Below are 56,314 nucleotides of genomic sequence, written 5' to 3'. Positions count from 1 at the left end.
AAAGTGAAGAAGGGCAAGCAGGAGCAGTATCTGAAAGACGAAGACGCGCTGCTGCAGTACCAGACCGCCATGGCGCTGGATGGTGCCACTCTGCACGTTAACGAGTCTGCCCCGGCTATCGGTGGCGAGGCACTGGAGCGCCTGGTCAACCAGCACCGCTCGGTGACTCACCTGATCACCCGCATGTCTCGTCGTGCGCCCGAAGCCGTGCTGACCCAGCTGATCTATCAGCCGGAGTTGAACGAAGCGCTGCTGAACAGCGAGAGCGATCTGCTGGCCTGGTGTCAGGGTATGGAAGCCGTGCTCAACGAGAGCAACCACGGTATCCAGTACCAGATCCAGGTTCGTCGTGACGAAGAGCGCAGCCTGTACGTGCCGCACGCCGTGGTACGTCAGCACGGTGTCGACCGCGAATATCCGCTCAGCTACGACTTCCTGCAGTCCGGTGAGTACCGTCAGCTGGTTTCGCTGGGCAAGGAGATCGCCAACCTGATCGAGGAAGGTGGTTTCATCAAGCGTGGTGAGAAGGTCAAGCCGGTTGCCAACTTCGTGGAAGCCGTCGAGTGGCTGATGGGTGAAGGCAAACGCGGCATCTACATCCAGCGCTATAAAGGGCTGGGCGAGATGAACCCGGACCAGCTGTGGGAAACCACCATGGATCCGGAAGCCCGCCGCATGCTGCGCGTCACCATCGACGACGCCGTCGGTGCTGATCAGCTCTTCTCCACCCTGATGGGTGACGCTGTAGAGCCGCGTCGTGACTTTATCGAGACCAACGCCCTGCGCGTAGCCAACCTCGACGTCTAATCGACGCTGTCAGCTCGATATAAAAAAGCCGCTCCCTGTGAGCGGCTTTTTGTTTTTGGGCGGAGTAGGTGGCACGTTCCACGTGAAACATAGTGCTTTGGTATCAGGGGTTTTGGCCGCGAAAAGATCGGCGCCACTCGCTGGGGGAGATGGCAAAGCGGGCACGAAAGTGATTGCGCAGGGAGGTGGCACTCTTGAAGCCGACCAGCTCGGCAATGCGATCGATGGAATGGCCGCTTACCTCCAGCAGCTCCTGACTGCGCCTGAGCCGCTCCGCCAGCAGCCATTCACCCACCGAGAGGCCAGTTGCCTGATGAAAACGGCGGGTAAAGGTGCGCCGACTCATCAAGGTGTGAGCTGCCAGAGAGTCCAGGGTGTGAGGCTCGGCCAGATGGGTACGCAGGTGATCGAGCAACTGGTTCATCCGGACATCGCGGGTGGAGGCGGGCACCGGCTGTTCGATAAACTGGGCTTGGCCCCCTTCCCGGTGAGGCGGGATCACCAGCCGCCGCGCCACCTTGTTGGCGATGGCCGAGCCGTGGTACTGGCGCACCAGATAGAGGCAGCAGTCCAGCCCGGCGGCAGTGCCTGCCGAGGTGACCAACCCCTCGTCATCCACATAGAGGGCGTTGGTATCGAGCTGCACGCAGGGAAAGCGGTGGCAGAAATCCTGCTCGTACTCCCAGTGGGTCGATGCCTTGCGACCATTGAGCAGCCCGGCGTAGGCGAGCACATAGGTGCCGAGGCAGAGCCCGACCAGCCGGGCACCTCTGGCTCTGGCGGCAATCAGGGCATCGAGCAGCGCTGTGGGTGGCCGTGCTGCCGGGTCGTGCCAGAAGGGGATGACGATGATCTCCGCCTCGGCCAGCACCTCCAGCCCATGGGGAGCCTGAATGGTGAAGCCTTGCGCCGAGTGTGAATGAGGGTTGCCATCGCCGCAGCAGATCTTGAGCTCGAACAGCGGTTGGCCCGGCAGAATATCGCCGAAGATGAGGCAGGGGACAGCGCAGTGAAAAGGGCTGAAGTGATCGAAGGTCACCACGGCAACGATCGGGGTGGTCATGGTGTTGGCTCCTCTCTGCGCGCAGACCCCTCATCATAAGCGTTCGGCAGTGAAAGCCGAAGGGCCATCTCTGGCATGGCCCTCCTGCGGGTCACAGCGATATCGCTTCGCCATCTTCTGGCACCCGTACCCGATCCGTCATGCCCCGTTTCGCCAGATAATCGCGCAGCTCCTGGCGTGACAGCACTGCGTGATTGACCGCCTCCATATGGCTGGCGATCAGCGTGGCTTGCGGTGCGGCCTGATATACGGCGGCGACATCCTCCTTGCCCATGATGATGGAACCGAGTCCGGGCACCTGGGCATCGCCGCAGTTGAGGATGATGACCTCGGGCTGATGCTGTTGCAGGGATTGCTCGACCCGGGGATGCCAGATGGTATCACCGGCCAGATAGAGGCACTGTTCATCGGGGTGGGAGAAGACCACGCCGCATACCTCTCCCATGCGCTCGCCCAGTACCGCCATCAACTGGTCGCTGCCGTGCTGGCCACCGGTCTGCTGCAGGCGAATGCCGGCAAACTCGGGCTGGTCGCTCAGCAGGCGCACATCCTCAAAGCCACTGGCACGAATGGCATCGGCATCTTTCTGATGTTGTACCAAGAGCGGCAGATGTTTGGGGATCAGGGCTCTGGCGGCATCATCCCAGTGGTCGGGATGATCGTGGGTGACGATCACGGCGTCCACATCGACTAGCGCATCGATCGGTAGCGGCAGCTCGACCAGCGGATTGCGCAGCTGGCTGTTGGCGGTGCCCTCAAAGCCGTGGAAGGCCCCTTTGGCCGAGAGCATGGGGTCGATCAGAAAGCGGGTGCCGGCATAGTCGAGCAGCAGGGTGGCGTTGCGAACCTGGGTAATCTTCATGGGATGGCTCCATGTTGGCTGGTGGATATGCAACCAATTATGGGAGACGGAGCGAGTTGCCATCAGTGGCCCACGGGTCGATTATCATCACTATCGGGCCAACAGGTTGATGTTCTACAGGTCGGCGCGGCCATTTAAAAAATTTGAAAAAATCCCCTTGAAAGCAAAAAGTGAGCCCCTATATAGGTAACAAGGCCGGAACGCTCGACAGAGGTTTCGACCAGGCGCCCGTCCATAAGGAGGGCAAACAATCCGTTATCGCTCACAAGAGGGTAATACTATGCGTTCTATCGACTTTTCTCCGCTCTATCGTTCTGCCATCGGTTTCGATCGTCTGGCCAATCTCATCGAATCTGCGGCCAGCAATGGCAATGCCGGTTATCCCCCCTACAACATCGAGCAGCTGGGTGACAACGACTACCGCATCAGCATGGCGGTGGCGGGCTTTACCCAGGAAGAGCTGGAGCTGAGCTTCCAGGAAAATCTGTTGACGGTGAAGGGCAACAAGCAGGCCGACACCGGGCGCAACTATCTCTATCAGGGGATCGCCGAACGTGGTTTCGAGCGCCGCTTCCAGCTGGCCGACTATGTGCGGGTGAAAGGGGCCGACCTGAAAAACGGCTTGCTGCACATCGAGCTTGTGCGTGAAGTGCCCGAGGCGATGAAGCCGCGCAAGATAGAGATCAACGGCTGATAGCCTGAATTTACTGAAATTTTAAAATTTCCCGGGTGCCGATGACGGGCCTGTGGAGAGTTGAACCTGTTGCTTATTAGAAGGATAGGATTATGCGTAACCTCGATTTTTCTCATCTCTATTCCAACGCCGTCGGCTTCGAGCGGATGGCCCGTGAGCTGGAAGGTCTGTTCGATCAGAAGACCGCTGCTTACCCCCCGTACAACATTGAAAAGCGCGATCAGGATGGCTATCGCATCACGGTCGCCGTAGCTGGCTTCGAGCGCGAAGAGCTGGAGCTGGAGACCGAAAACGGCACCCTCAAGGTGAAGGGGCGCAAAGGGGCTGCGGCCGGTGAGCGTCAGTTCCTCCATCAGGGAATTGCCGAGCGTGACTTCGAGCTCGCCTTCAAGCTGAGCCAGCACGTGGAAGTGCAGGGCGCCAAGCTGGAGCATGGTCTGTTGACCATCGATCTGGCTCGCGAGCTGCCGGAGGCGCTCAAGCCCAGAGCCATCCCCATCGGCAAACCAGAGCAGCTGGCGCTGCCCGGCTAAGCAAACCGGATCGCGATAAACAATAAAGGCCTGCATCTGCAGGCCTTTCTGTTTTTGTATCGCCGGATTGAATTAACCAGCGTAGAGGGCGTTGATCTCGTCGGCCAGAATGGCGATACCGCGGCGCACCAGCTCCTCGCTCTGGGAGTAGTTGAGGCGAATGCACTCCTGGCTGTGGCGCCACTCGGGGTCATCGATACCGGGGAAGAAGTAGTGACCCGGCACGATCAGCAGATTCTTCGCCTTCAGTCGCTCGTACAGCTCCTGACAGTGGAGCGGCAAGCCTTCAAACCAGAGCCAGAGGAAGAGGGCGCCTTCCGGCTTGTGGATATGGAAGCGCGGGTCGGGGATCGCTTCGCGCAGCAGCTGCACCGCCAGCTCCGCCTTCTGCTGATAGAAGGGCTTCACCACCTGTTCGCTGAGGGCAATGATATCGCCGCTCTCGATCATCGGGATGGTGATGGCAGGCCCCAGACTGCCCGGTGCCAGATTGATGATGCCGCTGAGGTTGGTGATGGCCTGGATGATCTTCTCGTCGGCAATGACGATGCCGCAGCGGGTGCCTGGCAGGCCGAGCTTGGAGAGGCTCATGCAGAGGATGGTGTTGGCATTCCAGAACGGCTTGGCTTCGCTGAAGATGATGCCCGGGAAGGGAACGCCGTAGGCGTTGTCGATCAGCAGCGGAATCCCCTTGTCGCGGGCGATCTGATCGAGATGTTCGATCTCTTCATCGGTCAGCACATTGCCGGTGGGGTTGGTTGGGCGGGAGACGCAGATCACCCCGATGTCGTCCCCTACCTGCAGGCTCTCGAAATCCACGTGGTATTTGAACTGGCCATCGGGCAGCTTCTCGATGGTGGGCTTGTAGGCCACGAAGTAATCGTCGGCCAGCGCCGAGTCGGCATAGCCGATGTATTCGGGGGCGAGCGGGAACAGCACCTTCTTCTTGCGGCCATCGGTAAATTCACCGGCCAGCAGGTTAAACAGGTAGAAGAAGGCATTCTGGCTGCCGTTGGTCAGGGCAATATTGCGGGCCGAGATATCCCATCCCAGCTCCTTGCTGAGCAGGGCGGCCAGCGCTTTGGTGAACCTGTCTTTGCCTTGCGGGCCATCGTAGTTGGCCATCGCTTTGACCAGCTCGCCGTTGTCGAGCAGGCTCTTGGCCTCGGCCTGAAAGCGTTCCAGCATGGCGGGGATGGGGGCCGGATTGCCGCCACCCAGCATGATGGCGTCCGGATTGGTCAGCCCCTGATTGAGGTCATCCATGAGTTGGGTAATGCCGGCGTGGCGAGTGAACTTCTCGCCGAACAAGGAAAATTCCATTCAGTGACAGATCCAGGTTTGAGTTACGGGGATGTAGCACCATAGCTCAGTTTAAAAGCGGGTGTCGATCAAAAAGATGGGACGTTCCACGTGGAACATGGTGCAAAAATCAAGCGTGGTTAAAAGCACCAACTGTTGGTTTAAAAATGACCGCGCGGGATGCATTTTGCGACTCAATTTGGTATCGAGATATAGTTAATTTAAACAAAATCATCATGTTATGAATTGCGTGAGGATTGGCACAACTATTGGAATAGCTATCTGGTCATCTCAACCATACCGGAGCAAACCAGATGAAAAGCCTGATCGCTACCCTGATTGTGAGTGCCCTGAGCCTGAACGTGATGGCCAACGAAAACCCGCGGCCCGAGCTGGAGAGTGCCCAGCTGGAGCAGGATGTGCAGAGCGAGTTGCAACAGGCATCCCATGCTGTAGTGCAGGATGCGTTGCACAATCTCAAACCGCTGGCGCTGGATACCCTGGTGGTGGAGGCGAGTCAGGCTGTGGCGACTCACCCCGAGAGTTGAGGTAGCGCAGGGGGGTCTGTCCCGTATGTTGTTTGAAGAAGCTGATGAAGGCGCTGTCGCTGGAGAACTCCAGCGCAGCGGCAATCCGGCTGATGGGTTCGCTTTCGGCCAGCAGCTCCATGGCGCGCAACAGCCGCCACTGCTGACGCCACGCCTGATAGCTCATGCCGGTCTCCCGCATGAAGATGCGGCCAATGGTCTTGTCACTGGCACCCACCCGTTCGGCCAGCCGGTTGAGCCGATCGGGCAGGGCATCTCCCCGTTTCAACTGCTGTAGCCAGTCACCCAGTCTGGGATCGGTCGGTAGCGGCAACTGCCACGACTCCCGTGGCGCCTGCCCCAACTCCTCCATAAACAGTGCCACCGTCCGTTGCTGCTGCTCTTGCGGTTTGTCCCACGGCCAGAGCGCCATCCGCTCGATCAGTTCGTGCAGCAGCGGATTGACCGCCAGCACCTCCACCGTGCCGGGCAACTCGGGGTGCGGCTGGAAGTAGAGTGAGCGGTAGGCCACCACACCACGCATCAATACCCGGTGGGCAGTGCCCGCAGGTAGCCAGGCGGCACGGGTGGGCGGCAGCAGGCAGACCCGACCTTCCAGCTCCATGGTCATGCAGCCGGATTGGGCGAACAGCAGCTGATGGCGTTGATGTTGATGCAGGCCCGAGTCGTGCCAACCGAGGGCGGAGGCGATGCCGATCACGCTGCCCGTCAGCTGGTCGGGGTCAAAAGGGTGATCGGGAAGAATAAAGGCCATATGTCCTATTTTTGATGTTTATAGTCCTGCTTATTGTAATCAGACAATCTGAATCTCTCTAGAATGGCGACCTCTTGTGAAGGAGGTTTGTCATGAACAACAAGTTGCCACCGCTCTGGCTGGTGGTGGGGTTGATGATGTTTCCCCAAATTGTGGAGACCATCTACAGCCCGGTCCTGACCCACATCGCCACCCAGTTTCGGGTGAGCGAAGGGCAGGCATCCCAGACTCTGTCGGTCTATTTTCTGGCGTTTGCGGTGGGCGTGGTCTGCTGGGGACGGCTCTGCGATCTGATTGGGCGGCGTCCCGCCATGCTGGCCGGTCTGCTCACCTATGGTGTAGGCACCCTGCTGGCGCTGCTGGCCAATCAGTTTGAAACCCTGCTGCTGGCCCGGATTATCTCGGCCTTTGGCGCTGCGGTGGGCTCCGTGGTGACCCAGACCATGCTGCGTGACAGCTATCAGGGCAGCGATCTGGCGCGGGTCTTCTCGGTGATGGGAATTGCGCTCTCCCTGAGCCCAGTGCTGGGGCTGCTCAGTGGTGGCCAGCTGGCGAGCGGGTTCGGCTATCTCGGAGTGTTCAGCGGTCTGCTGGTCCTGGCGGTAGGTTTGCTGCTGGTGACCTGCTGGCAGCTGCCGGAAACCCGTCCGGCCACCAGCCAGCGAGTCGCACTCTGGCCGCTGGCGTGCCGGATGATGAAGGATGGCGGACTCTGGCGCAGTGCCATGTTGGTCGCCCTGTTCAACACCATGCTGTTTGGCTACTACAGTCTGGCCCCGTTCCTGTTTGCCGGATTGGGATTGAGCACCGGCGAGTTTGGCTACTCGGGGATCTTGCTGGCACTGGCGACCCTGCTCGGCAGCCTGCTCAACAAGCATCTGCTGGGGAGAGGGTGGCTGCCGTCCTCTCTGGTCAGACTGGCTTGCGCTCTGGCGCTGGTCGCCGGGCTGCTGGTCTGCGCGACTCAGGCCAGCCTCTGGTTCCTGTTGCCCATGATGGGTGTAGTCATCGCTTTTGGGCTGGCGATTCCCAATGTGCTGAGTCAGGCGCTGCTGGCCTATCGCGAAGTTGCAGGCAGTGCTGGCGCCCTGTTCGGGCTTGGCTACTACCTGCTGCTCAGTCTGGGGTTGGCGGTGGCGGCCGGATTGCAGGATCTCGGCCTGTTGCTGAGTGGCTGCGGTCTGCTGGCGCTGATTTGCAGTGGGCGTCGTTCCACGTGAAACATCAGTTGCCGATAAAGCGGTAGCCGATACCTGATTCGGTCTCGATAAGCGTCGGTTGCTGGGGGTTATCCCCCAGCTTTTTGCGCAGGCTGGCGATGACGATGCGCAGGTAGTGGGTGTCCTCCTTGTGGCTCGGCCCCCAGATGTCATTGAGCAGCTGGGTCTGCATCACCAGCTTGCCGGGGTGGCACACCAGCGCCTGCAACAGGGCGAACTCCTTGCGGGAGAGGGGGATCTCTTCGTCTTTCATGGTCACCTTGTGGCTGCTGACATCCAGCGTCAGGCCGCATTGGGGGAAGTGGCGCCGCTCGCCGCTGCTGACACCAGCCCGCTGGCGCAACAGCACGCGAATGCGGGCCATCATCTCGCCGATGCCAAACGGCTTGCTCATGTAGTCGTTGGCACCGGCATCCAGCAGCCGCACCTTCTCCTGCTCCGAATCGCGGGCCGACAGCACCAGCACAGGATTGGGGTGATGCTCACGAATGGCCTGCAATACCTGAATACCATCGCCATCCGGCAGACCGAGATCGAGGATCACCAGATCGGGGTTGAGGTGGCGATACTGCTCCAGCCCTTCATTGACCCCCACCGCCTCACTCACCTGATGGCCCTCGGCAATCAGGCTGATCCGCAGAAAGCGACGGATCGCCGCTTCATCATCTATGACCAGAATGTGCGCCATCGAACCTCCAGAGGCGAATGGTGGGAGGGGCTGAGTGACCTGAGCTGGCGGTCAGCCATCAGACCTCCGGTGAATTGAGAGCGAGCGGCAGGGAGATGCGCATGCAGGTTCCGTTGCCATTGGGACCGGAGAAGGCCCAAATCTTGCCGCCGTGGGCCTCTATCATAGCGCGGGAAATGGCGAGGCCAAGCCCGGTGCCACGGCTGCCGCAATCGCCCACCGGCTGGGTGTAGAAGAGATTGAAGATCTTCTCCCGATCCGACTCGGCGATACCGACCCCGATATCGATGATGTCGATGATGAGGTCGGGTTCGGCCACCATCACCTTGAACTCGATGGGGGTGCCAGCCGGCGAGTAGCGGGAGGCGTTGTCGAGAATGTTGACCAGCACCTGCTCGATCAGGGCGCCATGAACATAGAGCTGGGGCACATGCTGATCGAAATGGACCAGCAGCTTGTGCTGGCGCCAGGAGGAGTCGAGCCGCTTGCGGGCGCTCTCCACCAGATCTGCCAGATCGACCCAGTCCCGTTTCAACTGGAAGTCGGGGGAGCCGATACGAGTCATATCCAACAGATTCTGCACATAGCTGTGCAGGCGGCGAGCCTCCTCCTGCACCGAGTGGAGCAGTTCGTCGCGGTCTTCGGCGGGGATCCGGTCACCATATTCCAACAGAGTGCTGCCTGCCCCCATGATGGTCGCCAAGGGGGTCTTCAAATCGTGGGAGACCGAGGAGAGCAGGGCTGCGCGCATCCGGTCGGTCTCCGCCTGCAACTGGCTGTCGGCCAGCCGCTCGTTGAGGTCGATCCGCGCCAGTGCGGCGCGAATATCGGTGAGCAGCGCCTGCAGCTGGTGCTCGGCAGAGGAGGAGAGCGGATTGGCCAGCGTTATGCCGATCACCAGATCATCGCTGAGGTGGTGATACTGGGCCTCGGCGGCATTGAGGGTGGCGGTGTGGGCCCCGGCGCTCTGCTTCTGGGCCAGACACCAGTCGATAGCCGCCTTGTCGGTCTGGCCGGGCCTGTGCTTCTCGTTGCCGAGCCTGTCGTTGAACTCCTTGTCGATCACCACGGTCGGCTGGCCGAGCGCCAGTGAAATGGCCTGGGCACCTTGTCTGAGCACCTCCTCCGGGCTGCTGGCGGTGGCCAGCCCCTGACTGAGGGAGAGCAGGGCATTGCCCAGCTGCTGGGTCTCGCGCAGACCGATCAGCTGTTGCCGCTGGCGGGAGGCGAGCCGCCCCGCCGTCATGCCGACGATAAGCAGCACAAACAGGGTGAGCAGATCGCTGTGGTTGGCGACGCTCAGGGAGAAGTAGGGGGCGGTGAACAGCAGATTGTGGGCGATAAAGCCCAGCACCGCCGCCAGTGTGGCGGGCACCAGACTGGTGGTGAGGGCGGTCGCCAGCACCCCCAGCACGAAGATGAGCGGCAACGCTGCTGGCGGCAGCCAGTAGGAGAGCCCCCAGGCGGCGGCCGAGGTGATCCCCATGATGGTCACCGCCAGCAGGCTGTGGTGAATATCCTTCGGGGTCGGGATGCGCACCCCCACTTCGGGCTTTTGCTTTTCGGTATCGACCAGCGTGATTTCGAGCCCCTGCGCCTGTTTGAGCAGGTGCTGCACCAGCGAGCGGCGCCATGGCGCCTTGTGAGGTTTGCCGAGCAGCAGCTGGGAGACCTGCTGCTGTTCGGCGGTCTCCAGCAGGGTGTTGGCGACCGCCGGACTGGAGAGGGTCAGCACCTTGGCACCGAGGTGGGAGGCGAGCGCCAGCGCCTGCTCCACATCAGCAGAGCGGCGGCCATTGCTGTCGACATGCACCACCAGCCATGGAAGCTGGCGGCGCTGGGCAAAGCGGTGGCCGTAGCGCACCAGCGCCGGGCCGTGCAGGTCGCCGAGGCAAACCATCAGCTTGCCCCGCAGCGGCAAGGTACTCTTGCCCGCAGCCTGCCACTGCAGTTGCAAATCGCCCTCCACATGGCTGGCGGCGGTCTGCATCGCCAGCTCCCGCAATGCGGTGAGGTTGTTGAGGGAGAAGAAAGATTGCAGTGCCGCCTTGGCCTGATGGGGCACATAGACCTTGCCCTCCTTGAGGCGGCCGAGCAGCTCCTTGGGGGGCAGGTCGATCAGCACCAGACTGTCGGCTTCCAGCAGCACCTGATCTGGCAGAGTCTCTTTTACCCTGACCCCGGTCAGCTGCCACACCAGATCGTTGAGACTCTCCAGATGCTGCACGTTGAGGGTGGTGTAGACGTCGATCCCGGCGTTGAGCAGCTCCTCTACATCCTGCCAACGCTTCTCGTGGCGGCTGCCGGGGGCGTTGCTGTGTGCCAGTTCGTCCACCACGGCGATGGCCGGTTTGCGGGCGAGCAGGCCGTCGAGATCCATCTCCTCCAGTCGCTGCTGGCGGTGCATGTGGATCTTGCGCGGCATGATAGCGAGCTTGTCGAGCAGGGCCAGCGTCTCCTGCCGGCCGTGGGTCTCCACCACGCCGATCAGGATGTCTACCCCCTCTTTGGCCTGCTCCCGCACCGCCTGCAGCATGGCGTAGGTCTTGCCCACGCCGGGAGCGGCGCCGAGAAACACCTTCAGCTTGCCCTTGTGCTCCTGTTCCAGGCTCGCCAGCAGGGCGTCGGCCCTTACCTCATCACGCATCCCCATGCTCCTGCATCAGAATCGTCAGCAGGGCATCAGCGCTTGCTACATCAGCCATTGTTATCCCTATCGAGCCAACCGCCCGTTTCGAAAATCGAGGTCATCACCAAACCGGAATGGGCGCCATCAGGCGCCCTTTATATGATCCAGTTGCAGATTCAGCTGGAGAATGTTGACCACCTGCGGGCCAAGGATACCAGCTTGTGTGGCCGACTTGACCTGCTCCGTTAGTTGGGCGGGATCCAGTCCACGTTCTTTGGCGACGCGGTCGACCTGAGCCAGCACCGCATCCAGCGGCAGGTGGGGATCGAGGCCGGAGGCGGAGCGGGTCAGCATGGCGGGGGAGCGGGTTCCCGGCTGTGCCTTGGCTGCCTGTTCGGCAAACTCTGCCCGCAGCGGTGAGCTCATCCCCAGATTGCTGGCGCTGCCGCCAATGGTGTTGAAATCGCTGGCGGAGGGACGGGGATGGAAGTAGTCAGCCCGCTCGAATTTCTGCCCCAGCAGGGCGCTACCGATCAGCTGCTGCTTGCTATCGGTGAGCTGGCTGCCGTTGGCCTGCCAGGGGAACAGCAGTTGGGCCAGTCCGGTGACCGCCAGCGGGTAGGCGACCCCCAGCAGCAGGGTCAGGGTCAACAGGGTTCTGATTGCTATCATGATTCTCTTGCTCCAAATGGATGGCTGGGGATGCGGATCTGACCCGCATCCCGGTTATGTCGTTACACCAGACCCAAGCCGGTGATGACCAGGTCGATCAGTTTGATGCCGATAAACGGCACCAGCAGGCCGCCGACACCGTAGATCAGCAGGTTGCGGCGCAGCAGGCTGGCGGCCGAGCCTTTCAGGTCGACACCGCGCAGTGCCAGCGGCACCAGCGCCACAATGATCAGGGCGTTGAATATGATGGCCGACAGGATGGCGCTCTGCGGGCTGCCCAGCTGCATCAGGTTCAGTGCCCCCAGTTGCGGGTAGGCGGCGATGAACAGGGCTGGCAGGATGGCAAAGTACTTGGCCACGTCGTTGGCGATGGAGAAGGTGGTCAGGGCGCCACGGGTCACCAGCAGCTGTTTGCCGACCAGCACCACATCCAGCAGCTTGGTGGGGTTGGAGTCGAGATCCACCAGGTTGCCCGCCTCCTTGGCGGCCTGGGTACCCTCGTTCATGGCCAGCCCCACGTCAGCCTGCGCCAGTGCGGGCGCATCGTTGGCGCCGTCACCGCACATGGCGACCAGACGGCCATCGGCCTGCTCCTGCCGGATATAGGCGAGCTTCTTCTCCGGCGTCGCTTCGGCGATGAAGTCATCCACCCCGGCTTCGGCGGCGATGGCGGCGGCGGTTTTCGGGTTGTCGCCGGTGATCATCACGGTGCGGATCCCCATATGGCGCAGGATCTGGAAGCGAGCCTTGATACCGGGCTTGATGATGTCTTTGAGGTAGACCACCCCCAGCAGTTTCTCCTGAGTGCATACCAGCAGCGGGGTGCCACCCTGACGGGCGATGCTGTCGACTGACTTGAGCACCAGCTCAGGCACCGCCTTGCGGTCGAGGCTCAGGTAGTTCAACACGGCATCCACCGCACCCTTGCGATATTGATGACCGTTGCGATCCAGTCCGCTCAGCCGGGTCTCGGCGCTGAAGGGGATCACCTTGTCGCTCTCCAGCTGGCTCGGCTTGGCCATGCTCTTGCTGGCCAGAGTCAGGATGGATTTGCCCTCCGGGGTGTTGTCACCCAGCGAGGCCAGCATGGCCGCTTGTGCCAGCAGGGCAGGGTCGACGCCGGGGGCCGGGATCAGCTCATCCGCCATCCGGTTACCGAAGGTGATGGTGCCGGTCTTGTCCAGCAGCAGGGTGCGCACGTCACCAGCCGCTTCCACGGCACGGCCAGACTTGGCGATGACGTTCAGCTTCACCAGTCGATCCATACCGGCAATGCCGATGGCGGAGAGCAGGCCACCGATGGTGGTCGGGATCAGGGTGATGAAGAGGGCGATCAGGTAGAGACGCGGGACCTGGGTGCCGTTGTAGTCGAGGAACCAGGGCAGGGTGGCGACCACCAGCAGGAAGATCAGGGTCAAGCCCACCAGCAGGGCGTCCAGCGCCATCTCGTTGGGGGTCTTCTGGCGCTTGGCCCCTTCCACCAGTGCGATCATCCGATCCAACGTACTTTCGCCCGGATTGTTGCTGACGCGCACCCAGATCTCGTCGGAGACGACCGTAGTGTTGCCGGTCACGCCGCTGCGGTCGGTACCCGACTCGCGGATGACGGGGGCGGATTCGCCAGTGATGGCGGCTTCGTTGACCGAGGCGATGCCGGCGATTACTTCACCGTCGGCCGGCATCATCTCGCCGCTGCGTACCAGCACCAGGTCCCCCTTCATCAGGCTGGTGGCGGGTACCCACTCGCCCTGACCATCTTTGGCATTCGCCACCCGACGGGCCTTGAGCTGGCTCATGCCCGCCTTCAGGCTGTCGGCGCGAGCCTTGCCGCGCCCCTCGGCCAGGGTTTCCGCGAAGTTGGCAAACCAGAGGGTGAGCCAGAGCCAGGCGGTCAGCTGCCAGGCCAGCGAGGGGGCGACGCCGGAGAAAGGCTGCCCCAGCAGGGACTCCACGGTCGCCATGACTGCGGCCAGCCAGAGGGTGAACAGGATGGGGCTGCCAAACAGCGCCTTGGGATTGAAGCGATAAAGGGCCTCAACCATTGCCTGGATGATCTGTGATTTCTGTTTTTTGCCCTTCACCAACATGGTGTCGGTGCTCATTGCAGTGGACTTGCTCATTGGAAAGCTCCCAGCATCAGATAGTTGGCCATTGGCATCCGGATGGTGATCGACAGGGTCAGGTTCATCAGAGTGCCCCTCCGATCAGGCTCAGATGTTCGGCCACCGGACCCAGTGCCAGCACCGGCAGGAAGGAGAGGCCACCTATCAGCAGGACGGTGATGATCAGCAGGGTAACGAACAGCGGGCCGCTGATGGGGAAGTCCCCTTCGCTCGTCTCCTGACGGGGCGCACGGGCCAGCTGACCGGCGATGGCCAGTACTGGAATGATGTAGCCGAAGCGACCGAGCAGCATGGCCAGACCGATGGCGATGCACTGCCAGTTGTCACCAGCGGCAAAACCGGCGAAGGCGGAGCCGTTGTTGCCGGCAGCCGAGGCGTAGGCATAAATGAGGCGTGACAGACCGTGCGGGCCATCATGGCCGATGATGCTGCTGGAATCCGGCATCAGCAGGGTGACACCACCGATCACCAAAACCCCCACCGGCATGACCAGCATGCTGGCAACCACCCACTTCATCTCGGTGATGCCGAGGCGTTTGCCCAGATAGGTCGGGGTACGTCCCACCATCAGGCCGCACAGGAACACGGTCAGCAGCACGAACAGCATCATGCCGTAGATACCGGAGCCGACCCCGCCGAAGATGACCTCACCCAGCAGCATGTTGATCATGCCCACCATGCCGCCGAGCGGAGTAAAGCTGTCGTGCATGGCGTTGACGGCTCCGTTGGAGGCGGCAGTAGTCGCCACTTCCCAGATGCTGGAGAGCACAGGGCCGAAGCGGCTCTCCTTGCCTTCCCAGTTGCCAGTCATGTTGCTGGCGTCAGTAGTGAGCTGGGCGAGGGCGGGATCCGGTTTCAGCTCCTGGGAGAGGGAGACGAAGAGCCCCAGCACCAGCATGAGGGTCATTGCGCCGAGAATGGCGCGACTGTGGGCCATGTCCTTCACATAGCGGCCCAGAGTAAAGACCATGGCTGCGGCGATGGTGAGCAGGGCGACCATCTCCAGCCAGTTGGAGAGGGCGGTCGGGTTCTCGAACGGGTGGGCGGAGTTGATGCCGAAGAAGCCGCCGCCGTTGGAGCCCAGTTGCTTGATGGCGATCTGCGAGGCCGCCGGGCCGAGAGGCAGCAGCTGCTCCTGACCCTCCACACCGTGGAACGGCAGATAGGCGGAGAGGCTTTGCGGCACCCCTTGCCATACCAGCACCAGCGCCATGATCAGCGCGATGGGCAGCAGTACATAGAGGCAGAAACGCACCAGATCCTGCCAGAAATTGCCAAGGTTGATGGTCTGCTGACGGGCGATACCGCGGAACAGGGCAATGGCGACGGCGGCGCCCGTCCCTGCGGAGACGAAGTTCTGGGTGGTCAGGCCCACCATCTGGCTGAAGTAGGAGAGGCTGGCCTCACCGGAATAGGCTTGCCAGTTGGTGTTGGTCATAAAGCTGACCGCGGTGTTGAATGCCAGTTGCCAACTCAGACCCGGCAGTTGTTGCGGATTGAGGGGCAGCAACCCCTGCGCCATCAGGATCAGGAACAGCAGACCGAAACCGGCGCCGTTGAAGGCCAGCAGGCTGAGGGCGTAGGACTTCCAGTCCTGCTCCCGTCCATCGGTGCCACAGCAAGCCAGCGTGGCGCGCTCGACCGGTGCCAGCCAGTGGATTTTGCCTTCAAATACCCGGTAGATGTAGTTGCCCAGCAGCGGTGCCGGCAGCAGAACCAGCAGCACGAAGGCCACCGGATAGATTATTTCTTGCCACATGTTCTAGTTCCTCACTCGTGGTCACGGTGCGTCAGGGCACGCATTGGATTGCTCACGAGGCTCGGCAGTTTGCTGGCCACCGGGTAGATAATTTCTTGCTGCATATAGGTAGTCCCTCACTCGTGAGCGCGCGTGAGTGCGCGCATCAGATAGGCCATCAAGGCGAGGACGAGCAGCAGATATAGCCAATTCATATCGACTCCATTGAGATAATTAGCTGCGAGAGCCGATGTAAGACCATATCGACTCTGTTGGTGTCATTGACGCTGAAAAGGGTATGTAAAACAGGCGTAAAGGCGCCATAAAGCGCCATGTGGCAGGCGTAAAATCGGCGTAAAGAACGACGGATTTGCGAGAGAAATAGTGAGGAGGGATCAAAAAACCCGGCCTGAGCCGGGTTTGGGGGAAGGGGTTACATGGCTGTAGAAGCAGGCTGCTCGTGACAGGCCAACTTCAAACGTACCTATCGCATCGTCACGAACTCTTCAGCACTGGTCGGATGGATAGCAACGCAGTTGTCGAAGTCAGCCTTGGTGGCCCCCATCTTCATGGCGACGCCGAAACCTTGCAGGATCTCGTCCATCGCAAAGCCGATGCCATGCAGACCGACCACCTTCTCTTCCGGGCCGACGCAGACCAGCTTCATCCGGGTGGGCTGGCGATGCTGGGTCAGTGCCGAGTACATGGCGGTGAACTGGCTGCGGTAGACCTTCACCTGATCCTCGCCGTATTGGGCGATGGCTTCCGGTTCGGTCATGCCTATGGTGCCGATGGGCGGGTGGCTGAACACCACGGTCGGCACCAGATCGTAGTTGAGGTGCTCGTTCGGCTTGTTGTTGAACAGCCGCTCGGAGAGGCGACGGCCCGCCGCGACGGCCACCGGGGTGAGCTGGATGCGCCCCGTGTTGTCACCCACCGCATAGATGTTGGCGACGGCGGTGTTCTGGAACTTGTCGGTCGGGATAAAGCCCTTCTCGTCCAGCGCGATGCCTGCGGCAGCCAGATTGAGGTTGTCGGTAGCCGGTACCCGGCCGATGGCCCAGATCAGGCAGTCAACGGTGAGGTGGCGACCATCTTCCAGTTGCAGGGTCAGGCTGTTGTCAGCGTTTTTGAGCACGGCTTTGGGAATGGCGTGGGTGTGCAGCTTGGGCCCTTCCTGCGCCATGATTTCGACCAGTGTCTCGTGGATCATGGGGTCGAAGTTGCGCAGCGGCGCGTGCTTGCGCACCACCAGATGGGTCTCTGAGCCGAGCGCCTGCATCACCCCTGCGATCTCGACTGCGATGTAGCCCGCACCCACTACGGCAACCCGCTTGGGTTGGCTTTGCAGATCGAAGAAACCGTCGGAGTCGATACCCAGCTCGGCACCCGGGATCGCCGGAATTTCCGGGCTGCCACCGGTAGCGATCAGGATATGATCGGCCGTGTAGTGCTCGCCATTAACCTCGATGGTGTTGCTGCTGACGAAGCGGGCGAAGCCCTTGATGACGGTGATCTGGTTCTTGCCCAGCACGTTCTGATAGGACTGGTGAATGCGGCCGATGTAGGCCTGGCGGGACTCGACCAGCTTGGCCCAGTTGAAGTGGTTGAGGGTGGTGTCAAAGCCGTAGTCGGCGCCATATTTCAGGGCATCGGCGATCTGGCCTGCATACCACATAGCCTTCTTCGGTACGCAGCCTACGTTGACGCAGGTTCCACCCAACTCTTTGGCTTCAATCAGGGCAACTTTCTTACCGTACATGGCAGCCCGGTTGGCAGAAGCAATACCGCCGCTGCCGCCGCCGATGGCGATATAGTCAAAATGCTGTGCCATTGCGAGGTTCTCCGCTCATTAAGAATGCAATCACAGCATGATGGGGATAAAGCGGCTGGCTCACAAGAGCCAGCGCTCAGTTATGTTGGATCGGCAGGCGAATATGGAACTGGGCGCCCTGGCCCGGTTCGCTGGCACAGCTGATACGGCCTTTCAGCAGTTGCACCACCAGGTTGTAGATGATGTGGGTGCCCAGACCGCTGCCGCCCTGACCCCGCTTGGAGGTGACGAAGGGATCGAAGATGCGCGGCAAGATTTCGGGCGGGATGCCGCGGCCGTTGTCCGAGTAGTCGATAAACAGCTCCTCTCCCTGCTGTTCCACCTTGATGGTGATCTTCTTCGGTTTGTCCCAGTTGTCGAACCCGTGGTTGATGGAGTTGAGGATCAGGTTCGAGTAGATCTGGGTAAAACTGCCCGGGAAGGAGAAGATAGACAGCTTGGGATCGCACTGGATATCCACTTCGCACTGGCTCTTCTTCAGTTTGTGGCCAAGCGAGACCACTACCTGATGGAGGTTGTCGGCGAGGCTGAAGTTGTAGCGTGCTTCCGATGACTGGTCGACAGCCACCTGTTTGAAGCTGGCGATCAGCTCGGAGGCGCGCCGCAGGTTGCTCTGCAGTAGCTGCATCGATTCGTCGAGGTTGACGGTAAACTCGTTGAGATAGGAGCGCGACAGCTGCTTGGAGTCGATATGGGACTTGAAGTCGGCGACCCGCTCCTGCAGGTAGGAGGAGGCGGTCACGCTGATGCCGATCGGAGTGTTGATCTCGTGTGCCACCCCGGCCACCAGCGAGCCGAGGGAGGCCATCTTCTCGGACTCCACCAGGGTCTGCTGGGCCTGTTTCAGGTCGTCGTACGCCTTGCCGAGCTGGTTGTTGGCTTCACTCAGGCTGCGGGTACGCTCCACCACCTTGCCTTCCAGCTGTTCGTTGAGCTGGATAATCTCCCGCTCGACCTTTTTCAGCTGGGTGATGTCGTAGCCGAAGCCGATCTGGTACTTGAGGTTGGGACCATCGTAGAAGGGGACGAAGGTCCATTGCAGTACCAGCTCATGGGCCTGCTGGTCATGCATGATGACCTCTTTGTCAGCCAGTGAACCTTCCGCCGCCAGAATATCGTTCAGCTCTTCCCGTTGCGCCGGGCTGACAAAGAGATCCAGCCAGTTGTGCTGCAACAATTCTTGCTGGTGGTAGCCGGTCAGCAGTATGGCTGCCGGGTTGATGCTGGCGATGGTCAAATCCGGTTCCATGCAGCAGATGACCATGTTGGCGGAGTTGATCAGGGTGGCGGAGAAGTCCCGCTCCTTTTGCAGCTGTTCGACCGCCTGATGGCGGGCAACCAGCTCGTCACGCAGCCGGGTACGCATCTGGTTGAGGGTGGAGACCAGGGTATCCAGCTCATCGGGTTTCTTGCGTGGCTGCGGGCGGCCTTCCAGCTCCAAAGCCATGTCGAGCCGATCGAGGTTGAACTTCTGGGCGTAGTTGGCGATGCGGTTGATGTGCCTGACTACCAGATAATAAATGATGATCAGGATGCAAAATGAGACCACCAGGGTCTTGATGGTCTGGCTGACCATGATCAGCACCGATTTTTCGATGAGGCGCTGGTAGATCTGCTCGAGAGAGGCGGCAACGAACAGCTTGCCGACGATTTCACCCTGATAGGTGAGGTTGAATTCGCGGGAGATATCATAGCTTTCCCGCTCGACCCCCTGGGTCAGCAGCGGGACTTCGGAGTTGCCGAGCATCTCCTTGACCATCACGAACTGCATGTTGGGCAGGTTCATGATCCCTTCAATTTGCACTTTGACCTGCTCTTCATCCAGGTTCCACAAGCTGGCGGCGATGGGTTGCAGGAACGAGGCCTCGATCTGGCCGATGCTGTCTTCGATGACGGCAACATCCTTGCGGTAATCCCAGGCGAGTTGCAGCGCCGTAATGATCATCGCCAATACGGTACTGCACACCAGAATGTAGGAGAGCAGGCGATATGAGAGTCCGTTGCGGCCTACGGCCCTGGCGGTCTTGGTGAAGAGTCCTGACATGGCGTCCTTGCGGTCTGGATGTGGTGTTTTTTAGTTTAACTGCTTCATGCACTTATGTCGTCTTTCCTGCGAAGCATAAAAAAGGCCCCGATACGGGGCCTTTGCATGTGATTGATGATTAATGTCCGCCGTTTGCTTTGGGCGGAATGGTTTCATCGAATACCGGCAAGGGTTTGTGCTCGGAAGCCAGATAGGTGTAGATCACCGGCAGCACGAACAGAGTGAACAGGGTACCGATGGCAAGACCTGCCACGATGACGATACCGATACTGAAACGCTGTGCCGCACCGGCGCCAGCGGCGTAGAGCAGCGGGATCAGACCGGCAATCATGGCCGCCGTGGTCATCAGGATCGGACGCAGACGCACCTTGGCGGCCTGCATCACGGCTTCCATCCGGTTCATGCCGCGCAGCAGCTGCTCTTCCTTAGCTACTTCACAGATCAGGATACCGTGCTTGGTAATCAGACCCACCAGGGTGATGAGGCCCACCTGGGAGTAGATGTTCATGGTCGCCATCCCCCATGCCAGGGCAATCAAGGCCCCGCTAATGGCGAGCGGTACAGAGACCATGATGACCAGCGGGTCACGCACCGACTCGAACTGGATTGCCAGCACCAGGAAGATGATGGCCAGAGCCAGCGCGAAGGTGGCATAGAGCGCATTGCCTTCGGTGACGAACTGACGTGCTTCACCCATGAAGTCGTAACGGTAGCCTTGCGGCAGCTTCTCGTCGGCGGTGGTCTGGAACCAGTTGATCGCATCACCCATGGCCACGCCCGGAGCCGGAACGGCGCCTATGGTGGCGGAGTTCAGCTGGTTGAAGTGGGGCAGGGCGCGGGGCTCGCCAACCACTTCAATGCTGATCAGGCTGCCGAGCGGGATCGACTTGCCGTCTGCGGCCCGCACGTAATAGCCCTTGATGGACTCCGGATTGAGTCGGTACTTGCGCTCGACCTGCGGGATCACCTCGTAGGAGCGGCCATCCAGGTCGATACGGTTGACGTAACCGTCCGCCATCATGGTGCCCATGGTGATTCCGATATCCTGCATGGTGATGCCGTAGGCACCCGCCTTGTCCTTGTCGATGCGGATCTTCATGGTGGCGGAGTCGTAGTTCAGATCAAGATCCGAATAGACGAACTGACCGTTACTCTGCGCCGCTGCCAGAATTTCACCGGCCACCAGGAACAGGCTTTCGAAGCTGTTCGGGGTGGTGATGACGAACTGGATCGGCAGACCACTCGATGCACCCGGCAGTTCCGGGAACTGGAAGGTGGTGATGGCCATACCCGGGATGTCTTTCACCAGATTGGCGACCCGATCCAGCACCTCTTTCTGGCTCGCTTCACGCTGGCTCCAGGGCACCATGGAGGCGATACCGAACGCCTGGTTGGCATTGAACACCCCGGAGAAGACCTGGGAGAAGGCTATTTCGGGCTGGTCGTCCAGGATCTTGTTCACATCCGCCATGGTGTTTTCGATGTAGTCCAGGTTGGCGTTGGACGGTGCGGTACCCAGCACGGCCATTACCCCCTTGTCCTCTGACGGTGCCAGTTCGCTCGGGATGAACTTGAACAGCAGCGGCAGGCTGGCGAACACGATGACGGCGAACACCACGATGACGGGGCGCTTTTTCATCACGGCGTGCAGCATGCTGTCGTAGCGATCGGTCATCCGTTCCAGCAGGTGGTGGACTGTGCTCTCGAATTTGCCCGGCTTCTCGTTGGCCTTGAGCATCTTGGAACACATCATCGGTGACAGAGTCAGGGCGATGATGCCCGAGACGAACACGGCGCCAGCCAGCGTCAGGGCAAACTCCTTGAACAGGGAGCCTGTGATACCCCCCATCAGGGCGATAGGGGCGTATACCGCCGCCAGGGTGACCGTCATGGCGATAACCGGAACCGCAATTTCACGGGTACCGATAATGGCGGCCCGGAACGGTTCTTCCCCCTCCTTGATATGGCGGTCGACGTTCTCCAGCACCACGATGGCGTCATCCACCACCAGACCGATCGCCAGCACCATCGCCAGCAGGGTCATCAGGTTTATCGAGAAGCCGAACATATCCATCATCATCACCACGCCGATGAGACTGAGCGGAATGGTGATGATCGGGATGATGACCGCGCGGAACGAACCAAGGAACAGGGTGATGACCACCAGAACGATGGCGGCTGCCTCCAGGATGGTCTTGATAACCTCGTGGATGGACTCGTTGATCGCCACGGTGGAGTCATACATCACGTTGAGACGCATGGTGCTCGGCATATTGCGCTCAAGGCTCGGCAGCAACGCCAGCACATCGTGGGCGATGTTGATGGGGTTGGCTGTCGGCGCGGCGTTGACCGCCATGACCACTGCTTCGCGGCCATTGGCGCTGGCGCGATAGATGTCGTGGCTCTTCTCGAGGGTCACCTTGGCAATGTCGGAAAGGCGGATCACCTTGCCGTCCCGGGTAGCAACGACCAGACGCTTCAGCTCGTCGACATCCTTGACCTGGGTCTCGGCGTTGCCGTTGAACAGGGTAAAGTAACCGGTCGCCTGACCTGTCGCGGACTGATAGTTGTTGCTGTTGAGCACCGTCATCACGTCGCTGGCAGTCAGGTTGAAGGCCGCCATCTTGGCCGGATCCAGCCATACCCGCAGGGCAAACTCGACACCGCCGTAGAGATCAACCTTGGAGACCCCGCCGACAGTAAAGAGCTGCGGCTTGATAACCCGCTCCAGATAGTCGGTGATCTGGCTGGAGTTGAGCTCCGGGCTGGTAAAGCCGAGGTAGAGCACCGCCGTGGTTGAACCGGTGGAGGAGGTGACCGACGGGTCTTCCGCCTCTTTCGGCAACTGGGAGCGCACCGAGTTCACCTTCGCCAGGATGTCGGACAGCGCGGCGTTGGGGTCGGTGTTGAGCTTCATGTACGCGGTGATGGTGGAGCTGCCCAGCTGGCTGGAGGAGGTCATGAAGTCGATGTTGTCGGCTTGCGCGACCGCCTGTTCCAGCGGCTGGGTGATGAACCCCTGGATCAGATCAGAACTGGCGCCATAGTAGCCAGTGCTGACGGTGATCACCGTGTTGGTCACCTCGGGGTATTCCCGTACCTGCATCTTGAAGATGGCCTGAAAGCCCAGCAAGGCGATCAGGAAGCTGAGCGAGATCGCCAGCACAGGCCGTTTTATAAATATGTCAGTAAATCGCATCGCAGATCTCCGCGCTTACAGCATCGGGGTTTGTGCCGGAACGGCCAGGGCATCGTTCTCGACCACATGCACCTTGGTGTCGTTGCTCAGGCGAACCTGACCTGACAGTACGATCTGGTCACCGGCCTGGATGCCGGAGAGCACATGCACATCGTTGCCACGGCGCTCACCGGCCTTGACCACAACCTGCTTGGCTCGCAGCACTTTCACCTTGTTACCCTCTTTGTCGGTCTCTTCGCCCTCTTTGAGCACGTAGACGTTCTGACCGTAAAGGGTGAAGGAGATAGCGGTTTGCGGGATCACGATCTGATCTTTCACCGTCGGCAGAATGATGCTGGCGCGGGCGAACATACCGGAACGCAGCTGACCGTCGTTGTTCGGAATGTCTGCTTGTACCTGGATCAGGCCGCTCTGGAAGTTGACCGCAGGCTCGATGGCGGTGATATGACCGTCAAACTGGGTTTGCGGATAGGCATCCACATTGATCTTGATGGTCTGGCCCAGCTTGATTTTGGAGATATCGGTCTGGGGCACGGTGAAGCGCAGGCGCATCACGCTGGTATCTTCCAGGCGCACGATATCTGTGCCCGGCTGCAGATACTGACCGAGGAACACATTGCGCAGGCCGACCACGCCGCTAAAGGGCGCACGGACTTCACGACGGGCAATGGTCGCCTTCAGACTCTCGATATCCGCTTCCAGTGAGCGATAGGCCGCTTCCGCCTCATCCAGCTGCTCTTTGGAGATGGAGCTGGTCTTGTAGAGGTTCTGGAAACGATCGAACTTGGCTTTTGCCGCCGGCAGCTTGGCCTGGGAGGCGCGCAGATTGGCCCGCTCCACGGTGGAGTCAAGGCTCAGCAGCAGCTGGTCAGCCTTGACCGGTTTGCCCGACTCGAAGGTGATGGCGTCAATGGTACCTGCCAGTTCGGTGGAGAGGGTCACCCCCTGATTCGGCTCGATGAAGCCGATTGCTTCGATGGTCGGTACCCAATCCTGCGCCTTGGTCACCATGGCGGTGACGGGGAACTCGGGTTCCGGCCGGTTGGCCATGTATTGGGCAATCATCTTCTGTTTGAACAAATTGAAGCCGATGACGCTGCCAAACAAGGCGATCGCTATCAGCAACATAATGGCCATCCACTTTTTCATGAACAGGCTCCTGAGGTGGAAAGATTGGGGGATAAAATGGCATTCCAGCTGGCCCGGATCGCGGTTTCCAACTGCGATTCGGTCAGCGTGATGTTGTGCACCCTGCACTGCAGGGCCAGATGCATGACACTGTCCAGACTCAACACCTGGAGTGCCCGTATCGGTAAATCAATAAACAATCCTTGTTCAACGCCCTGTTCAAAAAATCGGTCCAGAGGCTCCCAGGCAGCCAGAATGACAGGATTGGTCTCCAATTCTGCCCCTAGCGGAGAGCTCTCGTACTGCAATTTGCACCGGATAGCGTTGGGTTCGTTAACAAAAATGGCATGAATATTGAGCCATAATTGGCGAAATTGTTGAAATGAAACTTTATCGATTGCTACATCGGCCATGACCATGGGCACACACTGCAAGATAGTGTGCTGGTGCAGTTGCCGGATCAGATCATCCTTGTCGCCGAAGTAGCGATAGATGGTGCCTGTGGCAACATTGGCTTTCTTGGCGACTTCCGCAATCGACAGACCATGAAAACCCCGTTCACCCAGTACCTCATGGGCCGCGTTGAAGATGCTCTCTTTTTTATCCAGAATCATCAGTGTGACTTTCGATTGAATGAACGTTCATTCATTCTAGATGGGCATCAAATCAAGTCAAGGCAGCAAGGCGATTTGCGACTGCGATCTGCCCCTTTTCGGCTGGCAGCAGGGGAATAGTGGAAGAAAAGTGCGCAATATGCTTGAAAAAACAACGAACAGTGTTTCGGTGACAGAAAAGTGTAGACAAACCAGCAACCATCATTAATAATGCGCCCCGTTCGACAGCGTAGCGCCCGTAGCTCAGCTGGATAGAGCGCTGCCCTCCGGAGGCAGAGGTCACAGGTTCGAATCCTGTCGGGCGCACCATCAAAAGTGCGTCGGTTAAACGGGCGTTGTTGTGGAACGAAAACAGCTGTGGTGGCTGTAGCTCAGTTGGTAGAGTCCCGGATTGTGATTCCGGTTGTCGTGGGTTCGAGCCCCATCAGCCACCCCATTTTACAGCTTGTCAGGTACGCGAAGGTGGCGGAATTGGTAGACGCGCTAGCTTCAGGTGTTAGTGCCCCCCGGGTGTGAGGGTTCGAGTCCCTCTCTTCGCACCATACTTGCTGTATGACGAGGATGACCATCAGGTCGTCTTTGTTTTTTTGAAGTAAACTATTTTGAAAGAAATAGCCTCGGTGATTAGCGCAGTCCGGTAGCGCATCTGGTTTGGGACCAGAGGGTCAAAGGTTCGAATCCTTTATCACCGACCACATTTAGAAAAACCTCGCTTCGGCGGGGTTTTTTACTTTCCGGCCTCCGCTGGGCCAGCACTCTCTCCCTGTTACGTCTGTTTACACTCTATTTGGGCAGCGCGCCCCGCCTTTCGGTTATGCTTCAGCCTCGAGTCACTGACAACCGGATGTCATCGGCCCATTTCAGGCATTTTCCCATGAATAACAAAATTTCCTTTGCTTGCTCTCCCGCCCTGCTGGCTGCCTTGCTGCTGGGTGGCTGTACCATCAAGCCGCCATCCACCGATGTGATGATGGGCTCCATTGCTTCACAACCGCAGGAGGAGCGCTCTCTCTCCCCCTTGCTGACCAGCGGTGATTTTTGCGTTGCGGTGTCCCAACAGAAGGTGTTGGCACAACCTTGCAGCGGAAAAGACGATCAACTGTTCGAGTGGGATCTGGGTGAGTTGCGCCTGCAGGATCTCTGTTTGCAAGCCAAAAACGACAGCGAGTTGATGCTGGCACCCTGTGACGGTCAGGCGCAGTGGGAGTGGCAGAAAGACAAGCTGTTCAACAGCAAGGTTTCCCGCTGCCTCGATGTGGCCGGGCGACGCCATACCCCCGGCACGCCGCTGCGGCTGGCCGAATGCTACGGTGGAGCGAACCAGAGCTTCAGCTGGCAGCGGCCCAATCCCTGGCTGGAAACCCTGAAAAAACAAAGCCTCACATGGTGAGGCTTTGCTGAATCGGATGTCGGGATGAAGAGGATCAGGCAGCGCTGACGCTCTCCAGCTCGAACAGCTTCTCCAGATAGACGGCGACGCCATCTTCGTCGGAGGTGAGGGTCTGCTCATACTCCGGCAGCGCCATTTTCAGGCGGTCATGGGCGTTGCCCATCACGATGCCGCGTCCCACCATGGTCAACATCTCGAAGTCGTTCATGCCATCGCCGAAGGCGATCGCCTCCGACATATCGAACCCGTTCTGCTCCAGCACGGCACGCACCGCATTGCCCTTGTGCACCCCGGCGTGCATCACTTCGAGGCAGTCCGGCAATGAGAAGGTGACGTTGAGCTGATCGCCATAGCGCTGGTTGAGGTGTGCCTCGATCTTCAGCAGCTTCTCGTGGTCACCGATGTAGAACACCTTGTTGATCTGTTCTGTCGGTTCCTGCTTCAGGTCATCGACCAGACGGTAGGTGAACCCTGACTCGTCGTGGAACTGCAGCAACCAGGGCAGCTCCTCTTCCACCACCCAGTCATCACCCTGATAGACATTGAGGTGGATAGAGGGGTCGCGCTCCAGCGCAATCAGTTCGGCGGCGATCTCGGTCGGCAGCGGCTGGTTGAAAATCAGCTGATCCTGTTTGTCATGGACCACGGCGCCATTGGAAGTAATGAGGTAGATGTCCATCCCCAGCGCATCGCGGAAGCTGCGAACGTCAACGTGATGACGGCCGGTGGCGACCACAAATTTCACACCTTGTTCTACCAGGCGGTGCAGGGTATCCCGGGTTCGGGGAGAGATCTGGTGCTGCTTGTTGAGCAGAGTGCCATCGAGATCGGATACAACTACCTTGAACATCATTACCTCGGCATCGATTGAAAACAGGGGCAGTTTACCTTAGCCCGCACTGTCACCCCATTTATTTAGGGTTACAAAAAATAGTCAGCTCAGAAGCGGGCGAAAAAGTCGACCATCGCGGTCAGGGCGGGCTGGCGCTTGTCATCGGATTCGATAAACAGCTCGTGCCAGGCACCCTCGATGCGCAGTGGCTTACCCCCTTCGCACTTGGCAATGGTGCAGAAGCGATCCTGCGCGGCATTGTCCACCACGCTGTCGTCGCCAGCCTGCAGCACCAGCAGCGGCGTCTTGATGGCGCCCGCATCGGCGATGGCAGCATCGGCACCGATGATCCCCTGATAAATCCAGTGGGCGGTCGCGCCACCCAGCTTGATCTGCGGGTGCTGTTCGTAGATTTGGCGGAACGCCTGATAGCGGGACTGGCTGTGTGTCAGCTCGTTATCGGCAAAGCCGTGATCCTGATAGGCGCTCTGACCGGGGCCGTAGGGAGGCTCGCCAAGCCAGCCGCCGACCGTGCCTATGGTGCTCGCCAATCCCTTGGCCAGCCACTTGGGCAGACCGCCGAGATTGATGCCCAGCATGGGGGAGGAGAGCACGGCCGCTTTGATATCATCGGGCCAGCGCTCCAGATAGCGGGCCGAGATGGCGCCACCCATGGAGTGGGCCAGCAGGAACAGCTTGGCGGGCTGGTCCGCCATGATGATCTGGTCGTGAAACTGCTTCAGATCGACCACATAATCGTCGAACTGGTCGACATATCCCTTCTGCGGGTCATTCAGTATCCGGTCGGACATCCCCTGACCACGATGGTCGATGAGATAGAGGCTGTAGCCCTGACGCCAGAGATCCCACGCCAGCTCCTGATACTTGAGGTAGCTCTCGACCCGGCCATTGACGATCAGGATGGCGCGATCGACCTTGGCTTGCCGCAGCGCGGCATAGCGGATGGTTACGCCATCCTTGCCCTTGAACTCTCCTTCCACCGCATGCTGGCGCCAGAAGTCGGGCAGGGTTTGCTGGTAGAGGCTGGGTACATCGGCTTCGCTGGTGAGCTGATAGGTATTGGTCATGGCAAGGGCTCCGGCAGAAAACAGGGTCAGGGCCAACAGGGAAAGAGAGAGGGGTTTCATCAGGCACACTCCTGTTGCCAATGGTGATAAAGGGCCGCGATATCCCCCGAGCAGAGCAGCGCCATGCAGGCTTGCAAGCGAGGCAGGGGCCAGTCCCACCACTGCATCTCTTGCAGCATGAGGATCTGCTCATCGCTGAAACGGCGGCGGATCGGCTGGGCCGGGTTGCCGCCGACTATGGTGTAAGGGGCCACATCCTTGGTCACCACGGCGCGGGTGGCGATGACCGCACCATCACCTATGGTGATGCCGGGCATGATCATCGCTTCCGAGCCGATCCAGACATCGTTGCCAATCCGGGTGTCCCCCTTGCGCTGGAAGCCGCTGCGGGCACCTTCGCCAAAGGTGTCGGGGTTGAACGGGAAGGTGGAAACCCAATCCAGCCGGTGGCCCTGATTGCCCGCCAACATGAAGGTGGCGCCCGAGCCGATGGAGCAGAACTTGCCGATGATCAGCCGGTCCACCTCGCCCCAGAGGCCGCTCTCCCAGGTGTCGCGGGTCGAGCCATCGCCGAGCAAGTAACGGACGCAGTGATCCTCGAACGGTTTGCCGTGGTAGTAGCCCGAGTAGTAGCTGTAGTCACCGGCCTCTATGTTCGGGTTGGTCAGGTGATCCCGGATGATTTGCGATTCCAGCCAGCTGCCAAAAGGGTTTTCCATCACTCCTCCTGCGGATCGTCCTGCTCGCTCTGCTGCGCCCACCCTTTGCGGGTCAGCTGCATCCGTTGCCACCACTCTTCGTCCGCCAGAATTTCACCGGCCGGGCCGAGCTGGGGGTAGGGCATCTCTTTCTCTTTGCAGAGCTGGGCATAGATAGGATAACCCCCCTCGAACAGGATGCTGTTCTGCTCCTCCAGCGTGAGCGGGCAGCCGCGTTGATAGCAACCGGCCAGCTCGCGCTGGCGCTGCGCCTCGTAGAGGATTGCGGCGGCAGCCACCGAGACGTTGAGGGACTGCACCATGCCCACCATGGGGATGACGATATGGTGATCGGCCAGGGCCAGCGCCTCTTCACCGATGCCGTGCTTCTCCTGACCCACCAGAATGGCGGTCGGTTTGGTGTAGTCGATAGCGCGAAAATCGACCGAGCTGTCGGAGAGGTGAGTCGCCAGGATCTGCATGCCTGAAGCTTTCAGCTCGGCAACGGCTGTGCCGATATCCGGGTGCAGTTTTACATCCACCCAGTTCTGGCTGCCGCGGGCGGTGCCCTTGCGCTTGTGGATCCAGGTTTTGGGCCAGACGGCGTGTACCCGGTGGATGCCGATGGCATCGGCGGTACGCACGATGGCAGCCAGATTGTGAGGTTTATGGACCTCTTCCATGCAGACGGTCAAATCGATCTGACGCTGGGCCAGCATGTCGGTGATGCGCTTGAAGCGTTCGGGGGTCATGGCTTGTCTCTATAAAAGCAGCAGGCGGCTTGCGCCGCCTGTGTTCAGTTCTTCTGTCGGCTCACCTTGAGCACGTTGGGCATTACGCGGATCTTGCGCATGATGTTGGCCAGGTGGATGCGGCTCTTGGTGGTGATAAGCAGGCTGACCTGATAGACCCGGCCATCCTTCTCTTCGGTGCTGATGGCGTGAATATTGGCGCCGGTGGCGGCAATCACGTTGGCCAGCTCGGCCAGCGCACCCTGATGGTTGACGATCTCGATGCTGATACCGGTGCGGAACTCCTGTTCCTGCTCCTTGTCCACTTCCCACTGCACCGGCAGGTACTTGTCCGGCTCCTTGCTGTAGCCCTTGATGTTGCGGCAGGCTTCCTGGTGGATAACCAGACCCTTGCCCGGACTGATATGGGCGATAATGGCATCTCCCGGGATCGGACGGCAGCAGTTGGCGAAGGTGACCAGCATGCCGTCGGCCCCCTTGATCGGCATCTTCTTGCTGCTGGTTTTGGGTTGCTCTTCCGGCGGCAGTTCATCCCCCAGCATGCGGCGCGCCACCATGACACTCATGGCGTTGCCGAGGCCCACATCGGCCAGCAGCCCCTGCAGGTTCTCATGCTTGGTATCGGCGAGCACCTGCTTGATGCGCGGCTCGGGGATGTCTTCGATATTCTTGGCGCCCAGCGCATGGTTGAGCAGGCGGCGACCCAGCACCACCGACTCTTCGGTGCGCAGGTTCTTGAGGAACTGGCGGATCTTGGAGCGTGCCTTGGTGGTCACCACGAAGTTGAGCCAGGCCGCGTTGGGGCGGGCGCCCGGCGCCGTGATGATCTCCACCGTCTGGCCCGAGTGCAGCGGGCTGCTGAGCGGGTAGGGGTGGCGGTCGACCCGCGAACCGACGCAGGCATGGCCGATATCGGTGTGCACCGTGTAGGCGAAGTCCACCGGCGTGGCGCCAGCGGGCAGCTCCATGATGCGTCCTTCCGGCGTGAACACGTAGATCTCGTCGGGGAAGAGGTCGGTCTTAACCCCTTCGATAAATTCAAACGAGCTGCCGGCGCTCTGCTGCAATTCCAGCAGGCTCTGCATCCAGCGCTGGGCGCGGATCTGGGCAGTGGTGCCCGAACTGTCGCCATCCTGCTTGTAGGCCCAGTGGGCGGCAACCCCTTTGTCGGCCATCTGATCCATGAACTCGGTGCGAATTTGCACCTCGACCGGTACCCCGTGCGGCCCCACCAGCGAGGTGTGCAGCGACTGGTAGCCGTTGGTCTTGGGGATGGCGATGTAATCCTTGAAGCGGCCGGGGCGCGGTTTGTAGAGGCTGTGCATCTGTCCCAGCACCCGGTAACAGGTATCTATGTCCTTCACCTTGACACGAAAGGCGTAGATATCCATTACCTCATGAAATTGCAGCTCTTTTTTCTCCATCTTGTTGTAGATGGAGAACAGATTCTTCTCGCGGCCACTGACCTGATGCTCGATCCCCGCCTCCTTCAGGCGACCGCTGATTTCGCTCTGGATGGAGTCGATGATCTCGCGGCGATTGCCACGGGCGCGGCGCACCGATTCGCGCAACACGCGGGATCGCATGGGATAGAGCGCCTCGAAACCCAGCTCTTCCAGCTCGTTCTTCATGGTGTGAATACCGAGGCGGTTGGCTATGGGGGCGAAGATTTCGAGGGTTTCCCGGGCGATGCGGCGGCGTTTGTCAGGGCGCAGGGAGCCCAGGGTGCGCATGTTGTGGGTGCGGTCGGCCAGCTTGATCAGAATGACCCGGATATCTTGGGTCATTGCCATCACCATCTTGCGGAAGTTCTCGGCCTGCGCCTCTTTGCGATCGCGAAATTTCAGCTTGTCGAGCTTGGAGACCCCGGCCACCAGTTCTGCAACCGCATTGCCGAATTGTTCGGCCAGATCGGCTTTGGTGACAGAGGTGTCTTCGATGACGTCGTGCAGCACGGCGGCCATCAGGGTTTCATGATCGAGGCGCATGTCACCCAGGATCCGGGCAACGGCAACGGGGTGGGTGATATAGGGTTCGCCACTGGAACGCATCTGACCCTGGTGGGCATCGCGGGCCACCACATAGGCTTGCTTGAGCTTCTCAACCTGCTCTGGCGGCAGGTAGGAACTGGCTATTTCTTTAAGGTTTTCAAATAAATACAAGACAGTCCCCGCAGCGGTGAAACGGCAATTCGTGGAATTGAGGGTATAGCCCTGAGTTTGCGAGGTTTTCGAGCGGTTGTAAATGGGGATGAACAGTCGGCACCCGGGCGGGTGCCAACCGGAGGAATAACTTAACCGCGGCCTTCGGCGATGGCAGCAACGGCAGCCAGCTCGGCGGCTTCCTGCTCTTGCTGTTCGTAGCGGTCCTGGGTGTCCATCACTTGATTGTTCACCAGACCCAGCTCGATCTCACGCAGGGCGATCACAGTCGGCTTGTCGTTCTCTTCGTCGACCAGGGGATCTTTGCCTTGTACCGCGATTTGACGAGCGCGGCGCGCGGCGACCAGCACCAGGTCAAAACGGTTACCTACCTGTTTTACAGCATCTTCTACAGTAACGCGTGCCATGCAGGACTCCAGTGTTTGGGCTTTCTGTATTTAGAAAAGCAGTGTTTAAAAATGACGCAAAAGTTTACTTGTTTTTGGCTTACTCTGCCAGTAGCTGTTGCAGCAAGTTTTTTTGAGCCTGTTGCTGGTGACGCATCTCCAGCCGTTGGCACTCAATAATGGACCTGAGCTGGAACAGCGCCTGCTCGAAGTCTTCATTGATAATGACATAGTCATACTCGTCGTAGTGCACCATTTCGGCAATGGCTTTCGCCATTCGGCCGGCAATCACTTCGGTGCTGTCCTGACCGCGCCCAATCAGGCGGCGTTCCAGCTCTTCGCGGCTGGGGGGCAGGATGAAAATGGATTTGGTCGGCATCTGCTCGCGGATCTGGCGGGCACCTTGCCAGTCGATGTCGAGGAATACGTCGATTCCCTTGGCTAGACAGGCTTCGATGGCGGCGCGTGAGGTGCCGTAGTAGTTGCCGAACACTTCGGCCCACTCCAGAAAATCACCACGTTCGATCAGTGCCTTGAACTCTTCCACCTGAACGAAGTGGTAGTGTACGCCGTGCTCTTCGCCAGGACGGGTGGCGCGAGTGGTGTGGGAAACCGACAGCTGCATCTTGCCCGCAGCGTTATGTTGGGTCAGCAAGGCATTGAGCAGACTGGATTTACCCGCGCCGCTCGGAGAGGAGATGATATAGAGAGTGCCTTGTTGCGCCATATTATTACCTTTAATCGAAACCGCTGTTTTGGTTGTAGCAGAGACCGCCGTCTTGTGCCCGAAAGGGAGACAGCCAAACGCAAAACGCGGAAAATTCTTGAGTCAGGAGGATGTAAAGGCGGCGAATTTTACCAGAATGCGGCGAATAAAAAAACGGCCGGAATCATATTCCAGCCGATCAAAGTATTCGTAGCTTGCTGCGGGAGCGTAACCCACATCAGCCTGCATTGTGCCTTTGGCTGGGGGCAGAGGCTATCAGGTTATCCCTGCCTGATGGCTCGGAATTCCCGAGGTGCCCTGTCACTACGGCAGTTGACGATCTGCACAGAGCCGATCGAACGCGGCGATCACCTGCTCGCTGGTGATTTTTCGCATGGCCTCCGGGTCTTTGAGACGGGTGCGCCAGCTCAATTCGGCCAGCGGCTTGCCGGTCTCCTGCTCGACCAGCTCCTGATAGACGCTGACCACATAGTCGCGGCACAGATATGGGCCGGTGCGTGCCGGATTGTGGTGGGCATAGAGGCCGATCACCGGCGTGCCGACTATGGTGGCCATATGGGTGGGGCCGGTATCGGGGGCCAGTACCAGACTCGCCTCGCCAATCAGCGCCAGCAGCTGCTTGAGGTTGGTCTGCCCCACCAGATCGACCGGCTTGCTCTGGCTTAAGCGCTGGATCTCGGCGGCCAGATCCCGCTCCAGCTTGGCCGGCCCGCCACAGAGATAAACCTGAAAGCCCTTGTTGGCGGCGTGATCCGCCAGCGCGGCATAGCCTGCGGCAGTCCAGTTCTTGAAGGCCTTGCTGGCTGCGGCGCAGATAAGCAGGGTCGGTTTACCGCCAATCTTCTCCTTTGCCCACGCCTGATGTTCGGCGCTGATGGGCAGTTGCCAGTCCGGGGTCAGATCCTTGATGCCGAGCTCTTTGGCGAAAGCGAGGAAACCGTCCAGCACATGGGGGGAGGCAGGCGAAGGCACCTTGTGGTTGGTGAACAGCCACTGGCCGTCGCTGGCCCGTTCCCGATCAAACCCGAGTTTGACCTTGGCCTGGATGCCGAGGGTGGCGATGCTGGCTCGCATCGCTGCCTGCAGGTGGAGCAGGGCATCGAATTTGCGCCCCTTGAGGGTCTGCCAGAGATCGCGATAGCCGCGCCACCCCTTGCTCTTGTCGAAGGGGATTACCTCGACGCCGGGCAGATCGGCAAACAGGGTTGCCTCGATTTTGCCGGTGATCCAGGTGATACGGGTCTGTGGCCACTCCCGCTGGATGACGCGCACCAGCGCCAGTGCGTGGCAGCAATCCCCGATGGCGGAGAGCCGCAGGATGCAGATGGAGGAGGGGGGCGTTTGAAATAGCGGCATGTTGTGGCGCACGGCTGGCAAAAAGAGTGGATGGCATTATGCAAACTCCCCTCTGGATTGTAAAATTGCGCACAATCGTCAGCCAGGATAGGCCGGGCCCAGCGCCATGACCTGTCTCTGCACGTCGTTGATTAAAGGCCACTATTGCGGGCATGCCAGAGCGGCAGCCTCATCGCCAATTGAAAAATTGCGATCCATGACCCACCGAGCGGGATCTCCACGATGCGAGTACAGACCGAACACAACCAGATCTGCTGGTATGCCGAAGGGGCCTTTCGCGACCCTTCTCCCCAGTTATTCGATCCTGCCTGGTGGCAGAACAACCGTCAGGTGGTGGGGACCTCCATCGGACGGGGAGTGACCTGGTTCGTCAAGGATGAGTCCCGCCATCTGGTGCTGCGCCACTACTATCGCGGCGGCATGGTGGGCAAGGTGGTGCGGGATCGCTTCTGGTTCGAAGGGGTCGAGTCGAGCCGTGCCATGGCCGAATACACCCTGCTGGCCAAGTTGTGCGAGCTGGGGTTGCCGGTGCCGCGTCCGTTTGGTGCCCGCATGGTTAAACAGGGCCCATTCTATCGTGCCGATATCCTGATTGAGCGAATTCGCGGTGCCAAGGATATGGTGGCGCTGCTTAAGCAGGGGCCGGTGGCGACCGAGGTGTGGCACAAGATTGGTCAGACGGTGCGCCAGCTGCACGATGCCGGGGTCTATCACGCCGATCTCAACAGCCACAACCTGCTGCTCGATAAAGAGGGCAAGGTGTGGGTGATCGATTTTGACAAGGGTGCGATCCGCTCCCCCGGCGAATGGCAGAAGGCCAATCTGGAACGCTTGCTCCGTTCATTCAATAAAGAGTCTCAACTGCATACCAGTTTCCACTTCGTACCGGAGAACTGGCAGACCTTGATGAACGGGTATCAGGGAAAAGCACTCTGACCCTGTTGCTCGGCGTGAACGCCAATGTTACTTATTGAGCAGGTATTCAGATCCTGTTTCGAGGCGCCCCATGGAAATGCTCAAGACACCTTTGGTCGATGTGACTGCCCGGCTTGATCCGGGTCTGCTGTCTGATGCCATGGCGCTGCTGGAGGCGGGGATCTGGAGCTGGTCAGCCCAACATGGACTGCAGCGTGATCCCTCCTGCCTGCGCCTGTTGGGATTGGGAGAGTGCTGGCCGGATGATCTCGGCTGGCTGGATCGGGTGCATCCCGACGATGTTGCCCGGCTGGAGGATGCCCTGCTCGCCTGCCAGAGCGGCCGCAGCAGCGGTCTGCGCCTCGAATACCGCATTCTGCATCATCACGGTCACTACATCCGGCTGGAAGAGCGGATGCGTCGTGATGAGCGGGGCTATCTGCTGGGGGTCGTCCGTCACCTCGATCCCGCTGCCGTGCTGGTGGAGGATCGACATGGCACCGATCCGCTGACCGGACTGGAGAGCCGTGGCCGTTTCGAGCAACTGCTGGAGGAGCGGCTGGCGACCGAGAGCGGCACTTTCAGTCTGCTGCAGTTTTCGGTCGATCACATGACCAAAATCCAGCAGTTGTTTGGCGAAGTGGCTTGCGACGCCATGCTGGCCAAGCTGGCGCGTATCGTACGCCACGAGCTGCGGCGTGAAGATCCCTTCGCCCGCTGGGATGAGGACGGTTTTATCCTGATGCTCTCCCAGACCGAGCGGATGAGTGCGCTGGAGATCGCCGAGCGGCTGCGCCTCGAGATTGCCGATGCCAGCCTGCTGTCACAGCGGCCGGTCACCGTCAGCATCGGGTTGGTGCAGAGCCAGACCGGTGAGCAGCTCGATCATCTGCTGGCCCGGCTGGCCAGCTGTCACAGTCAGGCCAGACGGGAGCACAACACCGTCGTCGGCTGAGTGTGGTCAGGGTTGGCCGCGCTTGTCACGCTGGCAGACCCAGAGCGAGGCCAGCATCAGCAGGCCGCCGATGGTCAGCCGGGTCAGGTCGGTATCCTTGCCCCAGAGCAGCAGATTGACCAGCAAGCCGGCCGGAATGAGCGCATTGTTCATGATGGCCAGCACCCCGCTGGTGACCAGCGTCGCCCCCTTGTTCCAGAGGAAGTAGCCGAGGCCGGAGGCACCCACCCCCAGCCAGAGCAGAATGCCCCACTGCAACCCTGACGTCGGATATTGCGGCTTGCCCAGCAGCCACCAGGCGGGCAGTGCGATCACCAGCGCCCCCAGATAGAAGCAGCCGAACACCGCCAGTTGCGGCGGTTGCTCCGCCTCCCTTGCCAGCAGTACCTTGTAGCCCACTTGACCCAGGGCGAAACAGAGGTTGGCCCCCTGCACCACCATAAATCCCAGCACATAGCTTTCGGTCAGGCCGTCGAAGCGGATGACGGCAGCCCCGAGCACCGCCAGCAGGGCACCCCACAGATAAACAGGCTTGAAGCGGCGCTCCAGCAGATCGTGGAGCAGGGTGACGTAGATGGGGGTGAAGATGGTAAAGACCAGCACTTCCGGCACCGTCAGCAGCAGGAAGGAGTGGTAGTAGAAGAGATACATGATGCCGAGCTGGATGGCGCCGAGGGCCATCAGCTTGGCCGCCAGATCGGGGCGCAGCCAGCGGCGGCGCAGGAAGGGGAGAAACACCAGACTGGCGAGGGCGATGCGGGTCAGCACCGAGAAGTAGGCATCCACCTGGCCAGCGAGGTAGACCCCGATAAGGCTGAAGGAGAATGACCAGAGCAGGGTGACCCCTATCAAGTAGTTCATGTGTTTGATTTATCGTCAGTTGTCAATTTTAAGGGGGCTATGATGGCCGAGATGGAAGCGGCAATCCAGCGTTTATGGGCGCGATTGCCACAGGTCGGAGCATTTTCCTTTACCGCCAGCAATGGCGAGGGGTCGGCGACCGACTGGAATGGTCGGGGCGAGGGGGGTGTGCAGGTGACCGATCATCAGGGAGGCTGGCTCTTTAACGAGCGGGGTCGCTACACCACGCCTCATGGCAGGGAACTCGCCATGCACAACCGCTTCTGGTGGCAGCGCAGTGCGCGGGGGATCCGTCTCTCCCATCTGCGTTATCAAGCGCCGGTCGAACTGTTCGAGCTGCTGCCGCAGGGGGATGGCCGCTGGCTGACCGCCGAGCCCCATCTGTGCGGGGCGGATCACTACAGTGCCGAGTTGACCGAGATCGACGGTGGTTTTCTGCTGAGCTGGCAGATCACCGGGCCGCGCAAGAACGAGCGACTCAGCTGTCGCTATCTGGTCTGACGCCGGCTGGCTGGCATAAAAAAACCGGCGCAGAGCGCCGGTAGCGGGGGACAAATCGGAGGTTTTTTAAAACAGTCCCAAAAACAGGAGAGATAGACTCTCGTCACACATTCAGAGATGGACTTCAGGCATTCAGGGCATAGCTCAGCATGGCTTGCAGCTTGCTATCGAAGAACCAGGGCAGCAGTACCATCAGCAGGCCCAGGATCCCGGCCAGCCGCTGGCGATACTGCCAGCCGGCAATCAGTACCAGACCACCGCACAGTGTGGTCAGGATGCCTGACATAGGGAGACCTCGCGCTGCATGCGACGCTGTTGCGCCCACTGGTTCATGGCGACCGAGCCGAGGATCAGGGCCAGAGCAACACCTGTGGTGGGGTGGATCTGCTCGCCGAGGAACAGGGCACCCAGCATCACGCCGAACAGCGGCACCAGATAGTTGCTGAAGGAGGCGAACGTCGGGCCGGCCTTCTGGATCAGCGCCATGTAGAGGAAGTAGACCAGACCGGTGCAGAGGGTACCCAGCACGGTGATCGCGCTCAGGGCCTGGGTGCTCGGCAGGGTCAGGCTGCCGAGATCAACCATGAAGGGGGCGACCAGCAGCAACTGGATTGCCGAGGAGATCAGGATATTGCGGGCGACCACGACCGGATGGTCCTTGGCGAAGCGCTTGATCATCAGCAGGCCGATGGCGAAGCAGCTGGCACCCAGCAGGATGGCCATGGCACCGAGCAGACCGGCGTTCATGCCCTGGGAGAGTTTCGGCCAGAACAGGGTGAGTACACCGGCAAAGCCGATGATCACGGAAAGAAGACCGGTTTTGGTGATTCTTTCACCAGAAATAAACAGCGGTGCAGCCAGAATGGTCACAAACGGGATACAACCCATGACCACGGCGGCGATGGCGCTATCCACATACTGTTGGCCCCAGGCGACCATGATGAAGGGGATGGTGGCATCCAGCAGGGCGATCAGCATATAGGTGCGCCACGGGGTGTGCTCACTCTTGAGCCGCATGAACAGGCAGAGCAGACCCAGGGTCAGGCTGCCGCACAGGGCACGACCGGCAGCCACCAGAATGGGGGGCAACTCGGCAACGGCCTGGTGCATGAAAATGAATTGGGAACCCCACAGCAGGCCAATGGCCAGCAATAACAGATAGCTACGCATTTGAATCTCCGATGTATTAAGCCTGCGCATTCTAGGCAATCTGTTACTATGGTAAAAATGAATTGTTGGCATTTAACTATGGCTAATATCGATGGATAGCTCGCTCGCCCGTCTCGACCTCAACCTGCTCGCTGTATTCGACATGCTGATGCAGGAGCGCAATGTCACTCGTGCCGCCGAACGGCTGCATCTCTCCCAATCCACCGTCAGTCACGCCTTGGGGCGGCTGCGGGTGGCGCTGGATGACCCGCTGTTCGTGATGAGTCGGCGCGAGATGATGCCGACCGAGCGGGCCAAGGCGCTGGCCGGGCCGGTGCGCCAGGCGCTGGCAATGCTGGAGCAGGGATTGCGGCAGGCCAAAGGGTTTGATCCCGCCACTGCACGGCGGATTTTCCGCATCGCCACCCCGGGTTCGGTAGAGCACGGGCTGGTGCCGGTGCTGGTGGAGCGGCTCCATCGGCAGGCCCCTCACTGTCGGCTTGAGGTGTGCGAGCTGGCCGACAGCAACTACGAGCGAGAGCTGGAGAAGGGGGAGCTGGATCTGGTGATCGGGTTTGCAGGGGCGAATCATCTCTCACCCCGCTTGTGGCGGGAGGAGTGGTTCAACAATCCGCTGGTCTGCCTGTCGCCGCTCGGCAGCGAATTGCCCGATGTGCTGACTCCGGTCGAGCTGGTGAGCCGCCCCCACATCCACACCTCCAGCTGGGGTCACAGTCAGGCGATGGTGGAGCTCTGGCTGGCCCGTTTCGGGGTGGAGCGGGAGCTGGGCGTGCGGTTGCCGAGCTTTATGGCGGTGCCGCCGCTGATGGCGACCGGCCGCTATCTGGTGGTGGTGCCCGAGATGATCGGACGCCACTTCTGCCGCTACTACCCGCTGCGGATGCACCAGCTCGACCCCGCCATCCCCATCGTCTACCTGATGGCGGGGCACCCGCTGACCGCCCATGACGAGGCGATCGGCTGGTTCAAGAGCCTGTTGCACCAGCTGGTGTTCGACCTCTACGGCGACGATGCGCTCGGGACCCCCGCTCAGCGGATGCTGGTGAAGTAGTCGAGCCCCATGGAGCTTTTCACCTCCGCCAATACCTCATCTGTGATGATGCGAGCCTGCTCGGTGCCCTGATAGAGCAGCTCCAGCAGCATCTTCTTGTCGGCGATGGCTGCGGCACGGCGCTCCCGCATCGGGGCGAGCAGGGTTTGCAGGCAGTCATTGAGCACCTGTTTGCAGCGCATGTCCCCCAGTCCACCGCGTCGGTAGTGGGCCTTCATCTCGGCGACCAGCGCCTTGTCGGGGTGGAAAGCATCGAGATAGGCGAACACCGTATTTCCCTCCACCTGACCCGGATCGCTCACCTTGAGGTGGTTGGGGTCGGTATACATGGCGAACACTGCCTGTTTGACCTCTTCCGCCGACATGCCGAGTTCTATGGTGTTGCCGAGGGATTTGGACATCTTGGCCTTGCCGTCGATGCCGGGCAGGCGGCCGGTGTCACTCAGGATCGGTTGGCATTCGGTCAGCACCTCTTTGCCTACCAGCGAGTTGAAGCGGCGGACGATCTCGTTGGTCTGCTCCAGCATTGGCAGCTGATCTTCCCCGACCGGCACGTGGCTGGCGCGAAAGGCGGTGATGTCGGCGGCCTGACTCACCGGATAAACCAGAAAACCGGCCGGCAGCGTGCGTTCGAACCCTTTTTGCTGGATCTCTGCCTTGACGGTGGGGTTGCGCTCCAGCCGGGCGACGCTGACCAGATTGAGGTAGTAGCAGGTGAGTTCGGCGAGGGCGGGCAGGGCGCTCTGCAAACAGAAGGTGGTCTTGGCCGGGTCGAGGCCGACCGCCAGATAGTCGGCCATCACCTCCAGTACGTTGTCGGTCACCTTGGCCGGGTTGTGGCCGTTGTCGGTCAGCGCCTGCAAGTCGGCGATCATCACGAATTGACGGTAGTGGTGCTGGGCTTCGACGCGCTGGCGCAGGGAGCCGACATAGTGGCCGATGTGCAGTTTGCCGGTGGGACGATCGCCAGTCAGGATTACAGGGTTGTGCATGTCACTCTCTCCAGTTGGGTGAGCCGGGAGGCGACAAAGGGATAAAAACAGTTGACCGCCTCTCGGCGGTCACGGTGTTTTCTTTGGGAAATCTTGAATAGAAACGCGGTGCCGCCTGTTTAGGAGCAGCACCACCAGTAGTTGTGATTGAATGCGGTCATGTTCATAGCAAATCAAACTACGCCGGTTTCATTACTTCTGCAAGGGGACGACCAGCAGATCGCAGGGCACCGTATTCATCAGCTGACGGGCGCTGGAGGTGAGCAGGCTCCAGAAGCTCTGGCGATGGCCGCACACCAGCAGGTCGATCTCGTACTCCTTGACCGCCTGATTGACCCGCTCGCTCAGATCGCCGCAGATCACCAGCTTCTTCTCGATGGGATAGTCCACCGAGGCCAGAAATGCCTCCAGCTTCTCTTTCGCTTCGGCGATCACCTGATCCTGCACGTTGTCGATGTCGATATCGATCATCTCGGTGTAGAGATCCTTGAGGTCCACATCGACATGGATAACCGACAGCTTGGCGCCGTTGGAGCGGGCTCTGTCCACCGCCTTGTCGATCACCTTGCGGTTATCCTCAGAGAGGTCGATCGCGGCCAGAATATGCTTGTAATAGGTTGTTCCACTCATGGGGGTTCTCCTTACCGATCCTTCAGCCCACTATACCAATCTCTGCTGAAACTAAAATGGTGCCTCAGGCACAGTTTTGGGATTTAAATGAGTTTAATGACGTGTGACACAGGGTCAGCCACTCAGTTATTAACCACTGTTTGCCTATAAATTAAACAAGAGTTTGACACCGGTCACACCCCCCGGCTTGCCGATCAGGGGGGAGAGGCATAGGATGGGCCCGTGCTTCGCAATGAACACAAAACAACAAAAAGCATCTGAATACCGCTTTGGGGAGCCACGTGCTCCCTTTTGTTTTTCTGCCTCAATTCCCGCGGCTTTTCTGACTGATAGCGATCCGGCATCAAGTTAATCTCTTTCGATTTGGTTATGCTGTAGCCAATTTCTTTGGAGCCCTTCCCATGATCATTCATCCCCAGATTCAAGGTTGTGTTGCCCGCAACTGTCATCCCATCGGCTGTCGCGCCGCAGTGCAGCAGCAGATCGAACGTATCAAGGCCGCTGGCCCGTTCAACGGCCCCAAGCGGGTGCTGGTGCTGGGTGCCTCCTCCGGGTTTGGACTGGCGTCGCGCATTGCACTCGCCTTTGGGGCCGGTGCCGACACCATCGGTATCTCCTTCGAGCGCGGCCCTTCCGACAAAGGGCTCGGCAGCGCCGGTTGGTACAACAACATCTGGTTTCGCAAGGAGGCGGAGCAGGAGGGGCGTATCGCCATCAACCTGATTGGCGATGCCTTCTCCGATGGCATGCGCCAGCAGGCCATCGACACCATCCGCCAGCAGCTGGGGCAGGTGGATCTGGTGATCTACTCGCTGGCGAGCGGTATCCGGGTGCTGCCAGATGGCACGCAAGTGCGCTCGGTGCTCAAGACCACCGGCCAGCCATTCAGCGGTTGGGGGCTGGATCTGGAGCGCGATACCCTGGTGCAGCAGTCGCTGGCACCAGCCACACCGGAGGAGATCCGCGATACCGTCACCGTGATGGGGGGCGAGGATTGGCAGCTCTGGATGCAGACGTTGCAGCAGGCGGATTGTCTCGCGCCCGGCGCGCAGACCGTCGCCTACTCCTACATCGGCCCCGAATCCACCTATCCCCTCTATCGCGATGGCACCATCGGTTATGCCAAGGAGCATCTGCACGCTACCGCCGAAACCATCAACCTGCAGCTGGCCGAGATTGGTGGCCATGCCTGGGTGTCGGTCTGCAAGGCGCTGGTGACCAAGGCGAGCGCCTATATTCCTGTGCTGCCGGTTTATCTCGGCTTGTTGATGGGGGTGATGAAGGAGCGTGGTGTGCACGAAGGCTGCATCGAGCAGATGCAGCGACTGTTCGCCGCCAAGATGTATGGGGCCAATGGGGTGGTGGCCGATGGCAACCGGCTGATCCGGATGGATGACCACGAGCTCGACCCGGCCATTCAGGCCGCCGTTTCGGCGCTCTGGCCCAAGGTGACGCCGGACAATTTCCACGGGCTGGGGGACTTTGCCGGGCTGCGGCAGGATTTCATGCAGCTCAATGGCTTCGAGCTGCCGGGCGTCGATTATGCAGCGCCGGTGGATGTCGCCTCCCTTGGCGAGCTGACCCCCTGAGCTGAAAGAAACGGGATCTCCCTCTCGTTGGCGGGTTGATTCGTGACGGGAGTGTGGCGACAATCGATACCAAATCACTGAGGAGAAACAAGATGCTGGCCCAAGCCATGATCGAGAAGTTGAACGAGCAGATTAACCTGGAGTTCTACTCCTCCAATCTCTATCTGCAGATGAGCGCCTGGTGCGAAGACAAGGGCTTTGAAGGGGCGGCGACCTTCCTGCGTCAGCACGCGGTCGAGGAGCGCCAGCACATGGAGCGTCTGTTCACCTATGTGAGCGAGACCGGTGCCATGCCCAAGCTGGGTGCCATCGATGCTCCTCCCCACGAGTTCAAGTCGCTGGGCGACGTGTTCCGTACCACTCTGGAGCACGAGTACCACATCACCAAGTGCATCAATGGTTTGGCCCACGTAGCCTTCACCACCCAGGACTACTCTACCTTCAATTTCCTGCAGTGGTATGTGGCCGAGCAGCATGAAGAGGAGAAGCTGTTCAAGAGCATCGTCGACCGTCTGGGTCTGGTGGGTGAAGATGGCAAAGGCCTCTACTTCATCGACAAGGAGCTGGCCGAACTGGCCAAGGGCGCCCCTGCCAGCATCATGGACAGCAACGCCTGATAGTCGTGGACACTTAGTGTTCAGCCAGTACAATAACGGCCCTTTTAAGGGCCGTTATTTATTCTGGTGCGCAGTCACCGTTGTGATGTCAGCCAGAGGCAATCACGGTTCTGGCCAGGTGCCGTTTCTATTTTGATAAGTGAGTGATGATGAAGCAGGTCGATGTGGTGGTGATCGGGGCCGGTGCGGCCGGATTGATGTGTGCGGCGCAGGCGGGCTACCGTGGCCGCTCCGTGCTGGTGCTCGACAACGCCAAGAAGCCGGGCCGCAAGATCCTCATCAGTGGCGGTGGTCGCTGCAACTTCACCAACCATCAGGCTGGCGCTCACGCCTACCTGTCGGAGAATCCCCACTTCAGCAAGTCGGCGCTGGCCCGCTACACCCAGCAGGATTTCATCGATCTGGTGGATCGCCACGGGGTCAACTATCACGAGCGCACTCTGGGGCAGCTGTTCTGTCTCGAGAGTGCCAAGGATATCGTCGATGTGCTGCTCACCGAGTGTGACTGGGCCGGGGTGACCCTGCAGTTCCAGACCGAGATCCTCACCGTCAGCAAGCAGGACGAAGGCTTTGTGTTGACGACCAGCAAGGGTGAGATCGGCTGCCACTCGCTGGTGGTGGCGACCGGCGGTCTCTCCATGCCCAAGCTGGGCACAACCCCTTATGGCTTCAAGCTGGCGGAGCAGTTCGGCCTCAACGTGCTGCCGACCCGCGCCGGTCTGGTGCCCTTTACCCTCCATCAGGCGGAGAAAGAGGCGTTTGCCGATCTGGCGGGCATCAGCCTGCCGGTGGCGGTGACCGCCGAGGATGGCACTCGCTTCAAGGAGGCGATGCTGTTCACCCATCGCGGCCTCTCCGGCCCAGTTATCCTGCAGATCTCCTCCTACTGGCATGCCGGCGAGAAGATCCACATCAACCTGCTGCCGGAGCTGGATATTCCGGCCGCCCTGCGCGAGTGGGCGCAGGCGCACCCCGCGCAGGAGCTGAAAACCGTGCTTGGGCGCGAGCTGCCCAAGCGTTTCGTCGACAAGCTGGTGGAACTGGGTCAGCTGGTCAGCAAGCCGATGCGCCAGTACAACGAGCGTGAACTGGAAGCGGTGGCCAACCTGCTGGGTGACTGGCAGATCCTGCCCAACGGCACCGAGGGGTATCGCACCGCCGAAGTGACCCTGGGCGGCGTCGATACCAACGAGCTCTCCTCCAAGACCATGGAAGCGCGCAAGGTACCGGGCCTCTACTTCATCGGCGAAGTGGTGGATGTGACCGGCTGGCTCGGTGGCTACAACTTCCAGTGGGCCTGGTCCTCCGGCTGGGTGGCCGGTCAGTACTGTTGATGTCACAGGGGCTGGTTTATCCGGCCCCGATTTATTGGTCAGGGTTATGGTGATCGGTCGGGTTGCCGCAAGGGGGCGCAGATGCTTGAGAATCAGATGATGTTGTTGGCGGTGTTCGAACGGGCGGCGCTGATGCTGATGACCCTCTTCTTCCTGACCCGCACCCGGCCGTTCCAGCGGCTGTTTCAGAAGCGGGATCACACCCCGGCCGAGCTGGTGCTGGTGGCCTCCATCTTCGGCCTGTTTGCGGTATTCAGTACCTACACCGGCATTCCGGTGGAGGGGGCGCTGATCAACGTGCGGATCATCGCCATCATCTCCGGCGGCATTCTGTTTGGCCCCTGGGTCGGCATTCCGGCCGGGGTTATCTCCGGCCTGCATCGCTATCTCATCGATATGGATGGCCACACCTCCATCCCTTGCCTTATCGCCAGTATTATCGCCGGTCTGCTCGCCACCTGGCTGCACCTGCGCTGCCGCAAGTCGCGGCTCTGGCTCTACGGCATTCTGGCGGGGATGCTCTGCGAAGGGCTGACCATGCTGCTGATCTGGCTGCTGACCGAGCCCCACGAAGTCGGGGTGGAGATCGTTAACCACATCGCCTATCCGATGATCGCCGGGGCGCTCTGCATCGGCCTCATCATCAAGCTGGTGCAGGATCTGGATGACGAGAAGGAGCTGATTGCCGCCAAGCAGGCCAAGCTGGCGCTCGATATCGCCAACAAGACGCTGCCCTTCTTCCAGAACATCGATCGCCACTCCCTCAGTCAGGTGTGCGATGTGATCCGGCGCGACATCAGCGCCGATGCGGTGGCCATCACAGATACCCATGACGTGCTGGCCTATGTCGGGGTGGGCAAGGACTATTACGAGCTGGACGAGCACCACGCCATCAGCGGCATGACCCAGCAGGCGGTGCTGCTCGACCAGATCATCATCAACAACGATCTGCGCCAGTATCACCTCTCCGATTTCCACTCGGTCATCATTATTCCGCTGCGGGAAAACGGCTCGGTGAGCGGCACCCTCAAGATCTACTACCGCCGCACCCACAGCATCACCAGCTCCCTGCGGGAGATGGCGGTGGGCCTCTCCCAGCTCATCTCCACCCAGATGGAGGTGTCGCGCATCGAGCAGCTCAAGGAGATGACTCGCAAGGCGGAGTTCACCGCGCTGCAGAGCAAGATCAACCCGCACTTCCTGTTCAATGCCCTTAACGCCATCTCGTCGCTGATCCGCATCCGGCCCCAGCAGGCGCGCCAGCTCATTGCCAATCTGGCGGACTACCTGCGCTACAACCTCAACAAGGGGGATGAACTGATCGACATTCAGGAGGAGCTGCAGCAGGTGCGCGACTACGTGGCCATCGAGCAGGCCCGCTTTGGCGACAAGCTGGAGGTGGTATTCGAGGTGGACGATGTGCACATTCAGGTACCGAGCCTGCTGTTGCAGCCGCTGGTGGAAAACGCCATCCTGCACGGCATCCAGCCCCGTAGCGCGCCGGGTCGGGTCACCATCGAGGTGAAGCAGCTGGCGGGCGGCATCCGGGTCTCGGTACGAGACACAGGTTACGGCATCAGTCAGGCGGTGATCGACGGGGTAGCCGCCGGGCGGGTGGAGAGCCGCAGCATCGGCCTGATGAACGTGCATCATCGGGTCAAGCTGCTCTATGGCGACGGCCTGCACCTCAAGCGGCTGGAGCCGGGTACCGAAGTGAGTTTCTATCTGCCGGATCAGGAGTCGATGCCATGCTGAGTGCCATCATGGTTGAGGATAAGTGTGTGCCGCGAGAGGTGTTGTCATGCTGAAAGCCATTATTGTCGAAGATGAGTATCTGGCCCGCGAGGAGTTGATCTATCTGGTGAATCAGCACAGCCAGATCGAGGTAGTGGCGAGCTTCGAGGATGGGCTGGAGGCGTTCAAATACCTGCAGGATCACGAGGTGGATGTGGTGTTTCTGGATATCCAGATCCCCTCCATCGATGGCCTGCTGCTGGCCAAGAACCTGCACAAGTCGAGTCACCCGCCCCACATTGTCTTCGTCACCGCCTACAAGGAGTTTGCGGTGGAGGCGTTCGAGCTGGAGGCGTTCGATTACATCCTCAAACCCTACAACGAGCCGCGCCTCATCAGCCTGCTACAAAAGCTGGAGCAGGCGGGCAAGTCGCAGGCGGGGCAGGGGAGCGAGCCGGGGGCTGCGCAGAATCGCACCGTCAATCTGGTGAAGGGGGAGCGCATTATCGTCACCCCCTGCGAGCAGATCTACTACGCGGAAGCCGACGAGAAGCTCACCTATGTCTACACCCGTGATGACCGCTACGTGATGACCATGACCATCAGCGAGTTTGTCAGCCGGCTGCCTGCCGAGGGGTTCTTCCGTTGCCACCGCTCCTACTGCGTCAACATCAACAAGATCCGCGAAATCGTCCCCTGGTTTAACAGCACCTATCTCATCCGGCTCCATGATCTGCCGTTCGAGGTGCCGGTCAGTCGCAGCAACATCAAGGCGTTCCGTCAGCTGATGCGGCTCTGATTGTCATTCATTCCCGCCGATCTGCATTTCATGCCTTAATCGATCGGCGCGAGCTGCGTCTTGCCTATAGTGGCCTCAATTTCCTTAAGGCCATCGACCGAGACGCATCATGACCAAAGAGATGAACCGCACCCGGTACCTGACACTGATCGGTACCATCATCACCCAGTTTGCACTGGGTTCTGTCTATACCTGGAGCCTGTTCAATGCCCAGCTCTCCGACAAGCTGGACGAGCCGGTGAGTCAGGTCGCTTTCGCCTTCGGCCTGCTCAGCCTCTCGCTGGCGGTCGCCTCCTCCATGGCGGGCAAGCTGCAGGAGCGATTCGGGGTGCGCAACGTGACCCTGGGCGCTGGCGTGCTGCTCGGCATCGGCTTCTTCCTCACCGCTCACGCCAGCAATCTGGCGATGCTCTACCTCTGCGCCGGCATTCTGGTCGGTTTTGCCGACGGTACCGGCTACCTGATGACCCTCTCCAACTGCGTGAAATGGTTCCCGGAGCGCAAGGGGCTCATCTCCGCCTGCTCCATCGGTGCCTATGGCCTCGGCAGTCTCGGTTTCAAATACATCAACCTGCTGCTGCTCTCCAGCTCCGGCCTTGAGACCACCTTCCAGCTGTGGGGGCTGATCGCTATGTCCATGGTGCTGGTGGGCGGCATGCTGATGAAGGATGCGCCCAAGCAGGCCACTTCCGTGCAGCAGAGCGAGAGCCGTGACTTCACTCTGGCCGAGGCGATGCGCAAGCCGCAGTACTGGATGCTGGCGCTGATGTTCCTCACCGCCTGCATGAGCGGCCTCTACGTTATCGGCGTGGCCAAGGATATCGGCGAGAAGATGGTGGGTCTGCCTGCCGTGGTCGCCGCCAATGCCGTCGCCATCATCGCCATGGCCAACCTGGGTGGCCGTCTGGTGCTGGGTATCCTCTCCGACAAGATGTCCCGCATCCGGGTCATCACCATCGCTCAGCTGATTACCCTGGCGGGCATGGCGCTGCTGCTGTTCGTGCCGCTCAATGCCAATCTGTTCTTCGTGGCGGTGGCCTGTGTGGCCTTCAGCTTCGGTGGCACCATCACCGTCTACCCCTCGCTGGTGAGCGACTTCTTCGGTCTCAACAACCTGACCAAGAACTACGGCGTCATCTATCTGGGCTTTGGTCTGGGCAGCATCATCGGCTCCATCGTGGCCTCCCTGTTTGGCGGCTTTATGGCGACCTTCCACCTGATTCTGGTGTTGCTGGTGGTGGCGCTGGTGCTCTCCCTCACCATCCGCCTGCCGGCACCGGTAGCGGTGGAGCGGGCCTGATAAGCCTCCCTGCCACAGCAAGCAAAAACAGAGACCCGGGCCCTGCCCGGGTCTTTGCATTTCCGATGGTTGATCAGCGCGGCGTTAGCCCCAGCAGCTGGCGGGCCTGACGGCAGCTCTCTTCCACCGTTGACCAGTCGTCACCGGTTACCGTGATATGGCCCATCTTGCGGCCGGGGCGGGGTTCGCCCTTGCCGTAGAGGTGCAGATGCAGGTCGGGCAGGGCCAGCAGAGCGGCCCAGTCTGGCGTGCCGTTTTGCCAGAGATCCCCCAGCAGGTTGATTAACAGGGCTGGGCGCACGGCGATCTGCTCCGGCAGCGGCAGATCGCACAGGGCGCGCACCTGCAACTCGAACTGGCTGCATGCGGCGTTGTCGAGGCTGGGGTGACCCGAGTTGTGGGGACGGGGTGCCAGCTCGTTGACCAGCTGTCGCCCCTCCACCAGAAAGAACTCCACCGTCAGCACCCCGACGTAATCGAGGGCTGCGATCAGCTGCTCGGCGATCCCTTTGGCTTCGCGCTCCAGCGCCGGTACCTTGGCCGGGGAGCGAGTCTGATCGAGAATGCCGCCGCTGTGCCAGTTCTGCACCAGCGGCAGGGCGCTGATGGCGCCGCTCGGGCTGCGGGCCAGGGTCAGGGCAAACTCCCCCTCCAGTGCCAGCCGGTTCTCCAGCACGCAGGGCACGCCACTGCCTGCCAGCGCGCTCGCCAGCTCATCCAGATCGCTCACCTGCCACTGTCCCTTGCCGTCGTACCCCTCGCGGGCCGTCTTGAGAATGGCGGGTAAGAGTTCGCTGGCCTGTGCGGGGATAGGTTCTTCCGGCAGTAGCGCCAGATAGGGGGCGACCGGGATGTCAGCTCCGCGCAGAAAGGCTTTCTCTTCACGGCGATCCTGACAGATGCGCACCGCGCTGGCGCCCGGGCGTACCGGCTTTTGTTTTTCGAGCAGCGCGAGGGTGGCGGCGGGCACATTTTCGAATTCGCAGGTAATGGCATCGCAGCGGCGGGCCAGTTCGGCCAGAGCCTCGGTGTCGTCATACGCGGCCACTATCTGATGGTCCGCTGCGGCACCGGCGATGCTGGCCGGGTCGGGATCCAGCACCACCACCTTGTAGCCGAGGCGGTGGGCGGCCATCACGAAGTAGCGGCCAAGCTGGCCGCCCCCCAGCATGCCGAGGGTGGCGGGTGGCAGGATCATGTCGGCTCCTCCAGCGTTAGTGCCAGCACCCGGTCACGCTCGCGGGTGCGGAAGTCGTCGAGCTGCTGCCGGTAGCGGGGGGCGTTGCCGTCTTGTGCAACGGAGAGCAGAGAGACCGCAAACAGGGCGGCGTTGGCGGCCCCCGCCTCGCCGATGGCGAAGGTGGCGACGGGTACTCCCTTGGGCATCTGCACGATGGAGAGCAGGGAGTCCATCCCCTTGAGATGGCGCGAGGGGATGGGCACTCCCAGCACCGGCAATGTGGTCTTGGCGGCGACCATGCCCGGCAGGTGGGCGGCGCCACCGGCTCCGGCGATGATGGCACGCAGGCCGCGCGCGCGGGCAGTGGCGGCATACTCGAACAGCAGATCCGGGGTGCGATGGGCCGAGACCACCTGCGCCTCGTAGGGCACGCTGTGCTCCTTGAGGATGCGGGCGGCAGCCTGCAGCACGGGCCAGTCGGAGTCGGAGCCCATTACCAGGCCGATCATGGGAGGAGTGTTCATTTTCTCTGAATCCTTGTTGTTAAACGTTTGCTTTTGGTAAACAAAAAGAGCCGGCAAGCCGGCTCAGAATTTCTCGGGTCGCACGATTTCGACCGGTTGCAGAAAGGCGATCATGGCGTAATCGGGGTAGTAACGACTCTGCAGATGGGCCAGCAGCCGCTCCGCCTGCTCCCGGTTGCAGATCGCCTCCAGCCGGATATTGCCGCTCTCGCTCCAGCTGGCGTTGCGCTCGCCATGATCCCCCCGGCCACGGGCATCCGTGATGGTGTAGCCGCGCAGTCCCTCGCGGGTGAGGGTGCGCAGCAGGGTCGGCTCCAGATTGGCTTCCGTGATGATGGTCAGCAGGGTGCGGGTCTCGGTCTGCATGTGGCTACTCCGTGAAGTGGCGGGCCCAGCTGTGGTAGAGCGGGATCCCCAGCATGATGTTGAACGGGAAGGTGACTCCCAGCACGGCGCTGAGAGAGAGCCCCGGGTTGGCCTGAGGCACGGCGATGCGCATGGTGGCCGGCACGGCAATATAGGAGGCGCTGGCCGCCAGGGTAGCCAGCAGGGTCAGGCCGCCGAGAGATAGCCCCATCAGCTGGCCAGCTGCCAGCCCCAGTCCCGCCGAGGCGAGCGGCATCAACAGGGCGAAGCCGAGCAGGAACAGGCCGTGGCGGCGCAGATCCTGACACTGACGGGCGACGATGAGGCCCATCTCCAGCAGGAACAGGGCCAGCGCTCCCTTGAACAGGTCGACAAACAGCGGTTTGAGTGGGGCAATCCCGTCCGGCCCGGCCAGATAGCCGATGGCCATGCCGCCCAGCAGCAGGGTCACCCCTTTGCCGAGGAAGGTCTCGTGGGCCAGCATGCGCCAGCGGGTCTCGCGACTGATGCCGCGGGCCAGCACTATACCCACCAGAATGGCGGGGATCTCCATCACCGCGAGGAAGATGGAGAGCTGGGATTCAAAGCTGATGCCCCGCTCGGTGAGCCAGTTCACCCCGACCGCAAAGGTGGCGACGCTGACCGAACCATAGTGGGCGGCGGTGGCGGCGGCATCGACCCGGTTCATCTTGAGGCGCAGCACGGCAAAGCCGAGCAGGGTCTGCACCACGCCGAGCAGGATCACCAGCGCCAGTTGTGGCAGCAGAGGTTGCAGGGATTGCTGGGCCAGACCGACGCCGCCCTTGAGGCCGATGGCCAGAAGCAGAAAGAGGGAGAGGGTGTCGTAGAGGGCAGGCGGCAGTTTGAGCTCGGAGCGCACCAGACCGGCCAGCAGACCAAACAGAAAGAAGAGTACAACAACGTCCAGCATGATGGTTCGCAGGGCAGTTCAGATAATGGTTGCATGCTAGAGCCCGCAATGTTTCGATAAAATCAGATTCTCGCTGATGGTTGTTCGGTAAAAACTGATAGGGAACGGCATGCTCAACTACAAACAGCTCTACTACTTCTGGCATGTGGCACGCAGCGGCAGCGTGACGCAGGCCGCCGAACAGCTGCATCTCACGCCGCAGACCATCAGCGGTCAGGTCGCCGAGCTGGAGCAGTCCCTCGGAGTGGCGCTGTTCAACCGGGTGGGGCGGCGTCTGGTGCTGACCGCTGCCGGACGGCAGGCGCAGGAGCAGGCTGGGGCGATTTTCTCGCTCGGCGCCGAGCTGGAGCACACCCTGCGCCACGCCAGTCAGGAGCTGACCATGCAGGTGGGGATCGCCGATTCGGTACCCCGCACCTTGGCGTTCGAGTTGTTGGCTCCCGCCATGGCGCTGGCGACCCCGCTGCGGCTGGTGTGTCACGAGGAGCGGGCCGAGCAGCTGTTCAGCGAGCTGGCCCGTCACAAGCTGGATATGACTCCCTCCCGACAGTGGCGTGCGTGGCTATAACCACGAGCTGGGGCGCAGCCCGCTGGCGCTGTTTGCCAGCCCCGAGCTGGCGGCGCGGGCGCGGGATGGCTTTCCCGCCTCGCTGGAGGGGTTGCCGTTGCTGATCCCCGGAGAGAAGTCTGCCACTCACGATCTGCTGCTAGCCTGGTATCGCCAGCAGGGCATTCATCCCCATCTGGTGGGGCAGTTTGATGACTCCACTCTGATGAAGTCGTTCGGCAAGGCGGGGATGGGGATCTTCCCAGCGCCGCTGGCGATGGCTGACGAAATTGGTCGCCTCTACGGGGTGGAGCGGATTGCGACCCTCACCGACGTCACTCTCTCTTACTATCTGGTCTCGGCAGGGCGCCATCTCTCCCATCCCGGGGTGCAGGCGGTAATGGAGGGGGCCCAGCAGCGGCTGGCAGCGCTGGCTGGCAATAAATAGAAATCTGGATGGCTATACATCCAGCTTGGCTCTGCCTATAATCCTCCCGCTTTGGCGCATCATGCTTAATAGGGAATCCGGTGAAAATCCGGAGCTGGCGCGCAGCGGTAAGGGGGAACGAAGCGACATCAGGGCACTGCCGTCAGGCGGGAAGCCGTCGCCGTAGGCCATTAGCCCCCGAGCCCGAAGACCTGCCAGAGTTCGTATTTCGGGCCGAGAGAAACCGGCCACGAAGTAGATACTTACGCGAACTTAAGGATCTCTCATGTCGAAGAAATTTCTGGCGGCTGCCCTGTTGCCGACGGCGGCGTTTGCCCAGCAGCTGACCATTCCCGTCAATCCAACTCTGGTTATCACAGCCAATCGCGTGGAACAACCGGTCAGCTCGGTGCTGGCGCCCGTTGTGGTGATCGATCGTGCTGAGATCGAATCTCGCCAGATAGACAATTTGCCCGATCTGTTAAAAACCCTGCCTGGTGTTCAAGTGGCAACGCTGGGCGGGAGAGGTCATCAAAGCAACCTTTACATCAGGGGGGCCAAAACCAAGCACTCCCTGCTGCTGGTAAATGGCCGTCCCGTTCCCACTCTGGTAACCGGTAGTAATGACCTTAGCCAGATTCCGCTAGGCAATATCGAGCGTGTTGAATATATACGCGGGCCTCGTGCCGCCATCTATGGCTCTGACGCCATCAGTGGTGTCATCAACCTCATCACAAAAACGTCTGCAAAAAATGGCAACGAGACTCACGTTAAAGGTGGTGTTGGATCACATGGTTATGGGCTTGGGGAGCTGAGAACCGTGCAGGCACTTGGCCAGCAGACAGATATGAATATGATGATCGGCTATGAGCGTACCGATGGTTACGACGTTCGGGCACAAGATGGCTGGACGTCGCTGCAGCCAGATCGTGATGGCTTTGCCGGTTTGAACGGTCAGGTTGGCCTGAACCACAGCTTTAGTGATGCCTGGAGCGCTGATTTTAACGCTCAGGGTTTTAATAACATCACCGAGAGTGACGGTGACTATAGCGATATGAATCGGAATCAGGCTGCTCAGCTTGATGGCGGAGTGCTGTTCAAAAGCGATCATATCTCTAGTCGCCTGGAAGCTAGCTATGGCGAAAACAAGCTAAAAACCTGGCTTGATAACAAGGGCGAAGCTAGCGGTGCGCCAATTCACACTGGCTTGACTCGTCTCTCTTGGGTCAATAACTGGAACCTAATTAAAGAGGCAAATATCACGGGTGGTGCTGACTGGCAGCGTGAACAGCTGAAGTCTGATTCCCGTTCGGGTGGTCAATCATTTACTGCGCCTGACCGTGACAATACAGGGCTCTTTATTGTAGGTAGTTATGGCTGGAATCCCTTCCTGTTTGAGCTTTCCGGCAGGACCGATGACAATGAACAATACGGTCGCCACAACACTTGGTCTGCAGCTAGTGGTTTGGATATCTATGAGTCTCACCATCTACGACTGAGCTATGGAACGGCGTTCAAAGCACCGACCTTTATGGATCTTTACTCGCCATACTCCCCCAAAAGCGACTATCTCAAGCCAGAAGAGAGCAAGAATATTGAGCTGGGCTTATCTGGCCGCTATAGCGCTTGGGATTGGTCAACGAATCTTTATCGCAACGACATTAATGAAATGATCGACTACGGTCCTGGCTATCGCCCTTACAACATCGGAGAGGTGCGACTGGAAGGTGTTGAGTTGGCGATTGGATTGGACACCGGGCCGTTCCACCACAAGGTGAGTTACGATTACACCCGCGCTCAGGATAGAAGCAAGCAAGATCGCCAGTTGGACCGGGTGGCCAAGCATAAAGGCAGCTTGACTACTGAAGTCAGTCTTGGCTCCGTTTTGTGGTCTGGCGAGATCCTTTATACCGGGGAACGGACCGATCTGGGCGCAACTAAACAGTTACCTTCTTATACAGTGTTCAATCTGGCAGCGACCTATCCGGCGACCAACGCCCTGACCCTCGGGGGGCGAATCGACAACCTTTTTGATCGTAACTATGAGGGGGCGTATGGCTACGCTGCGCCAGGAACCGAAGCCAAGGTAACTGCAGACTATCGCTTTTAAGGTTGAAGCGCTCTGTCGTTCTCAGCAGAAAACCCGGGCCCTGCCATTGGCAGGGCCTTTTCTATTGGCGGCAGGCGGGAGTATGATCGCCGCCTTGCACCAAAGGGGAGCTCAAGTGGCCAATATTCTCGTGTTTGATTCCGGTATGGGTGGCCTGACCATCTACCGCGAGATCCGCCGCGTTCTGCCGGCACACAACTATTTCTACTGCTTCGACAACGCCAACTTCCCCTATGGTGAATTGAGCGAGCCCGCCCTGATTGCTGCCTGCACCCGCTTGGTGACCACCATGGTAGCCCGTCATCATATCGATCTGGTGGTGATTGCCTGCAACACGGCCAGCACCATAGCGCTGCCGGCCTTGCGTGAGGCACTGGATATTCCCGTGGTGGGGGTGGTGCCAGCCATCAAGCCCGCCGCTGCACAGACTCGCAACGGTTGTATCGGTCTGCTTGCTACGCCGGGCACCGTCAGCCGCGACTATACCCATGAACTGATCGCCCAGTTTGCTCCCGGCAAGCAGGTGCTGCTCAAGGGCACCACCGAGCTGGTCATAGAAGCCGAACACAAGCTGGCGGGCCTGCCGGTCAATATGGCGCTACTGCGCGAGGTATTGGCCGATTGGCTGGAGGGGGAAGAAAAGCCGGATACGCTGGTGCTTGGTTGCACTCACTTCCCGCTACTCAATGAAGAGATTGGGCAACTGATGCCGCAATGCCAGCTTGTTGACTCGGGCAGTGCCGTTGCCAAACGGGTGGCCTGGTTGCTGAGTAATGGCGGGCATGCCACCGTGCAGCCTGTACATATAGAAGAGGTAATTGCCAGGGCTTACTGTACCCGGCTGGATGGGGAGGCTCAAAAACTGACAGCCCCCTTGCAAGCATGGGGGCTGTCATCACTGGAAGAGGTGAAGTACTGACGAGCGGTTAGGCGTCAGTTTCGCTACCTTCTCTTTCCTCTTTATCACGTTTGTCATTCGCTTCACGCACCTTGAGGGTGCGCTGCTGGTACTCTTTATCATTCAACGCGGCAATCGCCTTGGCGGCATCGGCGGCGGGCATCTCCACGAAACCGAAACCTCTGCGCTTGCCGGTTGCCTTGTCTTTCATCAACCGTACGGAAATGACCTGGCCCTGTTCGGCAAACAATTCGCGCACTGCAATCTCGTTGGCGCGATAGGGCAGGTTGCCTACATATAAGGTGCAAGTCTCCTGATTGGCGATCGACTCGGCAACATTAGCCGGGGTTCGCTTCAGGAACAGCGGTACCACGAAACCGCCGATGGCCAGACCTGCTGCAAAAATCACTTCCGCTTTCAAAGAGAACTGCAGGGCCTGGGCAACCAGGTAGCCAACCACTGCCAATACCAGAGCAAGGATTGCGGCCTGCATATATACGGGAAACTTGGATAAATTCATCTTAAAAGACCTTTTGTAAATGAAAGCAAAAAAGGTGCAACACTATATTCACCTCCATGGTAACCAGCTTTCCTGATTGGCGCTACCATGGACCACTCGGGAGAGGTTATCGGCTCCAGTATGGCATTCCCAAGGTCACTGAAGGCGACATAAATGACGCTAAAATGGGAGTGAAATAACCGGATTGTGGATAACATTGTATATATACACTGAATAAGCTGTTTCTAATTGAATAATTTGAAATTTTCGTGATTTTCTTCAAAAAAGTCTTGTCATCGCAGCGCCGCTCCCTATAATGCGCCCCTACCAGCACGGCGGAACACGCCGAACTGATGAGCCAGCTTCCTAGCGAAGTGGGCGCCGAAAGAAAAGCGAAAACAATCGCTTGACTTTCGAAGTGAGAGGCGTAATATGCGCCTCCTCAACGCGACAAGCGTGACGCTCTTTAACAATTTGAATCAAGCAATCTGTGTGGGCACTCACAGCATCGAACATCAAAAACAATTTTTGATTTTCAATG

50 protein-coding genes, 4 tRNA genes, 1 pseudogene and 1 riboswitch (1 of these 56 cut by a window edge) are annotated in these 56,314 nt (G+C 60.0%); of the genes and pseudogenes, 23 read left to right on the top strand and 32 right to left on the bottom strand.

Annotation, left to right across the window (positions count from 1 at the left end; genetic code table 11):
• Nucleotides 1-807 carry the 3' end of a DNA topoisomerase (ATP-hydrolyzing) subunit B gene (gene gyrB, locus AB5Y76_RS14455; protein WP_005357188.1) on the top strand. 1,605 nt of this gene lie to the left of the window's left edge, so only the last 807 of its 2,412 coding nucleotides appear in the window; the start codon falls outside the window, past its left edge; the stop codon is at nt 805-807.
• Between the two features lie 103 nt (nt 808-910).
• Here gyrB and AB5Y76_RS14450 read toward each other — a convergent pair whose 3' ends face one another.
• Together AB5Y76_RS14450 and AB5Y76_RS14445 are read right to left on the bottom strand one after the other, a co-directional pair.
• Complete coding sequence (locus tag AB5Y76_RS14450) at nt 911-1,870, bottom strand: helix-turn-helix domain-containing protein (RefSeq protein ID WP_257691521.1); 960 nt, start codon at nt 1,868-1,870, stop codon at nt 911-913.
• Nucleotides 1,871-1,961: 91 nt separating this feature from the next.
• Nucleotides 1,962-2,732, bottom strand: a complete 771-nt coding sequence (locus AB5Y76_RS14445; protein WP_204419922.1) for an MBL fold metallo-hydrolase — start codon at nt 2,730-2,732, stop codon at nt 1,962-1,964.
• 280 nt (nt 2,733-3,012) lie between these two features.
• On the opposite strand from AB5Y76_RS14445, the gene AB5Y76_RS14440 reads away from it, so the two are divergent.
• Both AB5Y76_RS14440 and AB5Y76_RS14435 read left to right on the top strand, forming a co-directional pair.
• The gene (locus AB5Y76_RS14440) at nt 3,013-3,426 is read left to right on the top strand and encodes an Hsp20 family protein (RefSeq protein ID WP_005339298.1); all 414 of its coding nucleotides are present in this window, start codon (nt 3,013-3,015) and stop codon (nt 3,424-3,426) included.
• A 92-nt stretch (nt 3,427-3,518) separates the two neighbouring features.
• On the top strand, nt 3,519-3,959 hold the full coding sequence (locus AB5Y76_RS14435; protein ID WP_005357182.1) for an Hsp20 family protein: 441 nt from the start codon (nt 3,519-3,521) through the stop codon (nt 3,957-3,959).
• A 72-nt stretch (nt 3,960-4,031) separates the two neighbouring features.
• Here AB5Y76_RS14435 and AB5Y76_RS14430 read toward each other — a convergent pair whose 3' ends face one another.
• On the bottom strand, nt 4,032-5,282 hold the full coding sequence (locus AB5Y76_RS14430) for a valine--pyruvate transaminase (RefSeq protein WP_257691522.1): 1,251 nt from the start codon (nt 5,280-5,282) through the stop codon (nt 4,032-4,034).
• A 293-nt stretch (nt 5,283-5,575) separates the two neighbouring features.
• Between AB5Y76_RS14430 and AB5Y76_RS14425 the strand changes: the two genes are divergently transcribed.
• Nucleotides 5,576-5,809 (top strand): hypothetical protein, encoded by a 234-nt coding sequence (locus AB5Y76_RS14425; RefSeq protein ID WP_005342304.1) that lies wholly within the window; start codon nt 5,576-5,578, stop codon nt 5,807-5,809.
• On the opposite strand, the gene AB5Y76_RS14420 is transcribed toward AB5Y76_RS14425, so the two are convergent.
• Nucleotides 5,739-6,563: a helix-turn-helix domain-containing protein gene (locus AB5Y76_RS14420; protein WP_263718276.1), complete on the bottom strand. Its 825-nt coding sequence runs from the start codon at nt 6,561-6,563 to the stop codon at nt 5,739-5,741. The two genes, AB5Y76_RS14425 and AB5Y76_RS14420, sit on opposite strands and share 71 nt — an antisense overlap.
• A gap of 92 nt (nt 6,564-6,655) precedes the next feature.
• On the opposite strand from AB5Y76_RS14420, the gene AB5Y76_RS14415 reads away from it, so the two are divergent.
• A complete protein-coding gene (locus AB5Y76_RS14415) occupies nt 6,656-7,783 on the top strand; it encodes a multidrug effflux MFS transporter (protein ID WP_263718275.1) in 1,128 nt (375 codons plus the stop codon).
• A gap of 4 nt (nt 7,784-7,787) precedes the next feature.
• Here AB5Y76_RS14415 and AB5Y76_RS14410 read toward each other — a convergent pair whose 3' ends face one another.
• The 10 genes from AB5Y76_RS14410 to AB5Y76_RS14365 form a co-directional block, all read right to left on the bottom strand.
• Entirely contained in the window at nt 7,788-8,471 is a 684-nt protein-coding gene (locus AB5Y76_RS14410; RefSeq protein ID WP_005357169.1) for a response regulator, read from the bottom strand.
• A gap of 58 nt (nt 8,472-8,529) precedes the next feature.
• Nucleotides 8,530-11,118 carry a sensor histidine kinase KdpD gene (locus AB5Y76_RS14405; protein ID WP_263718274.1) on the bottom strand — a complete coding sequence of 863 codons (2,589 nt, stop codon included), beginning with the start codon at nt 11,116-11,118 and terminating at the stop codon, nt 8,530-8,532.
• A gap of 126 nt (nt 11,119-11,244) precedes the next feature.
• Entirely contained in the window at nt 11,245-11,772 is a 528-nt protein-coding gene (locus AB5Y76_RS14400) for a potassium-transporting ATPase subunit C (RefSeq protein ID WP_216952526.1), read from the bottom strand.
• A gap of 62 nt (nt 11,773-11,834) precedes the next feature.
• Nucleotides 11,835-13,892, bottom strand: a complete 2,058-nt coding sequence (gene kdpB, locus AB5Y76_RS14395) for a potassium-transporting ATPase subunit KdpB (RefSeq protein ID WP_263718273.1) — start codon at nt 13,890-13,892, stop codon at nt 11,835-11,837.
• Between the two features lie 67 nt (nt 13,893-13,959).
• Complete coding sequence (gene kdpA, locus AB5Y76_RS14390) at nt 13,960-15,654, bottom strand: potassium-transporting ATPase subunit KdpA (RefSeq protein ID WP_263718272.1); 1,695 nt, start codon at nt 15,652-15,654, stop codon at nt 13,960-13,962.
• 463 nt (nt 15,655-16,117) lie between these two features.
• A complete protein-coding gene (gorA, locus tag AB5Y76_RS14385; protein ID WP_263718271.1) occupies nt 16,118-17,467 on the bottom strand; it encodes a glutathione-disulfide reductase in 1,350 nt (449 codons plus the stop codon).
• Between the two features lie 76 nt (nt 17,468-17,543).
• Nucleotides 17,544-19,511, bottom strand: coding sequence for an ATP-binding protein (locus AB5Y76_RS14380; RefSeq protein ID WP_076494201.1), 1,968 nt, complete (start codon nt 19,509-19,511; stop codon nt 17,544-17,546).
• Between the two features lie 118 nt (nt 19,512-19,629).
• On the bottom strand, nt 19,630-22,710 hold the full coding sequence (locus AB5Y76_RS14375) for a multidrug efflux RND transporter permease subunit (RefSeq protein ID WP_005339270.1): 3,081 nt from the start codon (nt 22,708-22,710) through the stop codon (nt 19,630-19,632).
• Between the two features lie 15 nt (nt 22,711-22,725).
• A complete protein-coding gene (locus tag AB5Y76_RS14370) occupies nt 22,726-23,859 on the bottom strand; it encodes an efflux RND transporter periplasmic adaptor subunit (protein WP_005355753.1) in 1,134 nt (377 codons plus the stop codon).
• Nucleotides 23,856-24,452 carry a TetR/AcrR family transcriptional regulator gene (locus tag AB5Y76_RS14365; RefSeq protein WP_005339267.1) on the bottom strand — a complete coding sequence of 199 codons (597 nt, stop codon included), beginning with the start codon at nt 24,450-24,452 and terminating at the stop codon, nt 23,856-23,858. Before AB5Y76_RS14365 ends, AB5Y76_RS14370 begins: the two co-directional genes overlap by 4 nt.
• Nucleotides 24,453-24,684: 232 nt before the next feature.
• Here AB5Y76_RS14365 and AB5Y76_RS14360 point away from each other — a divergent pair.
• From AB5Y76_RS14360 to AB5Y76_RS14340, 5 genes are all read left to right on the top strand, one after another.
• Nucleotides 24,685-24,761, top strand: a tRNA-Arg gene (locus tag AB5Y76_RS14360).
• A 51-nt stretch (nt 24,762-24,812) separates the two neighbouring features.
• A tRNA-His gene (locus AB5Y76_RS14355) sits at nt 24,813-24,888 on the top strand.
• A 20-nt stretch (nt 24,889-24,908) separates the two neighbouring features.
• Nucleotides 24,909-24,994, top strand: a tRNA-Leu gene (locus AB5Y76_RS14350).
• Nucleotides 24,995-25,070: 76 nt separating this feature from the next.
• A tRNA-Pro gene (locus tag AB5Y76_RS14345) sits at nt 25,071-25,147 on the top strand.
• Between the two features lie 179 nt (nt 25,148-25,326).
• Nucleotides 25,327-25,842, top strand: a complete 516-nt coding sequence (locus tag AB5Y76_RS14340) for a ricin-type beta-trefoil lectin domain protein (protein ID WP_113740712.1) — start codon at nt 25,327-25,329, stop codon at nt 25,840-25,842.
• Between the two features lie 34 nt (nt 25,843-25,876).
• Here the strand turns inward: AB5Y76_RS14340 and AB5Y76_RS14335 are convergent, their stop codons facing one another.
• From AB5Y76_RS14335 to AB5Y76_RS14300, 8 genes are all read right to left on the bottom strand, one after another.
• Nucleotides 25,877-26,692: a Cof-type HAD-IIB family hydrolase gene (locus tag AB5Y76_RS14335; RefSeq protein ID WP_263718297.1), complete on the bottom strand. Its 816-nt coding sequence runs from the start codon at nt 26,690-26,692 to the stop codon at nt 25,877-25,879.
• Nucleotides 26,693-26,781: 89 nt separating this feature from the next.
• Complete coding sequence (locus tag AB5Y76_RS14330) at nt 26,782-27,822, bottom strand: alpha/beta fold hydrolase (protein WP_263718270.1); 1,041 nt, start codon at nt 27,820-27,822, stop codon at nt 26,782-26,784.
• Entirely contained in the window at nt 27,822-28,481 is a 660-nt protein-coding gene (locus AB5Y76_RS14325) for a CatB-related O-acetyltransferase (RefSeq protein WP_139438048.1), read from the bottom strand. The genes AB5Y76_RS14330 and AB5Y76_RS14325 overlap by 1 nt, the downstream gene beginning before the upstream one ends.
• Nucleotides 28,481-29,212: a tRNA (guanosine(18)-2'-O)-methyltransferase TrmH gene (trmH, locus tag AB5Y76_RS14320; RefSeq protein WP_199428009.1), complete on the bottom strand. Its 732-nt coding sequence runs from the start codon at nt 29,210-29,212 to the stop codon at nt 28,481-28,483. Before trmH ends, AB5Y76_RS14325 begins: the two co-directional genes overlap by 1 nt.
• Nucleotides 29,213-29,256: 44 nt before the next feature.
• Nucleotides 29,257-31,374 (bottom strand): bifunctional GTP diphosphokinase/guanosine-3',5'-bis pyrophosphate 3'-pyrophosphohydrolase, encoded by a 2,118-nt coding sequence (gene spoT / locus AB5Y76_RS14315; RefSeq protein ID WP_005339255.1) that lies wholly within the window; start codon nt 31,372-31,374, stop codon nt 29,257-29,259.
• A gap of 131 nt (nt 31,375-31,505) precedes the next feature.
• The gene (gene rpoZ / locus AB5Y76_RS14310) at nt 31,506-31,781 is read right to left on the bottom strand and encodes a DNA-directed RNA polymerase subunit omega (protein WP_005307060.1); all 276 of its coding nucleotides are present in this window, start codon (nt 31,779-31,781) and stop codon (nt 31,506-31,508) included.
• 79 nt (nt 31,782-31,860) lie between these two features.
• Entirely contained in the window at nt 31,861-32,487 is a 627-nt protein-coding gene (gmk, locus tag AB5Y76_RS14305; protein WP_263718269.1) for a guanylate kinase, read from the bottom strand.
• 303 nt (nt 32,488-32,790) lie between these two features.
• Nucleotides 32,791-33,843 carry a glycosyltransferase family 9 protein gene (locus AB5Y76_RS14300; RefSeq protein ID WP_263718268.1) on the bottom strand — a complete coding sequence of 351 codons (1,053 nt, stop codon included), beginning with the start codon at nt 33,841-33,843 and terminating at the stop codon, nt 32,791-32,793.
• A gap of 222 nt (nt 33,844-34,065) precedes the next feature.
• On the opposite strand from AB5Y76_RS14300, the gene AB5Y76_RS14295 reads away from it, so the two are divergent.
• On the top strand, nt 34,066-34,779 hold the full coding sequence (locus AB5Y76_RS14295) for a 3-deoxy-D-manno-octulosonic acid kinase (RefSeq protein ID WP_005339249.1): 714 nt from the start codon (nt 34,066-34,068) through the stop codon (nt 34,777-34,779).
• A 70-nt stretch (nt 34,780-34,849) separates the two neighbouring features.
• Nucleotides 34,850-35,713, top strand: a complete 864-nt coding sequence (locus tag AB5Y76_RS14290) for a sensor domain-containing diguanylate cyclase (protein ID WP_263718267.1) — start codon at nt 34,850-34,852, stop codon at nt 35,711-35,713.
• Nucleotides 35,714-35,719: 6 nt separating this feature from the next.
• On the opposite strand, the gene AB5Y76_RS14285 is transcribed toward AB5Y76_RS14290, so the two are convergent.
• Complete coding sequence (locus AB5Y76_RS14285; RefSeq protein WP_139440370.1) at nt 35,720-36,574, bottom strand: carboxylate/amino acid/amine transporter; 855 nt, start codon at nt 36,572-36,574, stop codon at nt 35,720-35,722.
• Nucleotides 36,575-36,616: 42 nt separating this feature from the next.
• Between AB5Y76_RS14285 and AB5Y76_RS14280 the strand changes: the two genes are divergently transcribed.
• Nucleotides 36,617-37,075, top strand: a complete 459-nt coding sequence (locus AB5Y76_RS14280) for a DUF6314 family protein (RefSeq protein WP_263718296.1) — start codon at nt 36,617-36,619, stop codon at nt 37,073-37,075.
• Nucleotides 37,076-37,199: 124 nt separating this feature from the next.
• Here the strand turns inward: AB5Y76_RS14280 and AB5Y76_RS14275 are convergent, their stop codons facing one another.
• Nucleotides 37,200-37,361: a hypothetical protein gene (locus AB5Y76_RS14275; RefSeq protein ID WP_005339236.1), complete on the bottom strand. Its 162-nt coding sequence runs from the start codon at nt 37,359-37,361 to the stop codon at nt 37,200-37,202.
• Nucleotides 37,346-38,245: a DMT family transporter gene (locus AB5Y76_RS14270; protein ID WP_005357113.1), complete on the bottom strand. Its 900-nt coding sequence runs from the start codon at nt 38,243-38,245 to the stop codon at nt 37,346-37,348. The genes AB5Y76_RS14275 and AB5Y76_RS14270 overlap by 16 nt, the downstream gene beginning before the upstream one ends.
• 91 nt (nt 38,246-38,336) lie before the next feature.
• Here AB5Y76_RS14270 and AB5Y76_RS14265 point away from each other — a divergent pair, with 91 nt between their 5' ends.
• The gene (locus AB5Y76_RS14265; protein WP_263718266.1) at nt 38,337-39,296 is read left to right on the top strand and encodes a LysR family transcriptional regulator; all 960 of its coding nucleotides are present in this window, start codon (nt 38,337-38,339) and stop codon (nt 39,294-39,296) included.
• Here AB5Y76_RS14265 and trpS read toward each other — a convergent pair.
• Entirely contained in the window at nt 39,275-40,288 is a 1,014-nt protein-coding gene (trpS, locus tag AB5Y76_RS14260; protein ID WP_263718265.1) for a tryptophan--tRNA ligase, read from the bottom strand. The two genes, AB5Y76_RS14265 and trpS, sit on opposite strands and share 22 nt — an antisense overlap.
• Before the next feature lie 192 nt (nt 40,289-40,480).
• Entirely contained in the window at nt 40,481-40,918 is a 438-nt protein-coding gene (locus tag AB5Y76_RS14255) for a universal stress protein (protein WP_005339229.1), read from the bottom strand.
• A gap of 401 nt (nt 40,919-41,319) precedes the next feature.
• Here AB5Y76_RS14255 and fabV point away from each other — a divergent pair, with 401 nt between their 5' ends.
• The 6 genes from fabV (at nt 41,320) to AB5Y76_RS14225 (ending at nt 48,291) form a co-directional block, all read left to right on the top strand.
• Complete coding sequence (gene fabV / locus AB5Y76_RS14250; RefSeq protein ID WP_263718264.1) at nt 41,320-42,507, top strand: enoyl-ACP reductase FabV; 1,188 nt, start codon at nt 41,320-41,322, stop codon at nt 42,505-42,507.
• A gap of 92 nt (nt 42,508-42,599) precedes the next feature.
• Nucleotides 42,600-43,124 carry a non-heme ferritin gene (ftnA, locus tag AB5Y76_RS14245; RefSeq protein WP_005339225.1) on the top strand — a complete coding sequence of 175 codons (525 nt, stop codon included), beginning with the start codon at nt 42,600-42,602 and terminating at the stop codon, nt 43,122-43,124.
• A gap of 149 nt (nt 43,125-43,273) precedes the next feature.
• On the top strand, nt 43,274-44,458 hold the full coding sequence (locus tag AB5Y76_RS14240; protein ID WP_263718295.1) for an NAD(P)/FAD-dependent oxidoreductase: 1,185 nt from the start codon (nt 43,274-43,276) through the stop codon (nt 44,456-44,458).
• A gap of 81 nt (nt 44,459-44,539) precedes the next feature.
• On the top strand, nt 44,540-46,213 hold the full coding sequence (locus AB5Y76_RS14235) for a sensor histidine kinase (protein ID WP_263718263.1): 1,674 nt from the start codon (nt 44,540-44,542) through the stop codon (nt 46,211-46,213).
• Nucleotides 46,214-46,259: 46 nt separating this feature from the next.
• On the top strand, nt 46,260-46,991 hold the full coding sequence (locus AB5Y76_RS14230; protein ID WP_263718262.1) for a LytTR family DNA-binding domain-containing protein: 732 nt from the start codon (nt 46,260-46,262) through the stop codon (nt 46,989-46,991).
• 109 nt (nt 46,992-47,100) lie between these two features.
• Nucleotides 47,101-48,291, top strand: a complete 1,191-nt coding sequence (locus tag AB5Y76_RS14225; protein ID WP_263718261.1) for an MFS transporter — start codon at nt 47,101-47,103, stop codon at nt 48,289-48,291.
• A 73-nt stretch (nt 48,292-48,364) separates the two neighbouring features.
• On the opposite strand, the gene AB5Y76_RS14220 is transcribed toward AB5Y76_RS14225, so the two are convergent.
• The 4 genes from AB5Y76_RS14220 to AB5Y76_RS14205 form a co-directional block, all read right to left on the bottom strand.
• Nucleotides 48,365-49,489, bottom strand: coding sequence for a 5-(carboxyamino)imidazole ribonucleotide synthase (locus AB5Y76_RS14220; RefSeq protein ID WP_263718260.1), 1,125 nt, complete (start codon nt 49,487-49,489; stop codon nt 48,365-48,367).
• A complete protein-coding gene (gene purE / locus AB5Y76_RS14215; RefSeq protein WP_263718259.1) occupies nt 49,486-49,995 on the bottom strand; it encodes a 5-(carboxyamino)imidazole ribonucleotide mutase in 510 nt (169 codons plus the stop codon). Before purE ends, AB5Y76_RS14220 begins: the two co-directional genes overlap by 4 nt.
• Nucleotides 49,996-50,058: 63 nt before the next feature.
• Nucleotides 50,059-50,361 (bottom strand): transcriptional regulator, encoded by a 303-nt coding sequence (locus tag AB5Y76_RS14210; protein WP_069555083.1) that lies wholly within the window; start codon nt 50,359-50,361, stop codon nt 50,059-50,061.
• A gap of 4 nt (nt 50,362-50,365) precedes the next feature.
• Nucleotides 50,366-51,292: a sodium-dependent bicarbonate transport family permease gene (locus tag AB5Y76_RS14205; RefSeq protein WP_005342109.1), complete on the bottom strand. Its 927-nt coding sequence runs from the start codon at nt 51,290-51,292 to the stop codon at nt 50,366-50,368.
• A gap of 109 nt (nt 51,293-51,401) precedes the next feature.
• Between AB5Y76_RS14205 and AB5Y76_RS14200 the strand changes: the two are divergent.
• The 3 genes and pseudogenes from AB5Y76_RS14200 (at nt 51,402) to murI (ending at nt 55,295) form a co-directional block, all read left to right on the top strand.
• A pseudogene (locus tag AB5Y76_RS14200) lies at nt 51,402-52,287 on the top strand (LysR family transcriptional regulator).
• Nucleotides 52,288-52,322: 35 nt separating this feature from the next.
• Nucleotides 52,323-52,501, top strand: a riboswitch (cobalamin riboswitch).
• Between the two features lie 51 nt (nt 52,502-52,552).
• On the top strand, nt 52,553-54,376 hold the full coding sequence (locus AB5Y76_RS14195; protein WP_263718257.1) for a TonB-dependent receptor: 1,824 nt from the start codon (nt 52,553-52,555) through the stop codon (nt 54,374-54,376).
• Nucleotides 54,377-54,491: 115 nt separating this feature from the next.
• Entirely contained in the window at nt 54,492-55,295 is an 804-nt protein-coding gene (gene murI / locus AB5Y76_RS14190) for a glutamate racemase (protein WP_181270072.1), read from the top strand.
• A 7-nt stretch (nt 55,296-55,302) separates the two neighbouring features.
• Here murI and AB5Y76_RS14185 read toward each other — a convergent pair whose 3' ends face one another.
• Nucleotides 55,303-55,794: an RNA-binding protein gene (locus AB5Y76_RS14185; RefSeq protein WP_005339200.1), complete on the bottom strand. Its 492-nt coding sequence runs from the start codon at nt 55,792-55,794 to the stop codon at nt 55,303-55,305.
• Nucleotides 55,795-56,314 lie beyond the last annotated feature (520 nt).

This window comes from Aeromonas sp. R1-2, assembly GCF_040908505.1.
GTDB classification, from domain to species: domain Bacteria; phylum Pseudomonadota; class Gammaproteobacteria; order Enterobacterales; family Aeromonadaceae; genus Aeromonas; species Aeromonas veronii.
The sequence above is the reverse complement of the archived record's forward strand: the minus strand, read 5'-3'. Positions and strand labels throughout refer to the sequence as shown.

Coding starts and splice junctions, on each gene's coding strand:
- AB5Y76_RS14420 (WP_263718276.1), bottom strand. CDS start 6,563: ATGGCCTTTATTCTTCCCGATCACCCTTTTGACCCCGACCAGCTGACG.
- AB5Y76_RS14440 (WP_005339298.1), top strand. CDS start 3,013: ATGCGTTCTATCGACTTTTCTCCGCTCTATCGTTCTGCCATCGGTTTC.
- AB5Y76_RS14295 (WP_005339249.1), top strand. CDS start 34,066: ATGCGAGTACAGACCGAACACAACCAGATCTGCTGGTATGCCGAAGGG.
- rpoZ (WP_005307060.1), bottom strand. CDS start 31,781: ATGGCACGCGTTACTGTAGAAGATGCTGTAAAACAGGTAGGTAACCGT.
- trpS (WP_263718265.1), bottom strand. CDS start 40,288: ATGCACAACCCTGTAATCCTGACTGGCGATCGTCCCACCGGCAAACTG.
- AB5Y76_RS14205 (WP_005342109.1), bottom strand. CDS start 51,292: ATGCTGGACGTTGTTGTACTCTTCTTTCTGTTTGGTCTGCTGGCCGGT.
- AB5Y76_RS14225 (WP_263718261.1), top strand. CDS start 47,101: ATGACCAAAGAGATGAACCGCACCCGGTACCTGACACTGATCGGTACC.
- AB5Y76_RS14195 (WP_263718257.1), top strand. CDS start 52,553: ATGTCGAAGAAATTTCTGGCGGCTGCCCTGTTGCCGACGGCGGCGTTT.
- AB5Y76_RS14265 (WP_263718266.1), top strand. CDS start 38,337: ATGGATAGCTCGCTCGCCCGTCTCGACCTCAACCTGCTCGCTGTATTC.
- AB5Y76_RS14185 (WP_005339200.1), bottom strand. CDS start 55,794: ATGAATTTATCCAAGTTTCCCGTATATATGCAGGCCGCAATCCTTGCT.
- AB5Y76_RS14410 (WP_005357169.1), bottom strand. CDS start 8,471: ATGGCGCACATTCTGGTCATAGATGATGAAGCGGCGATCCGTCGCTTT.
- ftnA (WP_005339225.1), top strand. CDS start 42,600: ATGCTGGCCCAAGCCATGATCGAGAAGTTGAACGAGCAGATTAACCTG.
- AB5Y76_RS14240 (WP_263718295.1), top strand. CDS start 43,274: ATGAAGCAGGTCGATGTGGTGGTGATCGGGGCCGGTGCGGCCGGATTG.
- fabV (WP_263718264.1), top strand. CDS start 41,320: ATGATCATTCATCCCCAGATTCAAGGTTGTGTTGCCCGCAACTGTCAT.
- AB5Y76_RS14325 (WP_139438048.1), bottom strand. CDS start 28,481: ATGGAAAACCCTTTTGGCAGCTGGCTGGAATCGCAAATCATCCGGGAT.
- trmH (WP_199428009.1), bottom strand. CDS start 29,212: ATGACCCCCGAACGCTTCAAGCGCATCACCGACATGCTGGCCCAGCGT.
- AB5Y76_RS14430 (WP_257691522.1), bottom strand. CDS start 5,282: ATGGAATTTTCCTTGTTCGGCGAGAAGTTCACTCGCCACGCCGGCATT.
- AB5Y76_RS14365 (WP_005339267.1), bottom strand. CDS start 24,452: ATGATTCTGGATAAAAAAGAGAGCATCTTCAACGCGGCCCATGAGGTA.
- AB5Y76_RS14255 (WP_005339229.1), bottom strand. CDS start 40,918: ATGAGTGGAACAACCTATTACAAGCATATTCTGGCCGCGATCGACCTC.
- AB5Y76_RS14415 (WP_263718275.1), top strand. CDS start 6,656: ATGAACAACAAGTTGCCACCGCTCTGGCTGGTGGTGGGGTTGATGATG.
- purE (WP_263718259.1), bottom strand. CDS start 49,995: ATGAACACTCCTCCCATGATCGGCCTGGTAATGGGCTCCGACTCCGAC.
- gorA (WP_263718271.1), bottom strand. CDS start 17,467: ATGGCACAGCATTTTGACTATATCGCCATCGGCGGCGGCAGCGGCGGT.
- AB5Y76_RS14230 (WP_263718262.1), top strand. CDS start 46,260: ATGCTGAAAGCCATTATTGTCGAAGATGAGTATCTGGCCCGCGAGGAG.
- AB5Y76_RS14210 (WP_069555083.1), bottom strand. CDS start 50,361: ATGCAGACCGAGACCCGCACCCTGCTGACCATCATCACGGAAGCCAAT.
- AB5Y76_RS14380 (WP_076494201.1), bottom strand. CDS start 19,511: ATGTCAGGACTCTTCACCAAGACCGCCAGGGCCGTAGGCCGCAACGGA.
- AB5Y76_RS14300 (WP_263718268.1), bottom strand. CDS start 33,843: ATGCCGCTATTTCAAACGCCCCCCTCCTCCATCTGCATCCTGCGGCTC.
- AB5Y76_RS14270 (WP_005357113.1), bottom strand. CDS start 38,245: ATGCGTAGCTATCTGTTATTGCTGGCCATTGGCCTGCTGTGGGGTTCC.
- AB5Y76_RS14335 (WP_263718297.1), bottom strand. CDS start 26,692: ATGTTCAAGGTAGTTGTATCCGATCTCGATGGCACTCTGCTCAACAAG.
- AB5Y76_RS14220 (WP_263718260.1), bottom strand. CDS start 49,489: ATGATCCTGCCACCCGCCACCCTCGGCATGCTGGGGGGCGGCCAGCTT.
- AB5Y76_RS14290 (WP_263718267.1), top strand. CDS start 34,850: ATGGAAATGCTCAAGACACCTTTGGTCGATGTGACTGCCCGGCTTGAT.
- AB5Y76_RS14340 (WP_113740712.1), top strand. CDS start 25,327: ATGAATAACAAAATTTCCTTTGCTTGCTCTCCCGCCCTGCTGGCTGCC.
- AB5Y76_RS14235 (WP_263718263.1), top strand. CDS start 44,540: ATGCTTGAGAATCAGATGATGTTGTTGGCGGTGTTCGAACGGGCGGCG.
- AB5Y76_RS14400 (WP_216952526.1), bottom strand. CDS start 11,772: ATGATAGCAATCAGAACCCTGTTGACCCTGACCCTGCTGCTGGGGGTC.
- AB5Y76_RS14330 (WP_263718270.1), bottom strand. CDS start 27,822: ATGAAACCCCTCTCTCTTTCCCTGTTGGCCCTGACCCTGTTTTCTGCC.
- AB5Y76_RS14425 (WP_005342304.1), top strand. CDS start 5,576: ATGAAAAGCCTGATCGCTACCCTGATTGTGAGTGCCCTGAGCCTGAAC.
- AB5Y76_RS14445 (WP_204419922.1), bottom strand. CDS start 2,732: ATGAAGATTACCCAGGTTCGCAACGCCACCCTGCTGCTCGACTATGCC.
- AB5Y76_RS14375 (WP_005339270.1), bottom strand. CDS start 22,710: ATGCGATTTACTGACATATTTATAAAACGGCCTGTGCTGGCGATCTCG.
- kdpB (WP_263718273.1), bottom strand. CDS start 13,892: ATGAGCAAGTCCACTGCAATGAGCACCGACACCATGTTGGTGAAGGGC.
- AB5Y76_RS14435 (WP_005357182.1), top strand. CDS start 3,519: ATGCGTAACCTCGATTTTTCTCATCTCTATTCCAACGCCGTCGGCTTC.
- AB5Y76_RS14450 (WP_257691521.1), bottom strand. CDS start 1,870: ATGACCACCCCGATCGTTGCCGTGGTGACCTTCGATCACTTCAGCCCT.
- gmk (WP_263718269.1), bottom strand. CDS start 32,487: ATGGCGCAACAAGGCACTCTCTATATCATCTCCTCTCCGAGCGGCGCG.
- AB5Y76_RS14285 (WP_139440370.1), bottom strand. CDS start 36,574: ATGAACTACTTGATAGGGGTCACCCTGCTCTGGTCATTCTCCTTCAGC.
- kdpA (WP_263718272.1), bottom strand. CDS start 15,654: ATGTGGCAAGAAATAATCTATCCGGTGGCCTTCGTGCTGCTGGTTCTG.
- AB5Y76_RS14370 (WP_005355753.1), bottom strand. CDS start 23,859: ATGAAAAAGTGGATGGCCATTATGTTGCTGATAGCGATCGCCTTGTTT.
- AB5Y76_RS14280 (WP_263718296.1), top strand. CDS start 36,617: ATGGCCGAGATGGAAGCGGCAATCCAGCGTTTATGGGCGCGATTGCCA.
- AB5Y76_RS14275 (WP_005339236.1), bottom strand. CDS start 37,361: ATGTCAGGCATCCTGACCACACTGTGCGGTGGTCTGGTACTGATTGCC.
- AB5Y76_RS14405 (WP_263718274.1), bottom strand. CDS start 11,118: ATGCGTGATGAGGTAAGGGCCGACGCCCTGCTGGCGAGCCTGGAACAG.